Annotated in this window: 52 protein-coding genes (2 of these 52 only partly in view); 13 read left to right on the top strand and 39 right to left on the bottom strand. The window is 40.4% G+C overall.

What is annotated here, in order from left to right:
* The 7 genes from uvrB to J1G40_RS06935 form a co-directional block, all read right to left on the bottom strand.
* A protein-coding gene (gene uvrB, locus J1G40_RS06965; protein WP_265241886.1) for an excinuclease ABC subunit UvrB crosses the window boundary here: on the bottom strand, positions 1 to 181 show its start. 1,808 nt of this gene lie to the left of the window's left edge; 181 of the gene's 1,989 nt are visible here — the first part of the coding sequence; its start codon is at positions 179 to 181; the stop codon falls past the left edge of the window.
* Positions 182 to 241: 60 nt separating this feature from the next.
* A complete protein-coding gene (locus J1G40_RS06960) occupies positions 242 to 1,702 on the bottom strand; it encodes a T9SS type B sorting domain-containing protein (protein ID WP_265241885.1) in 1,461 nt (486 codons plus the stop codon).
* Positions 1,703 to 1,743: 41 nt separating this feature from the next.
* Positions 1,744 to 3,195: a T9SS type B sorting domain-containing protein gene (locus J1G40_RS06955; RefSeq protein WP_265241884.1), complete on the bottom strand. Its 1,452-nt coding sequence runs from the start codon at positions 3,193 to 3,195 to the stop codon at positions 1,744 to 1,746.
* Positions 3,195 to 4,931, bottom strand: a complete 1,737-nt coding sequence (locus J1G40_RS06950) for a T9SS type B sorting domain-containing protein (RefSeq protein ID WP_265241883.1) — start codon at positions 4,929 to 4,931, stop codon at positions 3,195 to 3,197. Before J1G40_RS06950 ends, J1G40_RS06955 begins: the two co-directional genes overlap by 1 nt.
* A gap of 33 nt (positions 4,932 to 4,964) precedes the next feature.
* Positions 4,965 to 7,670, bottom strand: coding sequence for a T9SS type B sorting domain-containing protein (locus J1G40_RS06945; RefSeq protein WP_265241882.1), 2,706 nt, complete (start codon positions 7,668 to 7,670; stop codon positions 4,965 to 4,967).
* A gap of 236 nt (positions 7,671 to 7,906) precedes the next feature.
* Positions 7,907 to 8,740 carry an ABC transporter permease gene (locus J1G40_RS06940; RefSeq protein ID WP_265241881.1) on the bottom strand — a complete coding sequence of 278 codons (834 nt, stop codon included), beginning with the start codon at positions 8,738 to 8,740 and terminating at the stop codon, positions 7,907 to 7,909.
* 21 nt (positions 8,741 to 8,761) lie between these two features.
* Positions 8,762 to 9,679 (bottom strand): ABC transporter ATP-binding protein, encoded by a 918-nt coding sequence (locus J1G40_RS06935; protein ID WP_265241880.1) that lies wholly within the window; start codon positions 9,677 to 9,679, stop codon positions 8,762 to 8,764.
* Positions 9,680 to 9,765: 86 nt separating this feature from the next.
* Here J1G40_RS06935 and J1G40_RS06930 point away from each other — a divergent pair, with 86 nt between their 5' ends.
* Positions 9,766 to 10,851 carry a hypothetical protein gene (locus tag J1G40_RS06930; protein ID WP_265241879.1) on the top strand — a complete coding sequence of 362 codons (1,086 nt, stop codon included), beginning with the start codon at positions 9,766 to 9,768 and terminating at the stop codon, positions 10,849 to 10,851.
* A 74-nt stretch (positions 10,852 to 10,925) separates the two neighbouring features.
* Here J1G40_RS06930 and J1G40_RS06925 read toward each other — a convergent pair whose 3' ends face one another.
* From J1G40_RS06925 to J1G40_RS06885, 8 genes are all read right to left on the bottom strand, one after another.
* Complete coding sequence (locus J1G40_RS06925; protein WP_265241878.1) at positions 10,926 to 11,984, bottom strand: nucleoid-associated protein; 1,059 nt, start codon at positions 11,982 to 11,984, stop codon at positions 10,926 to 10,928.
* 74 nt (positions 11,985 to 12,058) lie between these two features.
* A complete protein-coding gene (locus tag J1G40_RS06920) occupies positions 12,059 to 12,553 on the bottom strand; it encodes a plasmid pRiA4b ORF-3 family protein (protein WP_265241877.1) in 495 nt (164 codons plus the stop codon).
* A gap of 28 nt (positions 12,554 to 12,581) precedes the next feature.
* Complete coding sequence (locus J1G40_RS06915) at positions 12,582 to 13,616, bottom strand: COX15/CtaA family protein (RefSeq protein ID WP_265241876.1); 1,035 nt, start codon at positions 13,614 to 13,616, stop codon at positions 12,582 to 12,584.
* Positions 13,617 to 13,679: 63 nt separating this feature from the next.
* Positions 13,680 to 15,104 (bottom strand): CCA tRNA nucleotidyltransferase, encoded by a 1,425-nt coding sequence (locus tag J1G40_RS06910; RefSeq protein ID WP_265241875.1) that lies wholly within the window; start codon positions 15,102 to 15,104, stop codon positions 13,680 to 13,682.
* Positions 15,105 to 15,156: 52 nt separating this feature from the next.
* Entirely contained in the window at positions 15,157 to 15,717 is a 561-nt protein-coding gene (locus J1G40_RS06905) for an L-threonylcarbamoyladenylate synthase (RefSeq protein ID WP_265241966.1), read from the bottom strand.
* 156 nt (positions 15,718 to 15,873) lie between these two features.
* Entirely contained in the window at positions 15,874 to 16,677 is an 804-nt protein-coding gene (locus J1G40_RS06900; protein ID WP_265241874.1) for a glycosyltransferase family 2 protein, read from the bottom strand.
* Between the two features lie 196 nt (positions 16,678 to 16,873).
* Entirely contained in the window at positions 16,874 to 18,715 is a 1,842-nt protein-coding gene (locus J1G40_RS18315) for a CDP-glycerol glycerophosphotransferase family protein (protein WP_321160194.1), read from the bottom strand.
* Positions 18,712 to 19,398, bottom strand: a complete 687-nt coding sequence (locus J1G40_RS06885) for a phosphocholine cytidylyltransferase family protein (protein WP_265241873.1) — start codon at positions 19,396 to 19,398, stop codon at positions 18,712 to 18,714. The genes J1G40_RS18315 and J1G40_RS06885 overlap by 4 nt, the downstream gene beginning before the upstream one ends.
* Positions 19,399 to 19,570: 172 nt before the next feature.
* On the opposite strand from J1G40_RS06885, the gene J1G40_RS06880 reads away from it, so the two are divergent.
* Positions 19,571 to 20,230, top strand: coding sequence for an adenylyltransferase/cytidyltransferase family protein (locus tag J1G40_RS06880; protein ID WP_265241872.1), 660 nt, complete (start codon positions 19,571 to 19,573; stop codon positions 20,228 to 20,230).
* A 7-nt stretch (positions 20,231 to 20,237) separates the two neighbouring features.
* Here the strand turns inward: J1G40_RS06880 and J1G40_RS06875 are convergent, their stop codons facing one another.
* Together J1G40_RS06875 and J1G40_RS06870 are read right to left on the bottom strand one after the other, a co-directional pair.
* Positions 20,238 to 20,822 carry a LicD family protein gene (locus J1G40_RS06875; RefSeq protein ID WP_265241871.1) on the bottom strand — a complete coding sequence of 195 codons (585 nt, stop codon included), beginning with the start codon at positions 20,820 to 20,822 and terminating at the stop codon, positions 20,238 to 20,240.
* Between the two features lie 11 nt (positions 20,823 to 20,833).
* Positions 20,834 to 21,649: a 2,3,4,5-tetrahydropyridine-2,6-dicarboxylate N-succinyltransferase gene (locus J1G40_RS06870; RefSeq protein WP_265241870.1), complete on the bottom strand. Its 816-nt coding sequence runs from the start codon at positions 21,647 to 21,649 to the stop codon at positions 20,834 to 20,836.
* A 102-nt stretch (positions 21,650 to 21,751) separates the two neighbouring features.
* Here J1G40_RS06870 and ruvX point away from each other — a divergent pair, with 102 nt between their 5' ends.
* The 4 genes from ruvX (at position 21,752) to J1G40_RS06850 (ending at position 26,796) form a co-directional block, all read left to right on the top strand.
* On the top strand, positions 21,752 to 22,165 hold the full coding sequence (ruvX, locus tag J1G40_RS06865; protein WP_265241869.1) for a Holliday junction resolvase RuvX: 414 nt from the start codon (positions 21,752 to 21,754) through the stop codon (positions 22,163 to 22,165).
* Position 22,166: 1 nt separating this feature from the next.
* Positions 22,167 to 22,757: a peptide deformylase gene (def, locus tag J1G40_RS06860; protein WP_265241868.1), complete on the top strand. Its 591-nt coding sequence runs from the start codon at positions 22,167 to 22,169 to the stop codon at positions 22,755 to 22,757.
* Positions 22,758 to 22,839: 82 nt separating this feature from the next.
* Entirely contained in the window at positions 22,840 to 23,265 is a 426-nt protein-coding gene (locus J1G40_RS06855) for a DUF5606 domain-containing protein (protein WP_265241867.1), read from the top strand.
* 123 nt (positions 23,266 to 23,388) lie between these two features.
* Positions 23,389 to 26,796, top strand: a complete 3,408-nt coding sequence (locus J1G40_RS06850; RefSeq protein WP_265241866.1) for an amidohydrolase family protein — start codon at positions 23,389 to 23,391, stop codon at positions 26,794 to 26,796.
* A gap of 134 nt (positions 26,797 to 26,930) precedes the next feature.
* Here the strand turns inward: J1G40_RS06850 and J1G40_RS06845 are convergent, their stop codons facing one another.
* From J1G40_RS06845 to J1G40_RS06820, 6 genes are all read right to left on the bottom strand, one after another.
* Entirely contained in the window at positions 26,931 to 28,562 is a 1,632-nt protein-coding gene (locus J1G40_RS06845) for a beta-N-acetylhexosaminidase (RefSeq protein ID WP_265241865.1), read from the bottom strand.
* Positions 28,563 to 28,586: 24 nt separating this feature from the next.
* Complete coding sequence (locus tag J1G40_RS06840; RefSeq protein ID WP_265241864.1) at positions 28,587 to 29,231, bottom strand: GDSL-type esterase/lipase family protein; 645 nt, start codon at positions 29,229 to 29,231, stop codon at positions 28,587 to 28,589.
* Positions 29,232 to 29,313: 82 nt separating this feature from the next.
* Positions 29,314 to 30,201 (bottom strand): alpha/beta hydrolase, encoded by an 888-nt coding sequence (locus tag J1G40_RS06835; protein WP_265241863.1) that lies wholly within the window; start codon positions 30,199 to 30,201, stop codon positions 29,314 to 29,316.
* Between the two features lie 16 nt (positions 30,202 to 30,217).
* Entirely contained in the window at positions 30,218 to 30,823 is a 606-nt protein-coding gene (locus tag J1G40_RS06830; protein ID WP_265241862.1) for a carboxymuconolactone decarboxylase family protein, read from the bottom strand.
* Positions 30,824 to 30,840: 17 nt separating this feature from the next.
* Complete coding sequence (locus tag J1G40_RS06825) at positions 30,841 to 32,079, bottom strand: serine hydrolase domain-containing protein (RefSeq protein WP_265241861.1); 1,239 nt, start codon at positions 32,077 to 32,079, stop codon at positions 30,841 to 30,843.
* Positions 32,080 to 32,106: 27 nt separating this feature from the next.
* The gene (locus tag J1G40_RS06820) at positions 32,107 to 32,844 is read right to left on the bottom strand and encodes a phytanoyl-CoA dioxygenase family protein (protein WP_265241860.1); all 738 of its coding nucleotides are present in this window, start codon (positions 32,842 to 32,844) and stop codon (positions 32,107 to 32,109) included.
* A 158-nt stretch (positions 32,845 to 33,002) separates the two neighbouring features.
* Here J1G40_RS06820 and J1G40_RS06815 point away from each other — a divergent pair, with 158 nt between their 5' ends.
* Positions 33,003 to 35,183, top strand: a complete 2,181-nt coding sequence (locus J1G40_RS06815) for a carbohydrate binding family 9 domain-containing protein (protein WP_265241859.1) — start codon at positions 33,003 to 33,005, stop codon at positions 35,181 to 35,183.
* A 9-nt stretch (positions 35,184 to 35,192) separates the two neighbouring features.
* Here the strand turns inward: J1G40_RS06815 and J1G40_RS06810 are convergent, their stop codons facing one another.
* On the bottom strand, positions 35,193 to 35,957 hold the full coding sequence (locus J1G40_RS06810; RefSeq protein WP_265241858.1) for an SOS response-associated peptidase: 765 nt from the start codon (positions 35,955 to 35,957) through the stop codon (positions 35,193 to 35,195).
* A gap of 52 nt (positions 35,958 to 36,009) precedes the next feature.
* Complete coding sequence (locus J1G40_RS06805) at positions 36,010 to 37,215, bottom strand: redoxin domain-containing protein (protein WP_265241857.1); 1,206 nt, start codon at positions 37,213 to 37,215, stop codon at positions 36,010 to 36,012.
* An 89-nt stretch (positions 37,216 to 37,304) separates the two neighbouring features.
* Between J1G40_RS06805 and J1G40_RS06800 the strand changes: the two genes are divergently transcribed.
* Entirely contained in the window at positions 37,305 to 37,889 is a 585-nt protein-coding gene (locus J1G40_RS06800) for a DUF1080 domain-containing protein (RefSeq protein ID WP_265241856.1), read from the top strand.
* Here J1G40_RS06800 and J1G40_RS06795 read toward each other — a convergent pair.
* The 9 genes from J1G40_RS06795 to J1G40_RS06755 form a co-directional block, all read right to left on the bottom strand.
* Positions 37,886 to 40,060 (bottom strand): xanthine dehydrogenase family protein molybdopterin-binding subunit, encoded by a 2,175-nt coding sequence (locus J1G40_RS06795; protein ID WP_265241855.1) that lies wholly within the window; start codon positions 40,058 to 40,060, stop codon positions 37,886 to 37,888. The two genes, J1G40_RS06800 and J1G40_RS06795, sit on opposite strands and share 4 nt — an antisense overlap.
* Positions 40,061 to 40,113: 53 nt before the next feature.
* The gene (locus tag J1G40_RS06790) at positions 40,114 to 40,596 is read right to left on the bottom strand and encodes a (2Fe-2S)-binding protein (RefSeq protein ID WP_265241854.1); all 483 of its coding nucleotides are present in this window, start codon (positions 40,594 to 40,596) and stop codon (positions 40,114 to 40,116) included.
* A gap of 64 nt (positions 40,597 to 40,660) precedes the next feature.
* A complete protein-coding gene (locus J1G40_RS06785; RefSeq protein WP_265241853.1) occupies positions 40,661 to 41,572 on the bottom strand; it encodes an SMP-30/gluconolactonase/LRE family protein in 912 nt (303 codons plus the stop codon).
* Positions 41,573 to 41,645: 73 nt separating this feature from the next.
* The gene (locus J1G40_RS06780; RefSeq protein WP_265241852.1) at positions 41,646 to 43,295 is read right to left on the bottom strand and encodes an N-acyl-D-amino-acid deacylase family protein; all 1,650 of its coding nucleotides are present in this window, start codon (positions 43,293 to 43,295) and stop codon (positions 41,646 to 41,648) included.
* A 20-nt stretch (positions 43,296 to 43,315) separates the two neighbouring features.
* Positions 43,316 to 44,674, bottom strand: a complete 1,359-nt coding sequence (locus tag J1G40_RS06775) for an Nramp family divalent metal transporter (protein WP_265241851.1) — start codon at positions 44,672 to 44,674, stop codon at positions 43,316 to 43,318.
* Positions 44,675 to 44,684: 10 nt separating this feature from the next.
* Entirely contained in the window at positions 44,685 to 45,521 is an 837-nt protein-coding gene (locus J1G40_RS06770) for a sugar phosphate isomerase/epimerase family protein (protein WP_265241850.1), read from the bottom strand.
* A gap of 20 nt (positions 45,522 to 45,541) precedes the next feature.
* Positions 45,542 to 46,513, bottom strand: a complete 972-nt coding sequence (locus J1G40_RS06765) for an aldo/keto reductase (protein WP_265241849.1) — start codon at positions 46,511 to 46,513, stop codon at positions 45,542 to 45,544.
* A 9-nt stretch (positions 46,514 to 46,522) separates the two neighbouring features.
* Positions 46,523 to 47,542, bottom strand: coding sequence for a DUF3500 domain-containing protein (locus J1G40_RS06760; protein ID WP_265241848.1), 1,020 nt, complete (start codon positions 47,540 to 47,542; stop codon positions 46,523 to 46,525).
* On the bottom strand, positions 47,532 to 48,482 hold the full coding sequence (locus J1G40_RS06755; RefSeq protein ID WP_265241847.1) for a transporter: 951 nt from the start codon (positions 48,480 to 48,482) through the stop codon (positions 47,532 to 47,534). Before J1G40_RS06755 ends, J1G40_RS06760 begins: the two co-directional genes overlap by 11 nt.
* Positions 48,483 to 48,587: 105 nt before the next feature.
* Between J1G40_RS06755 and mazG the strand changes: the two genes are divergently transcribed.
* From mazG to J1G40_RS06730, 5 genes are all read left to right on the top strand, one after another.
* Positions 48,588 to 49,361, top strand: a complete 774-nt coding sequence (gene mazG / locus J1G40_RS06750; RefSeq protein ID WP_265241846.1) for a nucleoside triphosphate pyrophosphohydrolase — start codon at positions 48,588 to 48,590, stop codon at positions 49,359 to 49,361.
* A gap of 100 nt (positions 49,362 to 49,461) precedes the next feature.
* Positions 49,462 to 50,829, top strand: a complete 1,368-nt coding sequence (locus tag J1G40_RS06745; protein WP_265241845.1) for an MATE family efflux transporter — start codon at positions 49,462 to 49,464, stop codon at positions 50,827 to 50,829.
* A 13-nt stretch (positions 50,830 to 50,842) separates the two neighbouring features.
* On the top strand, positions 50,843 to 51,070 hold the full coding sequence (locus tag J1G40_RS06740; RefSeq protein WP_265241844.1) for a hypothetical protein: 228 nt from the start codon (positions 50,843 to 50,845) through the stop codon (positions 51,068 to 51,070).
* A 1-nt stretch (position 51,071) separates the two neighbouring features.
* Complete coding sequence (locus J1G40_RS06735) at positions 51,072 to 51,641, top strand: phosphatase PAP2 family protein (protein ID WP_265241843.1); 570 nt, start codon at positions 51,072 to 51,074, stop codon at positions 51,639 to 51,641.
* Entirely contained in the window at positions 51,638 to 53,296 is a 1,659-nt protein-coding gene (locus J1G40_RS06730; protein WP_265241842.1) for an ArnT family glycosyltransferase, read from the top strand. The genes J1G40_RS06735 and J1G40_RS06730 overlap by 4 nt, the downstream gene beginning before the upstream one ends.
* Here the strand turns inward: J1G40_RS06730 and J1G40_RS06725 are convergent.
* From J1G40_RS06725 to J1G40_RS06705, 5 genes are all read right to left on the bottom strand, one after another.
* A complete protein-coding gene (locus J1G40_RS06725; protein ID WP_265241841.1) occupies positions 53,290 to 54,165 on the bottom strand; it encodes a lysylphosphatidylglycerol synthase transmembrane domain-containing protein in 876 nt (291 codons plus the stop codon). The genes J1G40_RS06730 and J1G40_RS06725 overlap by 7 nt on opposite strands.
* Positions 54,149 to 55,108, bottom strand: a complete 960-nt coding sequence (locus tag J1G40_RS06720) for a glycosyltransferase family 2 protein (RefSeq protein ID WP_265241840.1) — start codon at positions 55,106 to 55,108, stop codon at positions 54,149 to 54,151. Before J1G40_RS06720 ends, J1G40_RS06725 begins: the two co-directional genes overlap by 17 nt.
* 81 nt (positions 55,109 to 55,189) lie before the next feature.
* Positions 55,190 to 56,221: a methylmalonyl Co-A mutase-associated GTPase MeaB gene (gene meaB, locus J1G40_RS06715; protein WP_265241839.1), complete on the bottom strand. Its 1,032-nt coding sequence runs from the start codon at positions 56,219 to 56,221 to the stop codon at positions 55,190 to 55,192.
* A 2-nt stretch (positions 56,222 to 56,223) separates the two neighbouring features.
* Positions 56,224 to 56,784, bottom strand: coding sequence for a DUF2911 domain-containing protein (locus J1G40_RS06710; protein ID WP_265241838.1), 561 nt, complete (start codon positions 56,782 to 56,784; stop codon positions 56,224 to 56,226).
* A 24-nt stretch (positions 56,785 to 56,808) separates the two neighbouring features.
* Positions 56,809 to 57,671, bottom strand: partial view of an aldose epimerase family protein gene (locus J1G40_RS06705; protein WP_265241837.1) — the 3' portion only. The gene runs 46 nt beyond the window's last position; only the last 863 of its 909 coding nucleotides appear in the window; the start codon falls outside the window, past its right edge; its stop codon occupies positions 56,809 to 56,811.

Below are 57,671 nucleotides of genomic sequence, written 5' to 3'. Positions count from 1 at the left end.
ATACCAGTGTGGGTCGCTGTACTTCTTCAATCACATTTGCTACTGTAAATGTTTTCCCCGAACCTGTTACACCTAAAAGGGTCTGATACCTTTCATTAGACTCTATTCCTTCTGTTAATTGCTGTATGGCCTGCGGCTGATCGCCTGTGGGTTTAAAATCCGAAACAACTTTAAATTTCATTTTTTAAAAATACAAAAGGCAGATGGTTTCAGGCAAAAGATTAACTGCTAATATTTGCACTTAACGTTTTAATGCAAAATGGCCATTAATCTCCGGGCCGTTGGTTACAAATGCTTTGAACCAATAATCTGAAGAGGGTAAAGCAGTGCCTTTATACCTGCCATCCCAACCCGGATCATCTGGTCGGAATTGGGCAAGAAGGCTGCCGTATCGGTCAAAAATTAAGATAGATGCAAGTCGTATCTGAAAATTTTCTTCAGGGGGGATAAATTGCCAGTAATCATTTATACCATCGCCATTTGGCGTAAAGAACCTTGGGAAATCATCTGTTGTCAGGTCCCTGTCAACGGCCCGTTTAGTAGTACCGCAGCCATTTTTATCACGTACATAGGCAGTATGGAGCCCGGATGGTACATTCAGGAAAACCGGACTTTGCTGATAAGGGCCGTCGGCGTTATCTAGTGCGTATTCATAATCTCCCATCCCACTGGCATTAATGGTAATTTCCTTTCCGCCTGATGTATCTACAATATCAATAGTATTTATTGTAGCTATTTCCGATACCACTACTTCAAATAACTTAGAGTTGGCACATTCTATCCTTATACCAGAGACAACAATAGAGTTATATAGTTCATAGCGATACCTCCCGGGTTCGGTCAGGGGAAGTTCACGCTGCTCTGAAAGCAAGGTTTCCGGACTACCCAAATTGGTTTTGTACCATCTGAAACCTTCGGCGGTATCCTGGCTCGAGATAACAAATGGCAGTTCATCACTACAGATGCCAACGATATCCGGGAATTCAATATCGGGCCTGAGTGAGATTAATTCCCCGCTAACTTCATCAATGAAGGGTTCGCAATAATCCATGGCCGGACCAGTAAAAAAACTTTCTTCCACGCATCCCGCACTTATACCATTTTCATTATAGGGGGTAATTTGAACATAAATTTCCGCAAATTGAGGCAGGTCCGCATCCGGTTCATAAAGCAACACATTGCCTACATCCAGATTGTTAAGAATATCAGTGCCTCCGGGGGTGGTGCCTATAGAAATATTGTACCCCGTTGCAGATGGGGCATAAGCCCAACTTAAGTCGGTTACAATAGTTACATTGGAAGCGTTATTATCCGGACCGGTTAATAACGTGCATGGAGGCGGTACGATAACGTCTTCGGTGTTAAATACGATACCGGTACAAACAATGGGCGGCCCATCAAAAGGAATTAAACTGAGGCTAACAAAGATCTGAGTATCATCTGGCAATCCCAGCGGGGCGGTATAAAAATTGTTCTGTCCGGTAGGATGGCTATTCAGGATGTCTGTTCCTCCCACTGAGGTTCCCAGGGAGATGACATAACCATTTATACCATTCACAGCTGGCCAGCTAATGGTAGCGTCAATAGGAATGTCTATTGCCCCATCTAACGGAAAATCTATAACGGGACAAGTCTGACTTATAGACAACTGTCCGCTCATTATAAAGAGCAATATAATAAATGGTCTTGCTTTTATCCGCATTTTGCTTGCTGTTCAGTGTACAGATCTGCCTCCATCCAAAACTATCTTTTCAATAAAAAATAACCACGAACGATATTCTGATAATTATCTTCAGCCTTAAACCAATAGACCGCAGAAGGCAGGGGTCTTCCGTTAAAACTGCCGTCCCATCCATTGGAAGAACGCGTTATTTGTGTCAGCAATACTCCGTACCTGTCAAATACCTGGAGGTATTCTAACTGTTTTACTCTTCCTTCCTTTGACGGCCGTATCTGCCAAAAGTCATTAATTCCATCACCATTTGGCGTAAAAAACTTTGGAAAATCGCTCTGACTCAACTCTGCTTCCACCAATCCCCTGCTTACCCCGCATCCGTTCTTATCTCTGACAAATACATCATGGGCACCAGACGAGACCTGAGTAAATACATTACCATCCTGATAGGGACCATCAATATCATCCAGAGCAAATTCATAATCTCCAATTCCTTCTGCAAGAACTTCAACCTGTAGTCCGTCTGCATTTCTAAGGACATTGATCTCTCTTATCTGCGGGACATCAGAAAAAACCACGGAGAAATCAACCACGCTAGTGCATTCTATGCTATTACCAAGTTCTTCTATAATGTTATAGGCTTCGTATCTATAGCTACCAAGAGAAGATATGGATACGGTCCTGTTTGTTGATAACAGGGTTTCGGACCCATCCTCATTGACACTGAACCAGCGAAATCCGTGGGCCTGATCATTACTTTCTACTGTTGCGGGAATATTATTTTGGCAAAGTCCTACCACATTAGGAAAATCTACTACAGGGCGCAAATTGATAGACTGACCGCTTACAGGATCAATGAATGGCCCGCAATTAAAAACAGCAGCGCCTGTATTAAAACTTTCTTCAGTGCATCCTGCCGCATCCCCATTTTCATTATAGGGCTGTATCCTCACGTATATAGTTTCGTCCTGTGGCAGGTTCTCAGAAAGATTATGACTTAAGGTATTACCCACATCCAAATCGTCAATAATATCCGATGCCCCAGCGGAGCTGCCCACAGTTAATCTATAACCAGTGGCCTTAGAAGCGTAATTCCAGACAATTTCTGTTGTTACCCGAACCCCTGATTCCCCATTAAGAGGGAGGCTTAAGTTGGTACATAAAGGAGGGGTAGTTACGTCCTCTGTGGTAAAAGATTCTATAGCGCAAATTTTAAGAGGCTGATCTGCAATAAACAGCTCTATCCGTACGTAGATCAGTGTATTTTCGGGCAACCCAAGTTCAGGCGTATATGAATTAATTAGCCCTGCAGATCTTCTGGACAGGATGTCACCTCCACCTGGTGTTGTGCCTAGTGAAATCAGGTATCCAACAATTCCGTCCACAGCCGGCCAGGTTATGGTAGCATCTACCGGGATGCCTACAGAACCATTAGCGGGATATGAAAGTTTAGGACATGACTGAGCACTCACCCAAAGAGGCAATAGAAAAACGGCGATATAAATGAATTTCCTTAGCATTAGCGTTTTAGTGCAAAATGACCTCTAATCTCGTTATTCAAATTATCTCTTGCACTGTACCAATAATCTGAAGAGGGCAGCGGTTGCCCGTTAAAATTGCCATCCCATCCTAATGAAATTGGATCAAGTTGCACAAGAAGATTTCCAAACCTGTCAAAAATATGTATGACACTCACTGTATTGCCGCCGGCTAATGGCGGTGGAATAAACTGCCAATAATCATTGATTCCGTCCCCATTAGGGGTGAAAAACTTTGGAAATCCTTCTACAGTGATATCCTGTTCAATTTGTTGCTGAACTATGCCACAGCCATTTTTGTCCCTGACATAAACAGTATGGGATCCCGGTGTAATATTTGTAAAAACCCTGCTATCCTGGTACGGACCGTTGGTGTCATCCAGGGCATATTCATAATCTCCTATTCCACTTGCCAGAACTTCTACCCTGAGGCCGGTTGCTCCTTCAGTTATATTAATGTCAGTTATAGTTGCCACTTCTGAGGAAAGCACCTCAAATATTTTGGAAGTTGGGCATTCAATGGTGCCCCCCGTTTGAGCAACGGTATTATAGGCTTCATATCTGTATTCACCTGTCTCCATAATTGTTACATCGGCGGTGTCTGAAATTAATGTTTCATTGCCAAATTGATCTATTTTGAACCATCTGAAGCCGTCAGCAGTATCTGATGCTGAAGTAGTAAAAGGGGCTGAATTTTCACAAAAGGAAATAGTATCAGGAAAATTAATTTCAGGGTTCAATGTTGTTATTTCACCGGTAACTACGTCCAGATACGGACCACATCCCAGTAAAGTAGAGAACGATTCCTGTGCGCAACCGATAGCATCACCTGCATCATTAAATGGGATTATGGTGATAAAAAACGTTCTGTTGGGTTCAAAGTCTATGACCAGAGTAGAATTAGTTGGAAAAATACCGTTATCAACTACCTCAGCAGTAAAGGGAGTGTTACCTATAGTTACTCTATAGCCAGTTGCTCCTACAACAGGGGTCCATTCCAGGATGGGGGTCAGAGAAACATTTACTTCGCCATTGGCAGGTGAGACCATGGTAGCACAACTCGGAAGTGTTGCGACCACTCCAGTTGTAAAACTTTCCTCAGAGCAGGGCATTGCAGAACCATTTTCGTTATAGGGAACTACTCTTACAAAAATGGGAGTACTGGGGGGGAATTCTACCGGGGGGTTGTAAAACAAGGTATTGCCAAGATCCTGGTCGTTCAGTAGGTCTACCCCACCTGGTGTTGTCCCTATGGATAAACGGTAGCCGGTAGCTGTTGGAGCATAGTTCCACGCAATATTTGTTCCTGTATTGACATTGGTACCTCCATCAATCGGATTTCTAAGGACAGAGCATGAAGGAGCTGTAGTGACATCAACAGTTCTGAAAGATTCACTGGCGCAGGTTATATTGGGTTGATTAAAAAAGAATAATGTGATGGTAACAAAGATTTCTGTATTCTCCGGTAATCCCAGGGGAGGGATATAATTGTTGGCCCTTCCCAGTGATCGTTGATCAATAATATCAGTACCTCCCGGGGTAGTCCCGATAGAAATAATATAACCGGGGACACTTGGATCTGCCTCAGTCCATGATATGGTAGTATCAACCGGAACATCTACTGCTCCATTTACAGGGCTGGTAAGAACAGGGCAGTCTTGCCCAGCAGCCATCAAGGCCTGGAGTACGCAAACAAAAAAGAGTACCTTTTTTGGCATATTTCCAATATTTCCTTTTTCAATTAAGCAGGACTACCTTTTCAATGCAAAATGCCCTTTAAATTGCCGACCGTCCTTAAGGTTTATTTTGAACCAATAATCTGAGGCCGGTAGCATTTGCGCATTGGCATCCCCATTCCATCCCTGATCTTTGGGATTTATCTGAGTAACAAATGTGCCATATCTGTCATAGATAGAAATATAGGCATCGGTTGCCAATAAATTTTCTACCCCATCCAGTTGCCAAAAATCATTTACACCATCCCCGTTAGGTGTAAAGAATTTAGGATATCCCATTACTGCAATTTCCCTTTCACTGATACCACAACCATTATCATCTTTGACATAAATTGTCCAGGATCCAGGAGCTACGTCATCAAACAAATTGTTTTGTTGATATGTTATGCCATCAAGTGAATAAGAATAGGAACCCTCACCGCTTACTACTACCTGAACCGTATTTCTATTAGAAAAGTCTTTAATCTGAACCTCTTGAAAAACAGCCATATTAGATGGGAGAACGCTAAAAGCAACGCTATTATCGCATGCGTATTTTTTATCACCTATATAATAGTTATAGCGGGTCTCTAGTATATAATTCCCGACGGAGGAAATTAAGGTGCTCTGGCCCCCTGCAATAACATTTTCAGCTGAACCATCAACCTTTATCCACCGATAACTATCAAATCCTACAGGACCTTCAATGGCCAGCCCCGGACTATCTGTACACAACAAGTAAGATGCCTGCATCTCGGTAAAAGGGGTAGGGTTTACCACTAAACTTATTTCCTCCACTCCCAGGCATTGATTATCGCTGGCCAACCTGGCGAACAATGTTGTTGACTCCGAGTTTATTGAGCCGGTTAACAAGTTCTGCTCTAAAGACATATCGGTTAAAGAAGCATAAAAATCCACTTCTATATCTCCATAGGATTCGGCAATATCATCCAGATTAAATGTACTTCTAAGTACAGCATCTTCCGGTATCTCATCACAACTATAAACAGGGCCTAAGGCACTACTTACAATATCTACCGGGCTAACTTCGAGCTGAATCTCACCCTCATTGGTACACCCTAAACTATTAATGGCTTTGTAATAAATGGTTTGATTAAAAGGTTGGGTATTCTCAAATTGGTCTGTTCCTGTAATTGGTTGGTCAATAATTCTGTCGGCAATTGAATTATAGAATGTAAACTGCAGGTCGGGATCCTCATTTAACAACTCCAGATTAATTCGGGTAATACCATCCGTAGTATCAATAGCATCAATATCGCATTGTGCCAGATTCACAATGGCATCGGGTACTGGTAATACCCTGATTTGTGATTCTCCGATAATGGGACATTTAGCCGGATCATCAAAGGTAATCTCAAGTCTGTACCGTCCTGAATCACCTTCATTGGAAACAGGGATGTCATAAATATTATCCCCGGCAACATTTAATGGAAGGCCGTCTTTTTCCCAGGTATAAGTGGCATCCGGAAAGGCTTCTACTTCTAAAGTAAAAGGATCTCCCACACATAAATTGAGTGTACTGATCCCTGCTCCGTTTTCATCCGTAACCAGAGCCGTATTCCCAAAGAAAGATTGAATAAAAGGAGGAAGACCCTGGGTGGCCTTTTTTCCTTCTAAAAATACAGCGTTGTGCTTGTAGTCGGCCGCATCACCTACTTCATTAGGGTTATTGATAACACCCAAATAAGAAGTGCCCTCATTATAATTCTTTGCAATGGTCCTGTATATTTTACCATTTGAAGCTTGTTGCAATGCCCCCCTGAAGATAGGCCTGTTATCTAAGACCACCATCGAAGCATCAATATCACTTGCAGACAAATCATACTGCAGTAAGGAAGATGAATGCCCTCCGGTTCCCAGTAAATTATTGGAGGTATGCACATATAGAAATCTGCTATTTGGCGAAAATTCAACGCCATACGGATTAGTGTTTTCGTCTGTTATAACTATCTCTTGCTGATTGGTAACACGTCCGTTACTGTCATCAAAATCATAGATATACAGCCCATCCGTTACATTTGCGCTGACCAGTTTTTTACCATCGGAAGAGAGCTTCAAATATCCTCTCGGATCGGCTACTCTCAGGTCTGGTAATGTAGATTTTACCGCATTGTTTACAACTCCTGCCGGATTTACTTCAAAAGCATGATAGGTGGTTAGGATGCCATCATTACCATTGGCAGAAGCCAGGGTAATTATCCAAATAGATTGGTCAAAACACTCCTTGACTACAGCGGTTATTTTTTCTGAACAATTAGGTAGAAGGTTTATATTCTTTTCTGTAATTGCACCAAGGCCTTTGTTCAGGGAAATATCAACAACCGAATAGTTGAGGCCGTAATCAGGATCGGCTTCAAAAGTCTTGGTATCTACGGTAAAAATATAGAAGATTAAAGGGTCCTCTGGTTTTGGAACTATAAGGGCAGATTGGGTACTGGAAGGATCACCATACAGCCCTTCGCCATTCTCCATAATCTCATGGTTGCTGTTGTAAACTGTGAGTCCGTCTGTATAGAATAATAGATTTCCAAAAGTATCTGAAATTGTGGCACAACCCTCAAAAGTACTGAGTTTACCTTTTTTTAATGGGGCTACGGTACCGTTATTATTAAAACGGACACCAGCACCATTCCCAAAATACCAGTTGGATGTTTCGCCCTGGCCAAATAATAAGACAGGACAAAGGATACCAAAGAATAAAGCTGAGGCAATCTTTTTCATAGTGTTCCTTCAAACATCACAATATACTACAAATCTGGCTTTATGCATAAAGCCGCCGATAAATAGACCAAAATGAAGGAAGAAAGTCGCAATGGGAACTACCGAAGTCCCTTTCTTTACTGATTATACCATCTAATTGTTAAAATTCTCAACTAGCTAAAGCAGGGGGATGTTAAGGATAGAAAAAGGGCCCAAAAAACAATAAAAATGTGGTTTTAGAAGACCGGTATTCCCTATTACAGATCGCGCTTTTTCAACAAGGCATAGGAAGAATATATAAAAATAGCTGTCCAGGCCAGGACTATTAAAATTTCATACCAGTGTACAGCATAGTCGAATGAGAATTCTTCACCAATCTGATTGGCCACAGATTTAACGGCATTAAGCCTGCTAAAAGGTTCTTCTATCAATCTGGCCGTTGCTTCTAAGGGAAATGCTCCTTTGATCATTTTGGCAGTATCCCAGCTGACAAACTTCCACCCTAAAAGGCCAAAAATCAGTTGTTCCACAATTGCCCAAAGTATAAGAAACCCAAGCGCAAAGGCCGAACGTTTAACAAAAATTCCCAGGAACAGGCAAAAAGAGAAAAACCCAACCAGTTTCAGGAAAAAGGCAAGCAGATACTCCAGATCTGAAAAGATGATGGAAGCCTCGTTAAAATCGGAATATATAAGGCCCAGAATCATCGAAACACCAAACACAAAGACCGTGGAGATAAGAGCAAATGAAATTACCGTCAGGAATTTTGAAAGTATGAATTCTTTCTTGGACAATCCGTCTATCAGGTTTTGTTTTATTGTTTTGTTGCTGTATTCATTGGCCATCATAGAGACAATGACTATGGCAAGAAAAAGTTTGAAAATTGCAGTGACATAGGTATTAAAATGCCAGATATATGGAAAATTGAATATTCCCTGCTCGGCCAAATGAAACTGAATCGGACCAATATCAAACTTTATGGCGGCAACCAGGGCAATGGAGGTAAGGAGCACAAAATAGGAAATGATAAGGATCTTACTGGCCCTGTTGTTCCATAATTTAATAAATTCTATCTCGAGTAATCTTTTCATCGGTGTTTGTTTTGGCTAATTTTAGCTTGTGGCGGCAGTTGTGTTTGAGTTTTCAGTAAGTGTCAGGAATTGCTCTTCAAGACTTTCTTTACGTTTAACCAGATGAGAAAGCACAATACCAGAAGCAAAAAGTTGTTTGTTAAGTTCAATGGCATTCATTTCGCGCTCAAGAAAGGCTGTAATAAGGCCATTTTCCTGTTTTACTTCGCCAAAACTATCGTTCTGTTCTAAAAATTTAAGGAGTTGTTCACTGGAATCGGTCCTTAATTCAAAGAAGCCATGACTGGCTAACATCCCGTCTACACGGCCAGAATACAATTTCTCTCCTTTTCTAAGGATAACCACATGGCTGCACACTTTTTCTACTTCGTCCAATAAATGTGATGCAAGCAATATTGTTGTACCCTGAGCAGCAATTTTTTTGATAATCTGTCGTATCTGATGTATGCCCTGGGGGTCTAATCCGTTAGTGGGTTCATCAAGAATCAGAATTTCAGGATCATTAAGAAGGGCCGATGCAATGGCCAGCCTTTGCTTCATACCCAGAGAATAAGTGCGGAATTTACTGTCTTTACGTTCCAGCAAGCCTACCAATTCTAACTTCTGTTCTATTTTATCTTGCCCTACTTCTTTGATCTTGGAGACCAGTTTTAAATTCTGGAGAGCAGTCATATAGGGATAGAAATTAGGACGTTCTATTATGGCCCCCACCTTTTTCAGTGCATCGTGTGTTGAGGTATTTCCATCGAACCAGGAGAATCCTCCGGATGTAGCATTCACTACATTCAGGACAATACCAAGGGTGGTCGACTTACCGCTACCATTAGGGCCCAGTATACCATAGACATTTCCTTTTTCTATAGAAAAGGAAAGATCTTTTACTGCGGTAAGGTATCCGAATTTCTTTGTTAAGTTATTAACGGTTAGAATCGTTTCCAATATGGTGGTTGTTTTTGTGTTCTTTATATTAACTTGACGACAAAAGCGTTATTTTGTTACAAGATGTGCTAAAATAAGATTATCCTATGACTGACGAACGTCTAATGTGGAAGAAAAAACCGGCCTATCCCGTTAGTACAAAACTGGATGCCTATCTGGAGGAGTATAATCGAAAAATAGAGATTCCTATTTTCTATGATGACTTACTCAGGTTTGCTGGTTCGGTTGTGGTATATGACGCTGAAGGGGAGGATACCCTCTGGGTAAGAGTGTATTATTCTGACTCGGAAAGAAAAGAAATAGACCTGAGTTTAAAGCAGGTGTATTCTATATTACATTCTGATGGTAGTGATCGTATTTTCCAATATTTAAATATAGATGCGGTAGATTACTGCACTTTTGGGAACTCCAAACCCTTTAGAATTAAAGTGCGGAATATCCTGAATGATAATTTTACTTATTTCTATGTAAAAAAAACTGATGCTTCCAGAATTTATGGTCTGGAACTAGAACATATGTTATCTCCTTACAACCTCAACTTTCTGGTGTATAAAGACACGCTGATTGAGGAACATATAGCAGGGATACCTGGAGATGTATTTATTAAAGATATGTTGCCAAACTGTTCTGAATCAGAAAAATCTCAGCTTGCCAAAGAGTTCGTTAAATTTAATGAACGCTGTATGATTCGACTTTTGGGAGATATGCGCTCCTATAATTACGTTATTGTACCGGTACACGATTTTGATCATGTGGTCTATAGAATAAGGGCAATAGATTTTGATCAGCAGTGTTTTGAAGGGAAACTAAAGGTGTACCGTCCACAGTTCTTCAAAGAAAACTATATAATGGTAGAATTGGTCAGAGGTAAACTACAGCATAAATCGGTAGACCAGTATAAAATTGAAGAACGTTCTATAGTTGCAAAGAGAATCATTAGCTCGGGAAACCGAATCAACAGACTGGTGAATATCTGTAAATCTGATGATATTTCACTGGATGACAATATTGCCTTACTGGGCAACCAGATCTATGATCTTACCCTCGATGTAAATTTTAGGAAGTGTAAGACTATGGGGCAAATACTGGAACTTGCGTTAGACTTTGTCAAGCGAAATTATCAGGATGTCAGTATGAAGCAGATCATTGAAAAAAAGATCAACATCCCATGATCAATCAACATTGAACAATTTGCAATTATCAATTAAGGGTTATGAGGTGGAGGTATTTTAACAATGCCAATTAATTAGCTTTTACGCTCTTTATTAAAGTATACCAGATAATAGTACATCTGCCGCTCCTCGTCCCATCCTTTTTCCACAAACTTTTCTGCAGATTCGGGATTTATGAAGTCGAGCTTAATCTGGACATTCGTATCCAGCTCTATAACATTCTTAATTTTTTTTCTGGTATCAGAGACTGCCTTATTCGCGATTTCAAAATTTGAAACATCCTCAATACTGTATTTTGGGCCTTTCTCTACTTTATAATGTTTAAATTCCGGGATCAGCTCCGGATTTTCCATCACTTCATTTAGAAAGTTAGATTCCTCAAAGGCATCGTTTTTCGCGAAATGATTCACTGCCCTGTTCATAAACAATACTTCCTGCTGCTTGTCTTCTGCCGGCAATACCACGTCTTTTGCAAAATTCTGGCAAAACTTCAGGTAATTTTTGGTGTAAAAATTATCATCAGTTAAAGGGACTACGTCCAGGAATTGCTCTAGCCAGTATTTGGCATCGTACCTGTTATTGTCTATTGAAAGCACTTTAAAGCCTTCCTCCTTATTTGTATTAAAAATAAGGCAACCTTTGTCGAGCTTATTGATATTTACCCCCTGTAGGATATCTATATTCAGATTCTTACCTTCTTCTTTAAATTGAAGGAAGTCTTGTTTTAACTCGCTTTTGAATATACCAATGGCATCTGTTTTAACATTGTCAAGGACCACATCTGTTAAATAAGTTACATATACTTCACCGCTTTTGATATGAGGGTGTGAAGACTGTTCATAAAGGTGTCTGGCAAGTTTTTTAGAATTCAGATGACAGGATCCCGGCTGGGCAAAGATCTCGCATACGGCTTTATAGACTTCGTTAAATTCTACATCTACCTCATGGGTAAGTCTGTAATAGTTCTCTTCCTTTTCCCTAAATGGTTTAAAGAAATATTCTTTTAACAGTCCGGAAATTTCGTCATCTAGAGCATATGTTGTCTCAGACAGAAAAATCTGTTCTCCTTTATTTTTGTTGCCAACACGATGAAGGGAAACACTTTCGATTTGGGTAGGGTAGAGGTTAATCATGTATTAATTAATAATTGATAGTTTAAAATTGCTTTTATAAGCATATTACCTGGTTAATTTCGGTTTACTTTCGGTTAGTTCCAGTTTTCATCAAAATCCATATCGTCATAATTTTCGAGGGTATCATCAAAATCAAATGACGGATCCGATTCAAATTTCCTTTCAGGAGGAGTATCCGGTAGCTCTCCAAAGCTAAACAACACATTGGGATACACCCGGCCATCTTCCTTTTCAACTATATCGGCCAATTCAACAAAGAAGGTCCACATGTTGAGGAAATCATACACATAGATTAGTTTTGGAGTTTGGGTCGTAAGAATTTCTTCAACAGAGGTTTCATGCATTAATCGTACATCGGAACCCTTCTCGCTCATATCAAAAAGCGCAATTTCTTCATCCTGATTCCATCTTTCATCACAGGTGTAGAAAGAAGCCATCTCATTGCCCAAAAATCCGAACGACTGGGTTAAGACATTGTGAAAATCTTCCAGGGTACTCTTGCCCTCTATTTCTACATCCCTAAATATATCTTCCTCAGTATCCAGGATTATCCTGATTTTGTAGATCATTTTCTTTAATTTTCAGGTGACGGCAAAGTTACGAAGATTTATGGCTTTTTTTGGCTTTTAGTGCTTCCAATACCATATAGAATTGCAGCCCGAAAAGCAAGGAAGCCAATACCAGGTGCAGGGCTTGTGTACCAAAGGGGAAGTCGAGATAGTTCATAGTCATTCCGGTGATGACTTCTAGTAGTAAGAGTAGCAGTACCCAGTTGATCTTGGCAAATCCCAGATTTAGTTTAAAGATTCTATAGGCCAGAAACAAATTGATCATTACAACCAAAATAGAGAATGATCTGTGAATATAGAATTGTAGTTTTGGGGTCTGCAGCCATAAATGCCTGGCTTGTTCCCCAACAAGATCTATTTGCTCATCAATAAATTGCCTTACCTCAGTACCAAGAACAATTTGTAAAAGGCCAACTGCCAACACTATGATAAATAATTGAAAGGTCTTTTTATCGTGTTTAAATTCTTTAGAAACGGATTTCGTCCCATGTATCAGGTACAAGATCATCCCAACAATCACAAGGGCCATTACCATGTGTATAGTAATTTTTGCCGGTTCCAGAACAGAGTATACCACGGTTGCCCCGAGCCAGGCCTGGAATCCCATTGCCAATACAACAGCCCAGGAAAGCAGGGTAATACTTTTGTTGTCTTTCCAATATCCTATCGAAAAAATTGCCATGATTAGAGTGGCTAATCCTGCCAGGGCGCCTAAAAGACGATTTATAAATTCGGTCCAGGTATGAGCCGCATTGAAGACGGCATAATTATGTTTGGTATATGGAGACCAATTTTCACTATTATATTTGTCTCCGCTGGTGAAGTCCTCCTTTGCCACTCGCAGAGTTTCGTCCAGAATTATTACCTGCCCCTGCTTATAGCTGGCCTGTGATTTCCATTTTAGTTCCGCTTCCTCAGTAGGGGGGATGTAATATCCAAAACATTTGGGCCAATCCGGACAACCCATTCCACTTCCTGTCATCCTGACCACAGCCCCTGCAATGATTACAAGGTATACAAGGACAAGTGATAATTTGGCAATTTTCAGGTAATGTTTCCTCATTAATTGCGAGTTGATCAGGCAAAATTACGAATCCTGGAACGACTTAATAACGATTTAAATGGTTTATTTTGGAAGCAGACCACTCTCCTTTGCCTTTTTGAGCATATACTTTTTTGCAGCCTCGTATTCATTGGGTATTTCTCCTTCCAGGATAGCCTCTTTAATAGCTTCTTTGATTATTCCTATTTCCCTGGAAGGTTTCAGGTTAAATGTGGCCATAATTTCTTCTCCTGAGATAGGCGGTTGGAAATTACGGATATGATCCCTTTCCTCTACCTCTATAATTTTCTGTCTTACCAGTTTAAAGTTGTTCTTATACTTTCTTTGTTTCCTGGGGTTTTTAGTTGTGATATCGGCTTCACATAAGGTCATAAGATCGTCTACATGATCCCCTGCATCAAAAACAAGACGGCGAACTGCCGAATCTGTGGCATAATCTTCAGAAAGAACAATAGGCCTGGAACTCATCAACACCATTTTTTGAACGAATTTCATCTTGTCGTTTAACGGCATTTTTAATCTCTTAAAAATGGTGTAAACCATTTTAGCCCCAACAAATTCATGGGCATGAAATGTCCAACCAAGTTTCTTGTCGAAACGCTTGGTAGGAGCTTTACCTATATCATGCAAAAGGGCGGCCCATCGCAACCATAGATTATCTGTAGTTTTAGCAATATTGTCAACAACTTCCAAAGTGTGCCAGAAGTTATCTTTATGCTTTTGCCCTTCAACCTCCTCAATACCCTGCAGTGCAACAAGTTCTGGCAGTATATAGGACAATAATTGGGTTTTATGGAGCAGTGCCAAACCTTTTGAAGGTTTTTTCGCTGCCATAATTTTATGTAATTCGTCTACAATACGTTCTCTGGATACAATTTTAATACGCTTTTTATGCGAAGTAATGGCCTTTAGAGATTCAGGATGAATCGTGAAATCTAACTGAGCGGCGAATCTAATGGCACGCATCATTCTCAAGGGATCATCAGAATATGTAATTCCCGGAGCCAATGGGGTCCTTATCAATTGGTTTTCCAGATCTTCAAGGCCATTAAAAGGATCTATCAGCGTCCCGTAGTCCTTCTTATTTAATGAAATAGCCAATGCATTTATAGTGAAATCTCGCCTGTTCTGATCTTCCTGCAGGGTACCATTTTCTACTACGGGTTTTCTGCTATCCCGGTAGTAGCTTTCTTTACGGGCTCCAACAAATTCTATTTCAAGTTCTTTCAACTTTATCATGGCGGTTCCAAAGTTCTTAAATACGGCCACCTCTGGTTTTCCCGGTAATTTTGAAGCAACTTTTTTAGCCAGTTCAATGCCACTGCCGATGGCCACAATATCAATGTCTTTTGGAGTGCCTCTTTTTAAAAGATAGTCGCGCACAAAGCCTCCTATTACATAACAATCTACAGCAAGTGCTGCTGCCGAGTCTGCTATAAGCTCAAAGACAGGGTTTGATAGTGCGGCTATGTGCTTTTGAGATGTCATGATAGTGCTGTAGTACTTTTAGGATGTTGGCCTCTAAAACCTGTTCTTGAGATTATTTTCGGATAACTTTTATAACTCCATCATTACCTAATTTAATAATGGTCGAGGCGCTTTTCTTTTCTTTATCGTGATCCAAATTTACTACATAGTCAACTCCTTTTAAAATATCATCTGTTATTTCCTTAAATGTGGAGGGTGTTGCTTGCCCGGCAATATTCGCGGAGGTAGAAACCAGGGGTTTTTTAAACGCTTTAATCAGGTATTGGCAAAATTTATCTGAAGCTACTCTTATGGCCAGAGAATTATCCTCAGCAATAAGATTTTTGGCAATACCTTTAGGGGCATCATAAATTATTGTGGTGGGCCGGGTAGAAAGATCTATTATATCATAGGCCAAGTCAGGGACCTGTTCTACATGTTGTTCCAGCATATAATCATCTGAAACCAGGCAGATCAGAGCTTTTTCAGAGGCTCTTTTCTTTAATGCATAGACTTTTTCGATAGCAACAGCATTGGTAGCATCACAACCAATTCCCCAAACTGTATCTGTAGGGTACAGTATTATTCCACCCTGTTCCAGTACCGCTAAGGTTTTTTTAATTTCTTCCTGCATGCCCATGTGCTATGAAAGTTATATTGATTTTACAGCATTACATAATGGCTGAAGACATAAGAGATCGTAGCGACCGCATAGCCAGCACTTGCAAAATTAAGATATTCCAGTCTTAACTTAAATAAAAGAGGATTTTATAAATAAGGGAGATGCTCCTTATTTGGTGTATGAAGTTATTAGATATGGAGCCAGCTTTTGTCTTTTCTCCAATCGTCTTAACTCCTTAAATCTTTCAATTTCGCCTAAAGCTCCCAAGTAGCAGATAATTACACCCTTTTTACCGTCTAAAACTCCCAACCTGAATAGGTAATTAAAGAGAAATTTCCATGAAGGTTTAATTATAAGATGTAGATAGGTGAATCTTTTTTCTTTATTGAAGGCTTCTTTGGCTTTTAGTCTGCCATATTGAAGCATCTTATTTTTGTAGTTGTTGTAATTTTTGTAACAATAGTGTACCAAGGTCTCTTTTAATATTCCAGACCTGCCATTCACATGAAGTGTTTCATGAACAATTCTGTCTTTAGAGAAAGCGACTTTATCTTTCCTAAATAAACGATAATTCTTATCGGTTTGCCATCCACTGAAGTACAAACGCTGTTTTTGAAACATGAATTTTCGGTAAAACCAGAATGCCGCGTAGTCTCTATCTGTTTTGACTGTGGCTATAATTTCATTCTGTAATTTCTTTGGTACCACCTCATCGGCATCGAGGAACAGGATCCAATTATTGGTGGCCTTTTCCAAGGCAAACGACTTCTGAGTTGTAAAATCCTTAAACGGGTTTTGAATTACCTTAACCTTGGGATGGTTTAATAAATATTCATAAGTGCCATCCGTGCTATACGAGTCTACAACGATAATTTCGTCGGCAAAGGAAACAGATTCCAGGCAACGTTCTATATACCCAATTTCATTGTAGGTTATAATTAAGGCGGAGATTTTTCTATTAATTTCTCTCATTTGGGGTAATGGATTATATAAATGATAACAAAGAAAATAGAGAAATAGTATACAAAGAGTGAAAATTCCTACAAAAAATACATCACAAATAGCTGAAGTTGATCAGCGTACCGTTTATCGATACGGCCCTATTTATTGTCCTTTCCGGTAGATCGGTATCGTCCTATCAAGCCGTATTTTTGGAGAAGCCTGGTTTTCAACTATTAACGGAAGGCATGGAATTTGCTTTTCGGAGTCGTTTTATTTCCTTGTAACGAGAATACACCCCTAAAGCATTAAGATAAGATATGATTAATCCTTTTTTACCGTCCAGAAATCCCAGTCTGAAGAAGAAGTGGTTAACAAATTTGTACAACGGCCTAAATATAAAGTGGTAGATGTTTGGGGTATAATTTTTTTTGATTTCTTCCTGGGCCTTCATTTGACCGTATTTAATCATTTTTCCCTTGTAGTCCTCATAATCTTTATAGGAATAATGTATCAGTTTGTGTTTTAATGTATCAGATTCACCTTGCAGCACCAGAGTTTCATGAACAATTCTGTCTTTAGCAAAGTGCACTTTACTTTTTCTAAACAACCGGTAATTTTTATCACTCTGCCACCCACTAAAGCGAAGTTTACTATTTCTAAACATAAAGGTTCTGTAGAAATAATATGCAACAGCCTTTTTTGAATCTGAATTTACGGTCATTAGGATCTCATTTTTTAAAGGATCGGTCAGGCGCTCATCGGCATCCAGAAAAAGTATCCAATCATTGGTGGCTTGCTCCATGGCAAAGGACTTTTGATCTGTGTAGTTTACAAAGGTCCGGGTTATAAGTTTTACATGCGGATATTCCCTTATTTTTTCTAATGTGCCATCGGTACTAAAAGAATCAACAATGATAATCTCATCAGCAAAACTCACGTTTTCCAACACTTTTTCTATATGCAGTATCTCGTTAAATATAATCAGCACTGCAGAGATCTTAGCTCTTTTTTCACCTTTAAATATATCTTTTACAGGTCTGCCAAAGAGATAGTGAATTTTCATTTTACGGGCCAGCGAAAGTTTCCGGAATTCAGGTACACCTTCCTTGGAGATGTACTCTTTTACTGTTGCTACCATTCTACTCGCAGATTTACCATCATTATACGGATGGAAGTTTTCTACGACAAATGACCTTTGAGCAGCGTAAGGATCATTAATGAGATTGTCCTTTACTTTTTGGGCTAATCCGCTATATTGCTTGCTGTCGTCCCAGTATATTTTTTTAGCAATATTTCTAAAAGAAATTACCGGTTTGTCTAATAACATGAATTCATAAATAACAGAGGAAGTGTCGCTGATAAGAATATCTGCTTGCAATAAGAATTTAACGATATTCTTATCTTCCTTAAAAATGATTCCCGGAACTTCTTTAGCCAGGGTTTTATAGGCATTAATCCATTTGGAATCCATCAGGTCATGGAATTTGATAAAAACCAAATACCCGGTATTTATTGCCAATTCTTTTATTTCTTCCACTAAGTACGGGGCGGAAGTAAGGCTTGGAGAAAAAGTAGGTGCATAAAGGACAATGGTAGCTGTATTATATTGCTCTAGAAGGGCCTTTTTTTCTATTGCAGATTGATCGGCAAGCGCATGATATACATCTAATTTTGGCCAACCGGTTTCTATTACCTCAAAATTCTGATGTTTTTGCTTTAACGCTTTAAATTTATTGGTAAAGTAAGGGCCTTGGGTTAGGTAAAGGTCAAAATAATGCCGTATTCTGAAATGACCGCGCTTCTCACCGGCTAATCCATGAAATATTTGCACTTTAAGACCTCGCAAATAATTTGGAACCTCATTTCCCGGCACAAAAATGACATCGCTCTTAAACAATTGAATGTCTAAAATACTAGAGCTATAATCTTCATTTTTAAACGGGAAATTGGTTATTAGTTTTTTAGAAATATACCAAAGAAACGTATAGTTCTTTTGCCGCAGTTCATCTCGTATTGGGGCAAGAATTCCAAATGCATAGGCATTTTGACAGAACAGTACTACCCTCATTTTTGGAATAAATTATTGGCATCATCGAGATCTTCTTTAAAATCGACTTCTAAACAATCATACTCAGAAATATCTACCGCACTCAATTGGAGACCATCTTTTTCAACAGCCAGCTCCAGCCCACGTTCAAAATAGTCGTCATTATTGCATTCTTCCAAACGTTTTATAAAGCTACCAATGTCATTGGCGGCTATAAAGTTAATTCCAACCGCTTCGCCCAGACCATTTTTAACCGCTTTAGAAAGCTGCTCGACATACCCATTATTTAAAGTATATTTTACTTCTTCTTCGGCAACTTTGCTGGTATTAACTGCAACAAAGGACTTTTGTGCATTGATATAAGGGTTTAGAATAGACAGTAGTCTTTCATCAAAAACAACATCTCCGTTAAGCCATAGAACTGATTTATCCCGATTTTTTTTGAGGGCCTGCAACAAGCTTTTTGAAGTATTAGTTCTATCAAAAAAAGGATTATAGATGTAGGTAAGCTCCGGAAAACGTTCCATGATAAGATCTTTCTTAAAACCAACAACTACGTATATATCATCCAAATTATAATACTTGGTCAGATGTTCCACCTGCATTTTCATAATGCTCTTGCCGTTGGCCAAGGGGGTAAGGGGTTTGGGAAACGGATTGCCCAAGCGGGATCCTATTCCGGCAGCCAGAATAACAATTTTCATATGTTGGTTTTATGGATTGCACTAATATTACCAGGTATTTTTAAAGTAAATAACCGCAAGAATATCACTGCAATTTGGGGTCAAAGTTAATTTTAATTTGCTAACTAATGAAATTGCTCTTTAATATTGAAACTGCTAATCCCCCGACATTTGCTCTCTAATCAGTAATAGAATGCGCTTTTTTGTACCTTTGCGGATTGTATTTAAAGATGTCTCTATGGCCGACAACAATATATTAAGTCTACTAAAACCCTTTGGTAATTGGAAATTTCGGAAGATTGATGAATTCCATTTTGAAGGGCATGCCATAGGTGGGGATTATCATACTGATATACCTGAGATCCTGAAGGTACTTCTGGAAGCATATCCAAAAGGAAGTATTGCATTTAAGATTTTCGATGATGCCCACTTAAGCATTCGTGCCAGGGCCACTAAGGCAAAAAAATACGACAGAATGTATACTTCAGGATGTTTTGATGTATTTCATTATGGTCATCTAAACATTTTAAAAAAGAGTAAAGAATTGTGCGATTATCTGATCGTAGGTGTATCTACAGATGAGCTAATTGAAAAAGAAAAAGGCCTAAGACCTGTTATTCCGTTCGAGGAACGAATGAGGGTACTTCAGGCAATTAAATATGTAGATGAAGTAATTCCGCAAGAAGACAAAAACAAGCAGAACATTGTTGATACTTATCAAATAGATGCTATTTCCGTCGGCGACGATTGGCGTGGGCGATACCCTGAGGTGAGCTGTGCCATGGAATATTTCCCATATACAGCTAGTGTGAGCAGTACAATTCTCAAAAAATCTCTTAAACTAATTAAGTAGAGGCTCCTTAATTAAGGGCCTGATCATCCCTGGAAGTGTCCCAATCTTTTTTAGGTGTTTCCCAATTGCCATAACGATAACTGAGGTACTCATCTGTTAGCTGGGGAATTGAATATTGATCTTCTTTAAATGAGATTTTCTTAAAGGTTTTATAGAATTTTTCGGGAACGGATTTTGTCTTATTATCTATTTCCCAAAACGCAAGACCACTGTGAGCATATTTAACAAATATGTCTAAACATACTTTTCCTTTTATCAATCCAAAAAACGATTTGTTTCGGATCTTAATCATTCGGATAGCACCCTTTTTAAAATATTCAGAACTTTCCTGGAATTTCCTTATGCGAATTCTATACCCTGCATTTTTTAATGAAGCCAATAACAGGTCTAATTTATCTGATTGATCTTCCATTATTGAAATATCAACGTCGTTATCCCAGGGCAAAAGTCGGCCTTCACGTCTAATACCCAGTAGGGTTCCTCCTTCTAACCAATAAGAAATATTACTTTTATCAAATAGGGAAGAAATATTCTTCAGAAGCAATTCTGCCTCAGCCAGGTTCTTTCCTTCAAGTGTAATATCGTACGCCATCAGATTACTTTCTAAACCGCCACATCATATTCCCTTAGGGCGTCATTTAAAGAGGTCTTTTTATTGGTACTCTCTTTTCTTGTTCCTATTATCAATGCACAAGGCACCTGATAGTCTCCTGCAGGGAATTTTTTGGTATAACTTCCCGGAATGACAACCGATCTTGCCGGCACCCATCCTTTATATTCAACAGCTTCATCAGCTGTTACATCTATTATTTTGGTTGAAGCCGTAAGTACTACGTTTGCACCTAGAACTGCTTCCTTCTCTACCCGAACCCCCTCGACGACAATACATCGACTACCAACAAAGGCGTTGTCCTCAATAATTACCGGTGCTGCTTGCAAGGGTTCTAATACTCCTCCAATGCCTACCCCTCCGCTGAGATGCACATTTTTACCAATCTGAGCACAACTACCAACTGTTGCCCAGGTATCTACCATTGTGCCTTCATCCACATAAGCCCCAATATTTACATAACTGGGCATTAAAATGGTTCCTGGGGAAATATAGGCTCCATGACGTGCAACTGCATGAGGTACTACTCTTATGCCTTTTTCTGCATACCCCTTTTTTAATGGAATTTTATCGTGATATTCAAAAATGCCCACCTCAAAAGTTTGCATTTTCTGGATCGGAAAGTAGAGTACTACGGCTTTTTTTACCCATTCGTTGATTTGCCAGCCATCTGGTCCTGGTTCCGCACATCTTAAACTACCCTGATCTATAAGATCTATTACACTTCTTATGGCATTTTGGGTGTTTTCATCTTTTAGCATTTCTCTGTTATCCCAGGCGTATTCTACTATTTCACGTATTTTTTCCATCTGTGAATTCTAATTTTTTGCGAAGATACACCCAAAGCTGTAATAAAGCTTCTAATTTTTAGAGCTATAACAAAATATGGGCTATTTTTGCAAAAAATTAGTTTGGGAAGGATAGTTGCCATAGATTATGGAAGAGTTAGAACGGGTATAGCTGTAACAGATGAGATGCAATTAATTGCATCTGGATTAACAACCGTTGCTACAGCTGATTTAATCTCTTTTTTAAAGCAATATGTCCGGGAAGAAAAGGTGGTGAAATGGGTGGTTGGAGCACCGAAGCAGATGGATAATACGCCTTCTGAATCAGAATCACTGATTGAAGGGTTTATTAAAAAACTAAAATCTTCTTTTCCGGATATAGACCTGGAACGGGAAGATGAACGCTTTACCTCGAAAATGGCAGTACAGAGTATGGTTGCCGGGGGACTTTCAAAAAAGCAACGAAGAAATAAAGCCCTGATCGATGAAATAAGCGCCACACTAATCCTTCAATCCTATTTAAACAGAAGTAATTAAAATGATTTTACCAATATTAGCATATGGAGATCCTGTTCTAAGGAAAAAGGCATCGGAAATCCAGAAAGATTATCCAAATTTGAAAGAATTGGTGGCAAATATGTTTGAAACCATGTATAAGGCCAGTGGTGTTGGTTTGGCGGCTCCTCAAGTTGGTGTACCCATACGATTATTCGTAATAGATGCAACGCCTTTTGCAGATGATGAAGAGCTATCACCCGAGGAACAGAAAGTGTTGGAAGGGTTTAAAAAGGTATTTATAAATGCTAAAATGGAAGATGAAAGTGGCAAAAGTTGGCTATTTAATGAAGGCTGTTTAAGTATACCAGATATCCGTGAAGATGTAAGCAGAAAGGATACTATAAAAATTACTTATCTCGACGAAAATTTTAAGTCCCAAACAGAGCAGTATGACGGTCTTTTAGCCAGGGTAATTCAACACGAATACGACCATCTGGAAGGGATATTATTTACAGATAAGCTTTCATCGTTAAAGAAACGCCTATTAAAAGGGAAACTTTCAAATATTTCGAAAGGAAAAATCAATGTGGATTACAGGATGCGTTTCCCGGACATGAAAAAAGCAAGGTAGCTCAGAGGATAGCGGTAGATGTATTAAAAAGATGATCATCCGACATTACATAGTTAATTTCAATTAAATTTTAGAATATTAGATGGGTTTAGATAAAATATTGTCTATTGGCGGGAGGCCAGGACTTTTTAAATTATTGACACAGACCAGAACAGGTTTTGTAGCTGAATCTCTTTTAGATAAAAGGAGAGTCTCTGTTGGGATGTCTAGTAATGTGAGTGTACTATCGGAAATAGCGATCTATACCTTAGATGAAGAACTTCCGTTGAGGGAAGTTTTTCAAAAAATTCAGACCAAAGAGAAGGGAGGCAGAACTGCCATAGGACACAAGGAGGACAAACTCAAACTAGAGGAATATTTCTTTGAGATTCTTCCTAATTATGACGAAGATCGCGTATATCCCAGCGATATTAAAAAAGTAATTCAATGGTACAATATTCTGAACGACCATGGTATTACCAATTTTACAGAAGATGCTACGGATAATGAAGACTCCGAAGAGGAGTAATATTGCTTAGCATTTCCGCCTATTTCTGATGTCTGGCATTTCCCTAAATGCCGGACTTTTTTTTGATTGCTTCACAATTTTATTGGTTATATTTAGCGACTTTAATTTTAATTGAAATATCCAATGAATAGATTTTATCGAACCATTTTTTTTGCAATTGGCTTCCTGTTTATCTCCTTTGTTTATGGACAGGATACCACCAAGGAAATAGACAGTACTAAAAAGGCAACCAAGGAACTTCCATTAGAACCAGAGCGGACAATTTCTTTTTCCACCACCAAGGGCACGTGGATATCTTTAGATGTAAGTCCGGACGGCCAGCAAATTGTTTTTGATTTAATGGGTGATATTTATTCTATCCCAATAAACGGTGGCAAGGCAACTCAAATTACCAGTGGTTTGGCGTATGATGTACATCCGCGCTACAGTCCGGATGGAAAATCGATTGTTTTCATCTCCGATAAAAGTGGTTCAGACAATATCTGGACGCTGGATTTAGCCTCTAAGGAGGATAAACAAATTACAAAAGATAAAAAGCACAATTTCTTTTCTGCTGAATGGACTACCGACGGGGAGTATATCGTGGGTTGTAAAGGTAGGCGAAATATTAAAATGCACATCTATCACAAAGATGGGGGTGCCGGTAGTCAGCTTTTCTCCGAACCTAAAAATGTCAAGGCTATAGACCCTGCATTTGGATCGGATGGTAAACTCCTGTACTTCTCCAGAAGAACCAATGCATGGAATTATAATGCTCAATTGCCACAATACCAAATCGGCACCTATGATATGGAAGATAGTGATATGGCAGTTATCACTTCCAGATATGGCTCCGCATTTACCCCCACATTGTCTTCTGATGGGCTTTGGATGGTTTATGGCACGCGTTTCGAAGAAGAGACCGGATTGGTGCTTCGCAATCTTAAAACCGGAAAAGAAAAATGGCTGGCATATCCGGTGCAGCGCGATGAGCAGGAATCTATTGCACCCTTGGGGGTATTACCCGCAATGTCTTTTACACCAGACAATAAGAATTTAATCGCTTCATATGGGGGCAAGATGTATAGCATATCAATAGCAGATAATACTGCCACTGAAATACCATTCGAGGTTGATGTAACGCTGGAAATGGGTCCCAGACTCAAATTTGAGTATCCAATAGAAGATACTGAAGAAGCCCTGGTAACCCAGATTAGAGATGCTAAACCCTCACCTGACGGTTCTCAACTTGCATTTACCGCTTTAAACCGCCTGTATATTATGGATTTACCCAATGGCACTCCAAGGCGATTAACAACTAACGACTTTACAGAAGCCCAACCTGCATGGTCGCCTGACGGGAAATTCCTTGTGTATACCAGCTGGAAGAACGGAGGGGGTCATTTGTATAAAATCAATACAGAAGGGCGCCCGAGAGCAGTGCAATTAACCAGGGAAGTCGGGATTTACACAAATCCGGAGTGGTCTTATAAAAGCAATAGAATAGCGTTCCACAGAGGCACTGCACAAGTCTATGAAAATTCTATCGGGCCCCGGGCCGGTAGAGGACAGGAAGACCTGGTCTGGATTGCCACTGAAGGGGGTAAAATTAATTATATAGACAAAACAAAAGGCAGGCAGTTTCCGCATTTTACCAAAGTAGATGACAGGATCTATCTCAGTAATGGACAAAAAGGGCTGGTATCTATCCGATGGGATGGCACAGATGAGAAAGTTCATTTAAAATTAAAGGGAATCGAAACTTATGGTTCTCAGGATATTTTTGGCGAAGATCATTTTGATAGCAGTAAAAACACGTATTTACCAGCGGCCGATAGTGGTCAGGAACCCAATGATAAATCTTCCAGACCTTCCGAAATACGCATTTCCCCTGACGGTAAAACGGCTTTAGCACAAATTAATAACGATATGTTTACGGTGGTTATTCCCAGATATGGTAAGACCCCGACAATATCTGTTGCAAAGCCAGACAATGCTTCATTTCCGGCCATGAAGCTCACTGTAATGGGCGGAGAATTCCCGGCATGGTCTTCAGACAGCAAAAAGGTGCACTGGTCTTTAGGTGCTAGCCATTTCCGTTATGACCTACAGGCAGGAAAGCAATTTAAAGATAGTTTGGCCGAGGCTAAGAAAAAAGAAAAAGAACTCAAGGAAACTGAAGTTAAAAAAGACAGTACTAAAACCGAGGACAAGAAAGACGAGGATAAAAAGGATCCTAAATTTGAAGCTGAAGAGTTTAAGATTAAAGTGGCCTATAAAAGAGATATTCCAAAAGGGACACTATTGTTAAAGGGAGGACGCATCATTAGTATGAAAGGAGATGAGGTTATCGAAAATGGAGATATCCTTGTTGAGAACAATAGGATTAAGGCTGTGGGTCCGAGTGGTAGTTTATCTGTACCGGAGGGTACAACCACACTTGATATGTCTGGTAAAACGCTTACCCCCGGGTTTATTGATACCCATGCCCATATGTGGCCCAGTTGGGGAGTTCATAAAAACCAGGTTTGGATGTATTCTGCAAATCTGGCTTATGGAGTTACCACTACAAGAGACCCGCAAACAGCCACAACAGATGTCCTTACCTATTCCGATATGGTCCAGGCAGGAATATTGCATGGCCCTAGGGTGTACAGTACCGGTCCTGGGGTAGGATTCTGGAGATATAAAATAGAAAGTCTGGATCATGCAAAAGAAGTTTTAAAACAATACAGTGAGTATTACAATACCAAGAGCATTAAAATGTACTTGGTTGGGAATCGTCAGCAAAGACAATGGATTATAATGGCGGCAAAAGAATTAAAGCTAATGCCAACCACCGAAGGCGGTCTGGATTTTAAATTGAATATGACCCAACTTCTTGATGGTTATCCCGGACATGAGCACTCTCTGCCAATATATCCTATTTATGAAGATGTGGTAAAGTCTATAGCAGATTCCAAAATGGCGGTAACCCCAACCTTATTGGTGTCGTACGGAGGGCCATGGGCCGAAAACTATTACTATGCCAGAGAGGATGTTTGGGGAGATAAGAAGATCCAATATTTTACACCTTATCAGGAGCTAGCTCAAAAATCGCGCAGAAGGCCGGGTTGGTTTATGGACGAAGAGCATGTTTTTAAAAAACATGCGGAGTTTATGAAAGATTTGGTAGCTGCCGATGGTATTGCCGGGGTAGGGAGCCATGGACAACTGCAGGGACTAGGATACCATTGGGAACTCTGGTCTGTAGCAAGTGCTGATATGGACAACCATGATGCCCTGAAGGTGGCCACTATTCATGGAGCTACAGCATTGGGCCTTGAAGGAGATTTGGGGACTCTGGAAGCAGGTAAGCTTGCGGACATAGTAATTCTTGATAAAAATCCTCTGGATAATCTGAGAAACACCAATACACTAACCCACGTTATAAAGAATGGGCGGGTGTATAAGGCAGATACCTTAGATGAGGTATGGCCAAAGGAGCAAAAAGCTGAACCCTTTAATTGGCAGACCAAAAAGCCTGAAGGAGTTCCTGGAATTAGGAAGTAAACATTAAAATAAGAAGCAGAACAAAAAATAGGGCCAGCTATCAGCTGGCCCTATTTTTTATGGTAAATCTATTAAACCCCTTAATCTACTATGTAATTCACCATTTATTCCAGTAGAAAATGTAGTTTGGGAGTTTAGTCTTTGGAGATCTCCTTATAGCTATATTTACTTTCTTTCCAATCTATTTTAGGGGAGGCGTAATACTTAACGTCCATTCTATCCAGGAAAGGTGCCTGGTTGGCAAGGCGTACTTTAAAATTGTCCCAATTTCTATTTTCTTCTGTGCTCCAACTCAGTTCGGAATATCCAATCATCCTCGGAAATGCCAGGTACTCCAGTTCATCTATATTGCTAATAGTCTCCGACCATAAGGGGGCTTCAACTCCAAGAATACTTTCTTGGGGAACTCCTTTGGCGAAACTCTCGGGCGTCCAGATATATGCCGTATCCACAGGGATATAGGCGGCCCAATGCAGCCCGAATTTAGAGAGCGTATCGTACTCCATATCCAAATAGGCCTTTGTAGCCGGTGAAAGAATTACCTTCATACCCTTTTCCACAGCTTTATTAGCATTCTCTTCGCTATTCCAGAAATGCACCACAGAAGAGCCATCAAGATTAGCCTGCGCCACTTCGTCCCAACCTATCATTCGTTTGCCATATTTTTGAACAATCTTTTCAACTTTTTGCACAAAATAGATGTAGTCGTTTTTCTTGGTGACATGGCTCTCATCACCTCCAATATGAAAATATGGACCAGGGGTAATTTCGGAGATTTCTCTTACTACGTCATCAATAAATGCATACACCGTATCTTTTCTGGTATCAAAAGTGCTGAAACCTACATGTGTGCCCTCATACAATTCCGGGGTTTTGCCGTTGCCATTTAAAATTGGGTAAGACACGGAGGCCGCGTTGGTATGCCCAGGCATGTCTACCTCCGGGATGATGGTCATATAATGCTTTGCGGCATAGGCCACAATATCTTTATAATCTTCCTGGGTGTAAAAACCACCGGATTCACCACCTACTTCAGTGCTCCCTCCAATTTCTGTTAATTTAGGCCACGATTTAATTTCAATACGCCATCCCTGATCGTCGGTAAGATGAAGGTGAAGGACATTAATCTTATAGTAAGCCAGAAGGTCTATGTATTTCTTAACATCCTCTACGCTAAAGAAATGCCTTGCAACATCTAACATGGACGCTCTGTATTCAAAATTGGGATTATCAGAAATTTTCCCTGTTGGGATAGGCCAGATAGGTTGTTCCGCAAGCGTATCATTACTTACTTCAGGAATGATCTGCCTTAAAGTCTGAATGCCGCGGAAGGCGCCTTCTGAAGATCTGGCGTTGAGTATTATAGAATCTTTGGTAATATACAATTGATATCCCTCGGAACCAGCTACCTCTGTACTATCTGTTTTATTAATATATATTACCCGGTCTACGGTACCAGCGTCACTTTGGTTTACAGGCAAATTAAGGCCCGTCTTCCCCTGAATTTTGTCCGAGAGAAATTCCGCTACTTCATTAAATCCTGATTCGCTTTGCGATGTGTAGATAGCGGTGAACTGATCCAATCCAAATGCGGAATTAGTCGGAATGATCTTTGTAGGTTTTGGGATCATATTTTCCATAGCCAGATCCGTGGCCGGAAAATTAATTACCTGCTTCTTTTCGCCCGTACAGGAACTGATAGTTAATACCATTGCAAAAAGAATAATCCAGGCCCCTTGCTTGTTGATTAAAAAATGATTCTTCATTGTTTAGATTTGAAATTATACCTATTAATTCATGTATTGTTTTATTACCGAGTACCACAACTCATATCCCTTCTGGTTCATGTGCAGTCCGTCTTCTACAAATATGTCTTCACGAACTTTTCTACCGCTCAGCATTATGTCCCATATGTTGGCATATTCAAGGGAGCTATCGTGTTTTGCCAGCCGTTTAAATTTCCGATTTAACTTTCTGTATTTTCGTCTCAGATGCCAGCGTGCCATGCTGGGCTTTGCCGAGATGAGTATTATTTTGGCGTCTGAATACTGCGCTCTAATTTTATCGATGATCTCCTGCATTACAAGCTGTATCTGGCGTGGTCTTTTTTTAAATGAAATATCATTGTCTCCTTCATAGATAAATACCCTGTCTGGTTCAAATTGCAATACTAACTCGTCTATATAGGCAAGTAGGTCTGACGCCTGGGATCCTCCGAAACCAGTATTTACAATCTGGTGATCAAGGAAAACATCCTGAAGATTGTTCCAGACACGAATACTGGAACTTCCTGTAAAAACTACAGTTTCCTGAGAACTGTCCCCAATGCTTTTGTATTTATTTTGGATTTGTGCGACTTCCTCTTTAAATCTAAGTGGGTCTTGCGCATTAGAAGTAAAGGCAATAAATAAGATAAATAGTGTAATCCGTTTCAAATCAAAAAAAATTAAAGCCGAAGATACACGGATTGCCCGAACCGATCAAATTATTTTCAACGGATAACAATATCAAAGGTCCTTATAAGCCTCCTTCAGGGATGACAATGCCTTCGGCTAGAGCCCATTCATGAAAGCGTGCAATCCAATGGTCTGAAGGTAAGCCCTGCTTCTTCATCCCATATCCATGACCTCCTTTAGCGTACATGTGTAAACCTGTAGACTTACCTGCTTTTAACCAGCTGGAATATAAATTAACACTATGGGCAGCGAGTCCCAGAGGGTCATCAGAAGAACAAATTGCAAGCATAGGTGGCGCGTCTTCAGGTACCTGATAAGGACCTAGAACAGTCATCCAGGGATATACGGGAACTATAAAATCTGGCCTGTTTTCTTTTGTGTAATTAAAAGCTACCCCCATGGTTACTGCTCCCCCAGCAGAAAAGCCCATAAAACCAATTTTATCGGGTGCAATACCAAACTGGTCCGCATTAGCACGCACATATGCAATAGATGCGAGCCCGTCCGATATAGACAATGGTAGTACCGGGGCAACTTTCATTTCAATGCCCTGTGGGTTGTTAGTTCCCAATTCCGAAATTTCTTTTACACCATCTTCCCCGGTTGGGACTAATCTGTATTTAAGCACAAAAGCGGTAATTCCTTTCTCATTAAGCCATTTGGCAACATCTGTCCCTTCACTTTTTATACTAAGTGCAAAAAGCCCTCCTCCTGGAGCCACTATTACGGAGGTCCCATTGGCTTTGTTGTTTGCTGGCTTAAATACCTGGATTGTAGGGATAGATACATTGGTAACGACCTCATTCTGCCATATTTGTGAATAATACTCTTTTTCCCCACCTTCCCAGCTGACATCTTCGTCTTCTTCAAAAGGTAAATTGATAACCTGCTGAGAGAAACCCTGTAATGCAAATCCCAGTAATAATAATGTAGTTAATAATGATTTCATTTTATTCCAATCTAAATTAATGATGATTCCAATTCCGCGGATCTTCGCCGTCTTTTGGTGATAGCCCTAAAATATCACCTTTTACCGAAACCCCCAAACCCAGGACAGTGCGGTTTACATAATTAAAATAGCTGCTGACCTGATTAATTTCCAGTATTTGGCCTTCTGTGAATCCGGCATTTTTGAGTTCTATTATATTTTCTTCCAATACATTTACCGTATTTATGGTAAGATCTTTAGCATAGATTAATCCGCTTAAATATTTTTTATTAAAGAAAGAGGATAAGTTCTCATTTTTAATTGCACTGATTATCGCGTTGTATTTCTCAGCATCGTTCAAGAGCCTTCTCAGGCCTTCGGAATGATGCAATACACAATATTCACATGCATTAAGCAGACTTACATAAATACCTATTGCTTCCAGATACCACTTGGGCAATGTGTTATTGCTATTATGCAAAACACTTTTGTATAGCGTCATATGGCCAATTAGGGTATGTGGTCTTAAACTATGAATGCTCAGTACATTATCAACAGTTTTATCCGGCCCTGCCACACGGTCATAAATACGCTTTAAATTTTTGTCGGCTTTGGTATATGAAATGGTTTTAATCCAGGCCATGCTATTTCTATTTTAGCCTAGTCTGTTATCGTTTGATAGATGTACTGTCTCATTTTATTACTATAGTAGTTGCTATAGGGTTGAAGCTGGGTCATAAGAATGGCAATCAGTTCTTCTTCCGGATCAATAAAGAAGTAGGTACAATAAGCGCCACCCCAGTAATATTGTCCAACCGAACCGGTAGACTTACTTGCCGCAAGGTCAGTGGTTACTCCAAACCCAAGCCCGAATCCCTGGCCGGGCGCCTGATACAATCCACCTACATGATTTTGGGTCATTAGTTCTACTGTCTTTGTGCTCAGCAATTGTTGCCCGTTGGCACTGCCATTATTAAGTAACATTTGGCAAAATTTCATATAGTCCGAAGCTGTGGAAAAAAGTCCATGTGTACCTCCGAACACCGTTATCCCATCTTTGGGAAGCTGTTGCTCCGAATTTACTAATGCTCCTTCTTCATTAATATTGTGCACAGGTACCCATCTATCCTGATTAGATTTGTCAATATTGTAACCTGTATCATTCATCCCCAGGGGATCAAAAATTCTTTTTTGTAAAAATTCTGCGGTGCTCATACCAGAAAAATGTTCTATCAGTAAAGACAACACATCTGGCGAAGCACTGTAATACCATTGTTCTCCGGGATGCCCAATAAGAGGTAAACTTACCAGGGTGTTTACTCTACTTTCTATATTTTCCTGAGGTTCAAAATACAGGGCCTGAGCAGTTTCACTATCTAGCTTTGTACCGCCAAGGCCATGAGAAAATCCGGCGGTATGCGTAAGCACCTGGTGAATTGTGACTTCCTTGTTGGCCGGTTCTGTAGCCCCGTCTTTGCCCTCATTTACATCCTTGGCCACTTTTAAATCTTTAAATTGAGGCAGATATTTGGAAACCGGATCGGTCAAAAAGAAATGCCCTTCTTCATAGAGCATCATAAAAGCTACCGTAACAATGGGCTTTGTCATAGACATGATATGAAAGATATTATCTTGCCCCATAGGATTTTTATCATCCAGGCTAGAGTAGCCATAGCTGGCTTCATGAACAATTTCTCCTTTCCTGAAAACCAGGGATACCGCTCCGGGGATGCGTCTCTCATCGATTTCCGACTTCAGGAAATTTTCATACCGCTCTAGCCGGTCCTCCGAAATTCCGGCATTAGACGCCTCCAGAGTTGCAGCCATTTGTGACTGCAATAAAGAAAGAGATAAAATAAAAGTAAGGCTTAATAGCAGGGTAATCTTGTTTAGCTTCATATTAGTTCAAATTTTATATTGAGTAAGTTATTTTATATTAATTTTTCGCTCTCCCGTATGGTCTACTCCTTGTAATCGTTCAAGCGCAATCATTTCACCAGGCCTGAAGTTAGTGATAAGTGCTTTACGATGTTGTGAGGTGGTATTCCCCCGACTATAATGTAAAGTGCCTCCCTGATGCAAAACACAGGAACCCGGTTCCAGTTCAATGCATACAGCATTTGCTTCACTGCCTTCGCACTTTAGTGCTCCTTTGTTCCCCGTTTGTGTATGAGTCAATAAAGGTTGCAGATGAGATTTAGGCACATACCACATACAGCCATTCTCTTTAAAAGCCCTGTCTATAGCCACCCAACAACTAACTGCTCTTTTGTCCGGGAGTTCTATCCAATAGGCCGCATCCTGATGCCATGGGGTAATAGTATTGGTATGGGGAGCTTTGTTGATCAACATGTCAAAATCTAAGTCCATATCCTCCCCAAGGAGCCCTTTTGCTATACTCAGTGTTTTTTGATGCAACGGTTTTTCCAGGAGTTCCGGAAATACTTTACTCGGAACCATGATTTGGGTAATTTTCTCTGAATTTGGGTCTGCAGATCCTGAGAGATCAGACCTGTATTTAGAGGCATTAATACTATTGTTCAGAAATCCTTCGTAGACCTCATTGTAATAGTTAACCTCCTCTTGGCTTAGGAGATGATTTATAACCAAATATCCCTCTTCTTTAAAAAAGGATTTCTGGGCCGTACTGAGTTCAAATGACATACGATTATCCTTGAATGTTCCAATTTAGAGATTTTGCAATAGCATTCCTAAAACTAGAGAAAAACTTTAAGTGAAATAGTCCAAAAATTCAAAGAAAAGGGTACATTTAAACAGCAAATCACCAACTGCCCTTCATGTTATTCCGTAAATGCTTTTTTTTGTCTTTGTACAGTTTGGCAATTGTCAGTGCTCTTAGTGCCCAGGACAATACAACCACTACCAATACAAGACCTACTGCCGAAGCAGTAGCTATAACCACAGGCCCAACAATTGACGGAGAGGTTATTAATGACGGAATCTGGCAAGACATAGTGCCCTTTGGCGACCTGACACAGACCCAACCCAATTATGGCCTGGCGGCAACAGAAAAGACAGAAATAAGAATTGCTTATACATCGGATACGTTCTATGTTTCAGTAGTTTGTTATGATGCCGAACCTCAGAATCTGGTGGTTTCGGATGCCCTTAGAGATGCCAATCTTGATAATACGGATGCCTTTATTTTTATTTTGGACACCTATAAGGACGGACAAAACGGTTTTATTTTTGGCACCAATTCTCTGGGTGTGGAATACGATGCACAGGTAGACAATGAAGGCCAGGGTAATTTTAATGTGAACAGGCAACAAGGCGGTACCATCGGAGGCTTTAACCTTAACTGGGATGCCAGTTGGGAGGTGCAGACCCAGGTGGCTGATTTTGGCTGGAGTGCTGAGTTTGCCATACCACTTAGAACGATCAGGTTTCAATCCGGGAAAGACTGGGGAATAAATTTCAGAAGGAACATTAGAAAAAGCAATGAGATTGTATATTGGGCGGCGATGCCCATTGGTTTTAACCTAAACAGACTTTCACTGGCAGGAACACTTACAGGTTTAAAGCTTCGAAGCCCTGGAAACCTTAAAATTATTCCGTATGCCTTAGGTAGGCTCGATACAGATCAGACCCTGGCCGACCCCACAACAGAATTTACGGCCGATGTGGGTGGCGATATCAAATACAGTATCACCCCGAGCTTAACCCTTGATCTTACTTATAATACCGATTTTGCTCAGGTTGAAGTGGATGATCAACAAGTGAACCTGGACAGGTTTAACCTCTTCTTTCCAGAGAAGAGACCTTTCTTTTTGGAGAATGCCGGACTTTTTTCTGTCGGTAGTCCGGGTGAGGTAGATCTGTTTTTTAGCAGACGGATAGGTATTGGAGATTCGGGTAATGTGGTTCCAATTATTGGGGGAGCAAGGCTCTCGGGGAAGCTTAACCGAACCAATGTCGGACTATTGAGCATGTTTACAGATGATGTTCAGGAAGCGGGAATTGAAAAAAACAACTTTACTGTAGCCAGGGTAAATCATGAATTTAAAGGGCGTACAGCACTTGGAGCTGTTCTTGTGAGCAGAACCGGTTTGCAAAGCGATGATGACTACAACAGAACCTACGCCATTGATGGAAAGTTAGGATTGGGAAGAAAGGCAAGAATGTCTGGTTTCTACGCCCGTACAAACGATCCTAATGATACCATTAACGCACATGCCTTTAAATTTCAAACAGATTATGTTTGGAACAATTGGGAAATGCGCGCTGGTTATACCGAGGTAGGACAGGGTTTTAATCCGGAGGTAGGCTTCTTATTCCGTTCTGCATTCAGAAAACCTGAAGGATTGATACTTTATCATTATCGGCCAAAAAATGAGAACTCCAAGATCCTGGAACTCAGACCGCACGTCTCTTATAGGGGATTCTGGAATTTTGACGGATTTAATGAAACCAGTTTTCTGCATATAGATAATCATTGGGAGTTTAAAAGTGGCCTTGAAATACACACGGGGATGAATGTCACTACCGAAGGGGTATTGGATGCCTTTGAAATATCTGATGGGGTAGTGGTGCAGCCTGGCACCTATGATCATACGGAAGGACAGCTCATCTTTTTCACCAACCAGAGTAACCCCATATCCATAAATATTCGTTCGGTAGCAGGTGGCTCTTTTGGAGGGAAACGGTATTTAAATAGCGGTACTTTAAGACTAAGGTCAGGAGACAAATTCAATGCGGCTTTTACATATCAATACAACAAATTTGATCTTCCAGGGGGCGATTTTACCGCAAATATTTTTGGCAGTAAGTTGTCTTATTCTTTTACTCCCCAGATGTACCTGCAGGGGCTGATTCAAAATAACACCGTAGACAAACTATGGGCCGTGAATCTACGTTTTGGCTGGCTTCAAAGAGCCAATACCGGATTGTTTATTGTCTATAATCACAATCTTCAGGATGGTGATCCGCTTAATAACAGCTTTATTATTAAATATTCAAGAATGTTCGATTTGGTGAAATAAGCAGCTCGCTTATTCTACCAATTCCGGGTAGTCTACTTTTTCACTGATTTGGGCAACATTGCCCATATAGTCCTTTCCTCTGAGCCTATGAACCGTGTGGGCCTCCAACTCCTCCTCAGGAAACGAATGAATCAATTCCCGGATTAGTTGAATATCCAATTCTTCCTCAATATCCATTAACCATTTATCAGCAAGGTCTTCCGGTAAAATTAAGGGCATTCTTGGACCCTTAAGTTTCGGATTATTATGAATTTTTGCCAAAAGAGGATTGCCCTCAGTTGTTACTATGGAGAAAGTAGTCCATAGTTCTCCCGTTGCTCTATCCACCCATTCGCTCCAAAGACCCGCCAGGATCATGGGCATAGCATCTTTTTGATGGATATAATAAGGATAGGTTTTTCCTTTATAATGATGATGTTCGTAAAAACCATCTACGTAAATAAGACAACGATTGCCTCTGGCCGATTGACGAAACGCCGGTTTTTCGAAAATTGTTTCTCCTCTTGCATTGAGGGTGTTGTTCCAGAATTTCTTCAGTTGCACACTGTCTTTTACCCAATGAGGTACAAGTCCCCACTGCGCTACGATGGGAATTTTGGGAGATGCGTCTGTATAGATCAATAGTTTGGGATGACTAAAGCCCGAGGCATGAAAAATAGGCAAGTCTGTCAAAGGAACCAGCTTTTTTTCTATTTCCTGAATGGCATTTAAATCACCATCTCTTCTAGCTCTTTTTAATTGGGCTTCCAGGCTGGCTTTGATATCGTAGCACATATGTAATTATTAGAATTCAAACACTTAGGAGCACTAAATCTTATTGATCTGTTTAATACACCCTACCAATCATTTTATGATCTACAATGGTTCTCTTCAGTTCCTGAAAGTCTGCCTCGCCCTGGTGTCTCCAAACTACATTTCCTCCTGGTTCTATTAATACGGTATATGGTAAAGCACCATTCCATTCTGGATCAACCGCTTCAATGAGCTCGTATTTATCTTTGGTAGTTGCGATATAATTGGGAACTGCAGATTGGGACTTTTTGAGGAATTTTAGGGCATCCTCCTTTTTGGATAGGTTATCGGCGGAGAGCGAGACAAATTCAAAATCCCTTGCTCCAAACATTCGCTGTACCACAATAAAATCTGGATATTCTAATCTGCAGGGACCACACCAGGTAGCCCATATGTTTAATAATCTTAGCTTGTCCGAATCGTTTTTAAGAAGTCCTTTAATCTCCTCAATATTCATTTCTGTTAGTTCCACTTCCTTTTCTGCCCACTGCTTGTCTACCCTGCCGCGCATTTTTGTTTTCCATCCCCATTTGGTAGAACACCCAAAAGTTTTGGTAACAGGATGGTCTATTGGATTCCCGGCGAGTATCTGTGTTATGGCATTTCGCAGATCTTCACCATTGGCTGTACCCGGTTTCTCCGAACCGTCTATTCTTCCTACATATTCTAAAGTTCTGGCCTTGTTAAAAACAAATACATGAGGTGTGGCTACTGGGCCATATGCCAGAGTTACTTCCTGGGTGTCCCCATCGTAGAGATATGGGAAGTTGAAATCTTGTTCTTTTGCCCTGATTAGCATATCTTCATAAGTGTCTCCTAAGTCAGAATAGCCCAGTTCCTCATAAAGTAAGCCTAAGGGGCTATTGGGGGAGATAGCAATAAGCTGTACATTTTGGTTGGCGAAATCTGCAGTGATTTTCTTTATTCTTTCCTCATAGGCCTGGGCTGTTGGGCAGTGGTTACAGGTAAAAACAATAACTAAAACCTCTGCAGATGCATAATCGGAAAGGCTGTGATATTTTCCATCTACTCCAGGTAGCTTAAAATTAGGTGCCGAAGCACCGATTTCTAATGTTTTGATTTCTTGTTCAGGAACCTCCTGAGGGTTTGATGTAAAATTAAATTCGGAAGACACTGTTAGCGTCTCCTCACCTTTGACAGGGCTTGATTTTTTATCAGATTTACATTGAATACAAATGCTGCCAACAAGGCATAACAAAACAATATTTCTTATCATCATTAAGAATTAGGTGGACCTCTAATATAATTCAATATTATGAGAAATTAAATCTTCATTTTTCATATATTCAATTACTTAAATATTGATAAATGAGATACCAGAACCTTCTTGCCATTTTTATTATCGCCTTATTAATTAACTCTTGCGGACAAAAGAATTCTTCAACTCTGCTTTTATTCGAAAAGCAAGGCAAGGATTGGTATGAAGGAGGTGAAGCCCAATGGAGTTTTAATGATGGGGTTTTGGTAGGTACCGCTTCAAGTAACTCTGGTTTTGTTATTACAGAAAAGAGTTATAAGGATTTTGAGCTGACGTTGGAGTTTCAACCGGATAGCACAATTAATTCCGGAATATTTGTGCGTTGTAATGTAAAGGAATTATCTAATATAGATTGTTATGAAATGAATATCTGGGATTTACACCCGGATCAAAAGTGGAGAACCGGATCTGTTGTAAGCAGGGAGGTTCCGAAAGCATATGTAGAAACTTTGGATAAATGGAACACCTATAAAATACGGTGTAAAGGCAGTCGTATCCAGACATGGGTCAACGACCAACTTACCGTTGATATTGACAATAAAGACCTGGTTGAAGGATATATAGCGCTACAGGCCGCGGAAACGGGTACTGTAAAATTCAGAAATATACAGCTGCAAATGCTAAACGAAAATTAGCTATTCAAAGCCTCCAGTACGCGTTCCTGAGTAAAGGGCAGGTGCCTCAGGGTTTTGCCGGTAAGAGCAAGAAAGGCATTGGCTATTGCCCCTGCCACCATTGGGGTAGCCGTTTCACCAACTCCTTCCGGGGTTTCGGTGGACTTTAACAGGGCCACTTCAATACTTTCAGGACTGTCGTTCATACGAAGTAACTTATAGTCATTAAAATTAGATTGTTGAATTTTACCGTCCATTATTGAGATCTTTTCCTGCAGCGAACTACTTATTCCCATAATAACTCCCCCTTCCATTTGAGCCTTTACATTGTCTGGTTGCACAATTACTCCGGCATTAAGCGCAATCCAGAATCTATGCACGTTTATTTTTCCCGTTGTGGCATCAACTGAAATTTCGCATACTCCGGTCCCAAATGAACCGTGTTCTGCAAATGCCATACCCTTTGCCCTGCCTGCAATAGGAGGGTCTTCCCAGCCCGAAATTTCCACTACTTTCTCTAAGGTTGCCAGTGCTTTCGGGGAGTTTTTCATTAATTTTCTTCTCAGTGCTACCGGATCTAGTTTTTGACTTTTGGCTATATCATCGAGCATACATTCTATGGCAAATTTATTAGGCGCGTGACCTACTGAACGCCAATGCTTTAAACGGATCCCATGTGATGCTTTACGCCATTCGGCAAATTGGTTGGGTATGTCATAATAGTCATTTCTTACCCCACCAGCTACCAGATGCCCGCCATCACCAACAACACAATGTGAAAAACCGGTAATTTCACCATTTTTATCTGTAGCTACTTGTAAGCGTTGAAGAGACATCGGCCTGTAGGCGCCATAAGTGAGATCATCTTCTCTTGTCCATATTAATTTTACTGGTTGAGGTGCCATTTCTTTTGCCAGATAAGCGCACTCCTCTACAAAATCGTTCATACTTCTGCGCCCAAAGCCACCGCCCAAATACTGTAAGTGGACAGTAACATTCTCGGGCGGAATGCCCAGAATATCAGGGACTCCCAATTTAGTGTCGGGACCTTGCTGACTTCCTACCCAAACCTCAGCACTATTTTTATCTTCCGCAACTTTTATTACCGCATTCAAGGGTTCCATTTGGGCATGGTATACATAGTCATTTTTGTAATCTGCCTCATAAATTCTGGCCGCAGAACCTAAAGCTTTTTTAATATTACCTTTCTCAACAATCGCTTTTTCTGTATTACCCCCGGCAGCTATTTTCTCATACTCAGTAAAAACTTCATCAGAATTAAATCCACTTGCCTGGGCATCACTCCACTCGATCTTCAACATTTTTTTTAGCTGTAAAGCCTTTTCCAGGGAATTGGCGATGATGCCAATAGCATATTCAAATGGTACTATTTTAACAATCCCATCCTGTTCCAATATTTCTTTTTCATTGATGAGGGTAGGTTTGGCGCCGTGTAAATTTCCCCTTTCCAATACACCATAAACCATACCTGGCAATTGCAGATCAATCGCAAATTGTGCAGTACCATCTACCTTGGACGGAATTTCTGTTCTTGGAATTTCTTTGCCAATTAGTTTGAACTCTGCAGGGTCCTTTAAATTTACCTCACTCAAATCTGAAGGGTTCGCCGGCATTTCCAAAAATGGAATAAGGTCTGCGTAACTTATCGACTTATTCGTTTTATTGTGTGTCACAAGACTTTCGGCAGTGCTCAGTTCAGATATATTTACCCCCCAGTGCTTTGCGGCACTATACACTAAAATATATCGCGCTTGTGCGCCTGCCTTCCGCATTAGTTGATAATAACTGTTGGTTGTCCTGCTCCCTACTGTAAACATGAGTTTGCTCCCAGGGGACCAGCCCGGGGATCCGTACACATCCGAGTTCTGAGGCGAAAACTCTACATTTACCTTAGACCAGTCTGCATCCATTTCCTCTGCAAACAAAACTGGCAAAGCAGTCATTGATCCCTGACCCATTTCCGCTGCCGGATTGTAGATAATAATTTGTCCATCTTTCGTGAGTTGTACCCAGGCAGTAAGTTTATGCTTTTCTATTTGCTTCGCTAATACTTTTGTATCACTGCAAGACATCAGTTGAGGTAAGATACCCGATATGCCTATGAAAAAAGCAACTCCTCCGGAGGATTTCAGGAAATGCCTTCTGTTTATTGTTTTAGAAGTTTGCGTCATTTTCGTGCCTTTGAAATTTGTTTGATGACCCGTATGCCGGCAAGGGGATTCATCTAACTTCTTTTTACATTGGTTAATTTGCTTTCCGCTGCCATTTTCACTGCCTTAATAACACGTAGATAAGTTCCGCATCGGCATAAAATTCCATTCATTTCAGATTTAATTTCTTCTGTGCTCGGACTGGGATTTTTTTCGAGCAGGGCCGCAGCCTGCATAATCTGCCCGGACTGACAATATCCACATTGTGGAGCCTGGGCGGCTATCCACGCTTTTTGCAGCGGGTGAGTACCATCTTCCGATAAGCCCTCTATAGTTACTATTTTTTGGCCCTGGCTAAAATTATCCACAGCTAAGACGCAGGCTCTCATAGGATTACCATCAATATGTATGGTACATACCCCGCATTGTGCAATGCCACATCCATATTTTGTTCCCATTAGTCCAAGGTGTTCCCTTATAACCCAAAGCAGTGCAGTACCTTCTGGCACATCAACTTTGTGGTCACTATTGTTGACATTCAATGTAAAAGAGGCCATAGTAATAATGATATGAGCTATTAAGTTACCCCATTACTGCGTTAATACCAAAAAGAGGAACAAATTATCGAATACCTTTCACATTCATTTGCAGTGTGTAAACAGCATTCATTGCGGTAATAAAAAGGATATTTTGATTTTTTCCACCAAAGGTCACATTTGCCGTCCAGGGCTGTGGAACCGGGATATGCAGAATCTTTACTCCCTGAGTATTGAAGACGGTCACTCCCTTGCCGGTAAGATACACATTACCCTGGTCGTCTAATGTCATCCCATCGGATCCCAATTCGCAAAATAACTTTTTGTTGCTAAGACTGTGATCCTCATTGATGGTATAGACGTAGGTTTTTTTATCCCCTATATCGGCAATGTAAAGTGTTTTTCCATCGGCTGAGCCAACTATTCCGTTAGGTTGTACAAAGCCACTCGCAGCAACAGAGACTTCTCCCATATCCGGGCTGACATAATACACCTGCTGCTGGTCCATTTCTTTTTCCTGCCGTTCCCAATACGGTCTTTGATAATAAGGATCAGTAAAGTAAATTCCCCCGTCAGGAGCCACCCATATGTCATTCGGGCCATTGAATTTTTTACCTTGAAATTCATCCAGAAGAACGGTAACATTTTTTTCTTTATCAATTCGCCACAACTCAAATTTTTCATCTGCCGCAGCAAGCAGATTTCCGTCATGATCAAAAAATAGTCCGTTCGCCCTGCCCGCTGGTTCCATAAAAGTGCTGATAGCACCATCAATTGCAGACCATTTTAGAATACGGTTATTGGGTTGGTCAGTAAAAAATACGTTTCCTTCGCTATCTACTGCCGGCCCCTCTGTAAATTTATAATCTGTACCAGCCACCTCAAGTTCCGCCCCTTGGTAAATAAGTTTTTCACCTGCCTTCTGACAAGACAGGGTTATTGGAAATAGAACAATAAAAATTGTGTTTATAAGTAACTTTTTAGCTTCAATTATCATAATTCCCGATTATTTTAGTATTGCCCGGATCTTCCTGAGCTGTGGTTTTTGGCACCTTGATATGGCCTGATCATTAATTCTTTTTATAACCCGGACCTTTAACGAATCTCCCGGGCAGGGCACCTGTATGATCTCCTTCTTTTATTACTTGTGTGCCGTTTACGAATACATGCCTCATGCCTGTGGCGTACTGATGAGGTTCGTCAAAGGTGGCATTGTCTGTAATCTTGTCGGCATCAAATAATACCACATCGGCAAAATATCCAGTTTGTAAGGAGCCGCGCTTGTCTAATCTCAGGTTGGTTGCCGGTAGGCGGGTTAGCTTATAGATGGCTTCTTCTAATGAAATTACTTGCTCTTCTCTTACAAAATGACCCAGCAATCTGGCAAAGGAACCATAAGCACGTGGATGGGTACTTTGTTCTAAAAATACGCCTTCATTGGTATACGAGCCAGCATCTGAACAAATGGCCATATAAGGAAGGGCAAGCTTCTTTTTTATGTTTTCTTCAGACATGGAAAAGTAGACTACCTGAATTCTACTATCATCCTCATAAATAAGATCTACCACGGTCTTATCTGCGGGTTGGTTTCTTTCCCCGGCAACTTCAGCCAGTGTTTTTCCGATATATTTCCTCATATCTTTATTCTTAAAACCAACGAGCAGAATTTTTTCGGGTGGAACATGAAACTTTATTTCTTCTATCATTTGCTTTCGTTTCACCGGTTGCTCCATGAAATCTATTGTTTTACTATGCCCCCCTGCTTTGGCCCATTCCGGAAGTAGTACGTTTAGTCCGGTAGAACTTGCATTATACATATACATATCAGTAGTAATGTCTAACCCGTATTCCCTTGCATTTTCTACCAATTTAATGGCCTGATCTAGTAAATGCCAATTGGCTGTACCCGAAGCCTTAAAATGGTATATCTCGGACCTGATATCTGCTTCTTCAGCAATTTCTATCAATTCCTGCACGGCTTCCAGTAGCTTTTCTTCTTCATCTCTTATATGAGATACATACATGCCACCGTTTTCCGAGGCAACTTTTGCAAGTTCAATTATTTCATCTGTCCTGGCATGGCCACTGGGTACGTAGATCAATGATGTTGATAAGCCTACAGCCCCTTCTTCCATCGCCTCTTGGGTAAGTGCCTTCATTTTGTCTAATTCTTCTTCTGTAGGCTCACGGGTGTCATAGCCCATCACGTATTCCCTTAAGGTGCCATTACCTACAAAGGAGGTGATATTTGTAGATACCCCTTTGTCTTCAAGGAATTGTAAATATTCTCCCAGAGTAGACCAGCTAACATCATATTTTATGTTTTGTTGCCCTTTTGTCATACCCTGTTTCATCGACTCATTAAGCGGTCCCATAGACCGGCCTTCGCCCATTACCTCAAGGGTAACCCCCTGCCTTATATCCCCCTGTGATCTTCCATCTTCTATCAGAGAGACATTGGCCCAACTCAACATATTAATAAACCCGGGTGCAACTGTAAGTCCGGCTGCATCTATTTCCAATTTCCCTTTTGCATTTTGTAAGTCACCTACTGCAGCAATGGTATCAGCATTAATCCCAACAGACCCTATGTAGGACGGATTTCCAGAACCATCAACTATGTTTCCATTTTTAATAAGGAGATCATAGTTCTGAGATTCGGAACAGCCCGAAAGGACTGCGATTAACAATAGCGTACTTAGAAACGATTTTGTTTTCATAATGAAGTTTTGGTATTTCTTTAGCCAAGTAGTTTTAAAATTCCCAATGCACCTACGGCAATAATGCTTATAATGCTTATCCACAAGATAATATCATAAAAAATCCCGGGTTTGAAAAGTGGATGCAATCTTTTGTATCTAAAATGTAAAACCGCATAGACCACCAGAAACAGGAGGAACGATCCTACGATGCCTCCGGTAATTACCATAAGCACCGGCAGTTTAACATATATAAAAAGTGATGCCCATAACAATGGAACTGCCCAGGCAAGAATGGCTACGGTTCTTTTGCGTACTGCAAAGTCGTTAAAATTTATCCAGCCTACTTGCCCGAAAATATCAGAAAGTTGTCTGGTCCATGCGGCCAGGGCAGCAAACAAGGTTGAAAATAATGTGATAAAGGCTCCAATTAAAAATGCTGTCTTGGCATGCGGGCCTAGCGATGCCGTGTACATTGCTGATAAAGTCTCAACCATATCGTAGCCCTCGGGAACATCTCCCTGTGCATGCAGAATTGCAGCCCCAAGCAGATAAAAGGCGGCGGTAACCGTGGTATAAACCAGCATGGCAATAATAGCATCGAGTTTCATCACTTTTAACCATCCATTTGCCCTGTTCTGCCAGGCCTTTGATCCATCATTTTTTCCTGAATAAGCTGCATACCCTTTTTCAAGGCACCAGTAATTATAATGGATAATTTCATCTCCTCCTACACCGGTAATCCCAAAGGCTCCAAAGGCCACAGCTACTGCTTCCTTGGGGAGACTAAATTGTAAGCCGCTCCAGATATCGTCCCAGCTGATTTGATAGGGGGTATAGGCCAGGAAGTAAAGTGAAGCAAAGGTGAACAGGGTAAACAGCCCAATCATACCTAGTGAGACTTTCTCTATAAATTGATAGTAACCCCTGAAAATCATTAGCGCTACGACAATTGCTATCAAAAAAGCATAAAAGGGGATGCTAATTCCCGGTGCCAGTATATTAAGTATAATTGCTACACCACCAACAATACCGCCAACTTGCAAGAGTTTAATAATCATTACCAACAGTACCATCCAGACAGACCATTTGGCTTTACCAAATTTTGGCCCCGGTAATTTGTTAAAAGCCTGCATAGCTGTTTCCCCGGTAAGAATAGTATGCTTGCCAAATTCTAGCTGAACAGCTACCTTAACAATGCAGCTGACAATTATTACCCAAAAGGTTATAAAACCGGCTTTTGCCCCCAGGGTAGTGGTTGCGATTAATTCTCCTGAACCTACAATAGAAGCCGATAAAATAAAACTGGGCCCAAGAAATTTAAGTCGGCCCCTGAAGCTCTCAGGAGGGTTTTTGGTTTTTTCCGGATGAAGGGAATAAGGATCTTTTGCAGAAGACATTCAGTATCTTTTATTGAAACTTTTTCATGAATTCCATGTTGTGCTTCATGCTTTCTAAAGGCCCGCTGGCATATTCTTCCTGCTCAATAAAAATATGTTGAACCCCCGAGACCTTCATATTGCCCATCATTGTGGTTATATCAAGTCCTCCTTTGCCAAACTCAGTACTTTGTTTTTCATGCATATCCATATCTTTTAAATGCCAAAGTGGAAAACGGCCAGGGTACTTATTAAAATAATCCAGTGGGTCTTTTCTACCCACTATAACCCAACCAAGGTCCAATTCCATATGCACCAGATCTTCCTGTGTATTATTCATCAGGACATCAAATAATACCTTGCCATTCTCGGATTCAAATTCGTATTCGTGATTGTGGTACCCAAATTTCAGACCAACCTTTTTGCATTCTTCCCCAGCCTTGTTAAAGGCATCAGCTACCTTTTTGTAGTTATCCACGGTTTGCCCCCTGGATGGCATTGAAGAGCATATCAGGTATTCCTGCCCCGAGCTAACAGCCTGCTCCATGGTGTTTTCCCAATTTTCATCGAGTCTAACATGACCGCTGAGTAATTGCATTCCTAAATCATTGCAGATATTTTGCATTTCTTTAGGTTGAAGACCGTAGTAATACCCTTTTTTACTTCCTGCGGTTTCAATTTTTTTAATTCCTATTGATGCGATTTGTTTTAAGGTGCCAACGGCATCTTTTAGCATTTCATTTCTAAAAGTATACAACTGTACCCCAAGCGCTATCTTCTTTGAAGAATTAAAGGTATAGGAAGGCAGTAGGGTAGTGCCTAATGCAATTGCGGCGGTTTGAGTTAAAAAGTCTCTTCGTGTTCTCATTTGTTTAATTTGATACCGGGTTATTGTGACCATGAAGTTGGTACTCTGTCCCAACGGTGATTTTTTAATTCGCGATACAGTTCTGCCGGTAATCCTTTACCGTCACTGGTTGCGGTATTGGCCAGAACGTTTCGTTGTTTCCTCATCCCGGGAATGATAGTACTTACAGTTTTGTTCATAGTAATAAAACGCAATGCCATTTCGGCCATACTTAATCCTTCAGGGATCAGTGGCCTCAACCGATCTGCTCTTTCAACGCTAGGGATAAGGTTCTCCGGAACAAAATAGGTATTGCGCCAATCCCCTTCCGGAAAAGTAGTGGTCTTTGTAATGTTCCCAGTTAATGTTCCCTCATCAAAAGGGACCCTGGCAATTACCGCAATATTCAGTTCCTCACAGAGCGGAAAGAGTTTATCTTCGGGGGCCTGATCAAAAATATTGTAAATGACTTGCACGGCATCCAGGCATCCTGTTTTAAGGGCCTCCATACCGTTCTCTGGTTCCCATCTATTAACACTTATACCCATAGATGCTATTTTACCTGAAGTTTTCAGATCTTCCACTGCCCTTTGCCATTCTTCCTGGTGCACCCAGCCATCATCCCAGGTATGAAATTGCATCAGGTCTATTTGTTCCAGACCTAAATTTTTAAGTGTTTTCTCTGTATAGGCCATAACATGCTCATACGGATAGGACACCTCCAGGCCATATTCTGGTTTTGCGGGCCATTTAAAATTCTTAGGAGGAATTTTACTGGCAGTATATAATTTAGTGCCAGGATGCCTTTTTACCAAAAGTCCCAGTAATTTTTCGCTATGACCTTCCCCGTAACCCCAGGCAGTATCAAAAAAAGTCACTCCCTGTTCAACAGCCAGGTCAAGAGAATCAGAGGATTGCACATCGTCCGATGCTTTCCATCCGGCCATTCCCCACATACCATAGCCTATTTCGCTTACACTCCATCCGGTGCTTCCAAACTTTCTGTATTTCATATTTGCAACTTAGTGTTTTTGATTGTAATGCTGGCGCAAGAGATCTTCTGCAAAATCATTATTCAGGTCTCTTACGACGGTATGCACATGATTGGCGTTATTTTGGATATTGTCATATTCGATCAGTAACATAGGTCCGTGTATCCTGTAATAATGGGGCCGTCCTTTTACGGTATCGCCAGCCCAGGCGAAGTACAGATTATCATGGCCGGCATTGGCAATTTTAGCCCTGAAAGTTTCGGAAAACTCAAAAACATAGTTGCCGATGTAAACTTCTAATAATTGTAAGAACATCTCTTTTTGCTTTTCGTTAAGTTCCGTAAAAGGAATGCCTTTGCGTTCTATGGCTTTTACTTTTCTCTGGTTCCCGGTAATAATTTCCCGGGGGGCTGTATTTGAAAAAATTGCTTTTTCGGACTGCGACTCACTTAAAGCATTGATTAACTCTAGCCCCAATTGGGTCTCTGATCGCAGCACCTCTTTTCCCTTATGCTCCCCTTCCATGACAACCCCGGGATTTGAACCCATAAAACTAGGGGTAGCAGATATGATTTTACCTTCGGCAGAAGTAAAGTTTAGAGAGAGGTGATGTCCTTCAAATCGCCATCCCCAAAATTGGTCAGGAGCGGGCTTTCCAAAAATACTGAAATGATAATTTAATGGGTCGCGCATTGGAGATCCATCGGGCATGCGAAATTTATTCTTCTCAATTTGAATTAGAATATTCTCCAGGGCCATTATTTCCTTCGATTTATTAAACCCGTTCTCACTAAGAGAGGCTTTCAGAAGTTCCAGGGCCGCTGCCTTCTGTGGTTTCGTGAAATCGTGAAAAGTCGGTCCCTTTCTAACAATGGGCACATAATTAAAATTATACCGCTCCTCTTCGTCTATTTCAAAAACCGCCTTAGATTTTAGGTCGTCCTGGAGGGAATTCAGGAATGTATTTGCTTTTAAGGATAAATCCTGACCGTATAGGCAACCTATAAACAGGAGGTAAGACGCAATGAGTAACTTCTTTTTAATTTTCATTTCTACTTGTTTTTATAGTGTAACTAACAAATGCCACGTATTTACTATCCGGGGACCAGGAAGGGACATTAATAGTACCTTGTCCTCCGAATAATTTTGCCATTACCCTGACTTCTTTGGTTTTCAGGTCCATCATCCTAAGCATCACTTCTTTATTTGCTGGGTGCTTATTAGCGGGCACTTCCGGGTAAAAGCTAACATAAACGATCCATTTCCCATCGGGAGATGGATGTGCAAACCAATCGTGATATTTATCTGTGGTGAGCTGTACTTGCTGGCTCCCATCTGTTTTCATTCGCCATATTTGCATGGTCCCTGATCTTTCAGAATTGAAATAGATATATTTCCCGTCGGGGGAGTAGTCAGGGCCATCATCGAGTCCTGCGGCTGTTGTCAATCTGGTTTCATCGCCTCCTGCGTATGGAATGGTATAAATATCATAGTTCCCATTGCGTTCGGCGCAATAAGCCAATGTTTCGCCATCGGGTGACCAACCGTGCCAATAGGAAGGTCCTAATGGCGTTATTCTCCTGGGCTCTCCACCTTCAATGGGTAGTCCGTAAATCAGAGATTTGCCGTTTTCTGTCTGATCGCTTATTACCATTTGGGTACCGTCCGGTGAGATACCATGATCATTGTTGATTCTTTTGGCGAAAGCAGTGTTTATTAGAGAAGGGCTTCCTCCTTCTGCGGAAATGCGGTATAAGAGTCCGTCACTATTATATACCAGGGTTTTACCATCCGGGGTCCAGTTAGGGGCCTCTATATGCGCTTCTGTCTTATATAGCACTTCGCGTTCTAACGATACTATATTGATCCTTTCCAGGCTACTGGAAACCATGTCTTTTGTAATTTCCTGAGATCTAATCACTTGTGAAAAACAACAACAAATTAGGAATAAAAGTATACCCCCCGGGCCATATGGCATCTTTACATTCATGGATAAATAATTCTTTTATTATATGATAGGACATCCCCTAAAAATACTAAAATTTACAACAGCATCTCTCTGGGTAGATTTGTACATTTGACAAAACTGTTTTTTATGAATTCCAGGCAGGAACAATTAACCGCATTAGACAGATTACTAACTATAATGGATGAGCTTAGGGACCAATGTCCTTGGGACAAAAAACAGACCATGCAAAGTCTTAGGCATCTTACCATTGAGGAAACCTATGAACTTGGTGATGCCATATTAGACAATAACCTGGATGAAGTAAAAAAGGAATTGGGAGATTTGCTCTTGCATATTATTTTCTATGCGAAAATAGCTTCAGAGACCAGGGAATTCGATATTGCAGATGTGGCCAGGGAAATCAGTGAAAAACTAATCAACAGGCATCCGCATATTTATGGGGATATTAAAGTGGACAGTGAAGAAGAAGTAAAGCAAAACTGGGAGAATATTAAACTGAAGGAGGGAAAGAAAAGTGTGTTAGAAGGGGTCCCAATTAGCCTGCCATCACTAGTTAAGGCAAATAGGATTCAGGATAAGGTTGCCGGGGTGGGTTTTGATTGGGAACAGCCAGAACAGGTTTGGGAAAAGGTGCAGGAAGAATTGCAGGAACTACAGACCGAAGTTAATGATGGCAACGAGGATAAAATTGAAGCTGAATTTGGAGATGTACTTTTTTCCATGGTGAATTACGCCAGATTTCTAAACATTAATCCGGAGAATGCCCTGGAAAGAACCAATAAAAAATTCATTCAACGGTTTAAGTATCTCGAATCGAGGGCGAAATCTGCAGGGAAACAGCTTAAAGAAATGACACTAGAGGAAATGGACGTGTATTGGGAGGAAGCTAAATTTCAGTAAATAGTAAAAAGGGTGCATATGATATACAATTTAATATGCATAAAGTATCATCAGCAAAATGAAGCCCTTATCTTTGCCACTTTAAAAAAACGAATCAAACTTGTTCCAGAAATACACAAAAGAGTTTAGGTATAACATCGCCCTGGCTGTTCCTGTTATAACGGGAATGCTGGGTCATTCTTTTGTGCAGTTTGCGGATAATATCATGGTGGGGCAGCTGGGTACTGCCGAACTTGCTGCTGTATCTTTAGGGAACAGTTTTGTCTTTATTGCCATGTCTCTCGGGATAGGATTCTCTACAGCCATAACCCCGTTGGTAGCCGAAGCAGACGGAGCCGGTAATAGCGCTAATGCCAAGAGTGCGCTGAAGCATGGTCTGGTGCTTTGTACTTTTCTGGGGATATCACTTTTTGGACTGGTTCTCCTATCTAAACCTTTAATGTACCTCATGGATCAACCACCGGAGGTGGTTACACTGGCAATACCTTATTTGGATATTGTAGCCTTTTCATTAATACCTCTTATAATCTTTCAGGCATTTAAGCAGTTTTCTGAGGGACTTTCGCAAACCAAATACCCTATGTATGCTACGGTTCTGGCTAATGTGGTAAATATTGTGCTAAATTACTTGTTGATCTTTGGTACGTTCGGATTTCCGAAATTGGGAATTATAGGGGCAGCAATAGGCACCCTGGCCTCCCGGATAATTATGCTTGTTTTCTTATGGGTCCTACTTAGGAATAAGGAAAAATTCAGAGCTTTTGTGAGCGGTTTCAATTTTAAGAAGATAGAGAAGAGAGTGATGAAGAAAATAATTGATCTGGGTTTCCCTTCTGCTTTACAAATGTTTTTTGAAGTGGCAATTTTTACAGCAGCTATTTGGCTCAGTGGTGTTTTGGGGAAGAATCCTCAGGCGGCCAACCAAATTGCATTGAATCTTAGTAGTATGACATTTATGTTTGGGATGGGGCTGGGAGTTGCCGCGATGATACGCGTGGGAAATCAGAAGGGCCTGCAGAATTTTAAGGAGTTAAGAAGAATTGCCCAATCTATTTTTTTTCTCACTTTGTTGTTCGAAGTAGTTTTTGCGATTTTGTTTTTAATTTGCAGACATTGGTTTCCAACCTTGTACCTAGATGTTGGAGACCTTACCAACCAGGCAGATAACCTGGAAGTAATTTCGATGGCAGCACAATTGTTATTGGTGGCTGCGTTCTTCCAGATATCGGATGGTTTGCAAGTAGTAATTTTAGGAGCTCTAAGAGGATTACAAGATGTGAAGATCCCTACGTTCATCACTTTTATAGCCTATTGGCTCATAGGTTTTCCCATAAGTTTTTATTTGGGCCTGCACACTGAACTAAAAAGCACCGGAATTTGGATAGGCCTTCTTTCTGGTTTAACGGCATCTGGTATTATGTTGTATATTCGATTTAACTATCTGACCAAGAAATTGATCTTAAATTAATTTAAAGTAAAATATGGACCTCCCTAAGTTTTTGCTTGCAGACAATACGGATCACCCATCATCTATCTTCATTGTGCATACAGAGTACCCTAGGTTTATTATCAATTTAGAAAATGATGAGGTAGAATGGCTGGAAGATTTTACCAAAGAGGACGAAAAAGAATTATCCCAGGAAGCAGAAAGGCTAATATTGGAAGCCAGTAATTTCTACGACAGGGAAGTGGGCCGATACGAGGATTAATATGGTTGAAGATCTGATACATCTGGATAAGGAGCTCTTTCTGTTTCTCAATAACCTTGGAAATACAAGTTGGGATGGGTTCTGGATGTTAATTACCAGTCAGACCAGCGGTTATCCTATCTACCTGGTATTACTTTTTTTTTCATATAGAAGTTATGGCCTCAGAAAGACTATGCTTTTGCTGGTCTTTGTTGCCTTATTGATTACCTGCACAGATCAGCTTTCAAACTTTTTTAAATATGGGGTAAAGCGACTCAGACCATGTTATGATCAGGACCTGGAAGGGCTTATGCGATTAGTAAAAAATTCCTGTGGTGGAAAATACAGTTACTTTTCAGCCCATGCCGCTAATTCTTTTGCAGTAGCATTTTTCTTCACCTATTTACTTGGAGCCAGGTATAGGATCCTTGGAGCCTTTTTAATGATATGGGCTGTATTTGTTGCATATAGCAGAATATATATCGGGGTGCACTTTCCACTGGATGTGCTTACCGGCGCAGCGGTGGGCATTTTATTTAGTTGGTTATTTGCTAAGTTGTACCTGTTTTCAATTCACAAATATTACCTATGATTTCTAATACCAGATATTGGATTTTATTGCTCCTCATTACCCTGGTATACGCGGCAGGAATGTTTGTTACCCTTTTTGAAAATGATTCGGCCCAATTTGCGGTAATGGCTATGAGAATGGTCCAGGAAAATGATTTTTTCAGCCTTTTTAAGGGTCCGGAAGCCTATCTGGACAAACCCCATATGCATTACTGGCTGGCGGCCATTTCTTTTAAAATTTTTGGATTATATGACTGGGCCTATCGCATACCGGGAATTCTCGCAACATTTGTCGGAGCTTACAGTTGCTTTGGCCTAGGAAAGCTTTTGTACAATACGCAGGTGGGGAAACTCTCCGCGCTGATTTTTATGACGGCCCAGACCATAGTGCTTTCTGTTATTGATGTAAGAACCGATGCTGTGCTGACCGGTTTTTCTGTTTTTGCCATCTGGCAATTGGCCAGCTATATTGAAAATGGGAGGCTAAAAAATATCGTACTGGGTGCATTTGGAGCCGGGATTGCATTTTCTACCAAAGGCCAGATTGCCCTCCTGGTCATAGGATTACCCTTGCTTTGCCATCTCGCCTATACACGGAAATGGAAAGTGTTAATTAGTTGGAAGGTATTTGTAGCGCTTTTGACTTTTACGGTTACCATAGCGCCGATGTTGTATGCCTATTACCTTCAGTTCGACATGCATCCGGAGTTAGTTGTTCGTGGTAAAGGAAACAGAAGTGGTTTTCGTTTTATTTTTTGGGAACAAAGTTTTGAACGTTTAAGTGGCGAAGGAATAGGAAAGAATAGCAGTGATTATTTTTTCTTTTTTCACACATTTTTGTGGGTTTTTCTTCCCTGGACAGTTATTGCAATTTTGGGCTACTGGAGTGGCATAAGGACTTTGTTTAAGCAGCGATTTATTCTTAACCCCAAATATGATTTCCTGACTCTGGGAGGAATAGGGTTCATCTTCCTGATAATTAGTTTTGCCCAATTTAAATTACCGCATTATCTCAATATTGTTATACCCTTATTTGCCCTGTTAACATCATCTTATTTAGTGCGAATAAATCAATCCAATAAATTAAAAACCCTTAAAATCTTATTGGGGATACAGTATTTTATTTTGAGTCTGGTATTTATCGCTTCCGTTTTTATCTGCTTTTATGTTTTTAAGGAGGCTAAGCCCATTAGTTATATCTGGATAGTCATATTATTGCTTTTAATTGTTTATTACTGCTTTAAAAAGGAAGATTACGTATTGCGTATAATCACCGTAACGGTATTCAGTTCGGTTTTACTTAACGCAGTACTTAATTCTCATTTTTATCCATCTTTGCTGGAATACCAGGGAGGATCGGCCATGTCTAAAGTAGTATCTAAGGAGGGTATAGCAATAAATAATATCTATAAAATAAATTCAAGGCACAGTTGGGCTTTGGATTTTTACAATCGCAGACCGGTGGCAATTAGGTCGCTAGATGAGCTAAAGCAACTAAAGGATATCTGGATTTATGCTACGGATAAAGACCTGAATGCATTAAAAACTTCTGGTATCGATTGGGATAAGCAACATACTGTTGATCAGTTTCGGATTACCAGATTACAGGGTAGATTCATAAATCCGAAGTCGAGAAATAAGGTGCTCAATAAAATGCATCTGGTGCATATTTATTGACCACCTGGTGATGTAAGTGCAGGCTTTTTAAAATGATAAACTATTCCGAAGAGCGAAACCATCGCAGTAATTAAAAAGAAAACCATGCTTATACTTACCGAAGTATTCTGGTCTAATCCGAGCCATAACGCTCCATAAAAGAATACCACTTCCCTGCTTCCAATACCACCAATTGTTAATGGCAGTACTGCTACTATAGAAGAAATCAGGAAGATGAACATATAAGAAATTAAGTGAATTTCGATCTGTAACGCTTTAAGGATAAATATCAGACAAAGCAATTGTGCTGCCTGTACAATTGCGGAGTACCCCAGCGATCTCCAGAAAACAGGCAAAACATAATTAAAAAGTTTGGTGTTTAGTACCCGGAAAGCAAGGATGCTGATAAATACAAGGATAATTATCAGATAGGTATAGGATGTCAGGGCAACTAAATTCATCGACAGTAGTAGCAAGCAACTATAAATAAAAAGTAATAGCAGACCACTAAGACGGTCTAAAACCAATACAGCGACTACCCTTTTAGTTTTGACCTCAAATTTTTGCTTAATAACATACCCCTTATAGGCATCTCCTCCAATCCCACCAGGCAAGAACAGGTTGTAGAACATTCCCAACAAGTACAGTTTTAAATTGCTCAAATGAGTTAGAAAAACATGCAGTTGATAGAAATAGAGATTTAGCCGAAAAGCTGCCATAATCTTGGAAACCACAAAGAACAAGACGGCGAGTAACAAATAAAAGGGGTCAGTCTGTCTAAGGATTTCGAGTACCTGCTGTAATTGTATCTTGGTAAAAATAAAATAGATTAAAACTGCGCTAATCACAATTTTAAGTACGGTTATACCTTTTTTACGCAGTTCTGCCACCTATGGAAATGTTTTTTATGCGATAGGGTCTTTTCTTCTGAGATTCGTAGTAGGTTCTGATTAAGAGCTCCATGACAATACCTATGGTAAATAATTGTATCCCGGCCAGAATAAACATCATGCCAAACATCAGAAGTGGCCTGGTACCAATGTCTTCACCCATTCCTACTTTTATAATAAGAAGATAGATATTTATCAGTATCCCTAGAATAATAAGCAGAACCCCAAGTATTCCAAAGAGATGTATAGGTCGTTGAAAGTATTTGCGAATAAATAGTAGTAACATCATATCTGCAACTACTTTAAAAACGCGTTCCAGCCCGTATTTAGAAACACCTGCATGCCGGGCGTGGTGATTTACTGGGACCTGTTTTATTTGTGCCCCTTCCAAATGGGCCAATAAGGTAATAAATCGGTGCATTTCCCCATATAGGTTGAGTTCCTTAGCGATATCTTTGGTGAATACCTTTAAGGCACAACCGTTGTCTTTAATATCGAGTTTGGTTACCCTTCGAACTAAAAAATTAGCAATTTTTGATGGGATTTTCTTTATTAAAGAATCCTTGCGTTTTTGTCGTATTCCGGTAACCACATCATATTCTCCGCTAACTGCGTATTCCAGCATTTTGGGAATGTCTGACGGATCATTTTGCAGATCCCCATCCATGGTAATGATATATTCTCCTTCAGCATAATCTATCCCTGCGGCCAAGGCCAGACTTTGCCCGTAATTTTTTTTAAGTGCAATGAGATGAACATGCTCGTCATTTAAGCCGGATACTTTGTGTCTGGTGCCATCTTTAGAAAAATCATCTACATAAATGATCTGATAATTATAGCCTGATAAACTTTCATGAATTTTTTGTGTAAGCAGGGTTACATTCTCCTCCTCATTATATAGTGGAACTACAATAGATAAAAGAGCATTGGTAATGGCAGCCATTCAAGTGGATTTATTGCGACAAATTTAGGGTTTTCAATTTAAAATGATCCAGAAGCGGAACCAGAGATGGTTATATAACATTTAATAAGTCTTGAGTAGTTCTTCTGCAGCTCTAAAGGGTGATATTTCAGAGCTTTCCACTTTTTTTAGGAGCACTTCCAGTTTTTCTTTTGTTTCTGGCTGCCGATAAAATTCTATTTTCAGCAAACTATCCACCGTTTGAAGAAACCAATATTTATTCTGTTCCCTCCTGTGGCTTTCCAGATATCCATCGGTTCTGGCCTTGTCTATAAAATCTGTGATCATTTGTAACACCTCAATTATCCCTTCGTTGTTAATGGCAGAGCAGCTTAAGGCCTTTGGAATCCAGCCACTGCTTTTAGGCGGGTATAAATGAAGTGCACGCTGAAATTCGGCCTTTGCCAGCGAAGCCTGCTTTTTATTGGCCCCATCTGCTTTATTAATCACAATTGCATCCGCCATCTCTACAATGCCTCTTTTTATACCCTGCAGTTCATCTCCCGCACCTGCCAGTTTCAGGAGGAGGAAAAAATCAACCATACTATGAACAACTGTTTCGCTCTGACCCACGCCAACAGTTTCGATCAGAATAACATCATAACCCGCCGCCTCACACAAGAGGATGCTTTCGCGGGTTTTTCGTGCTACCCCTCCCAAGGATGCACCGGAGGCAGATGGTCTGATAAATGCATTGGGATCGCGAACTAAATTTTCCATTCTTGTTTTGTCTCCCAGTATACTCCCTTTACTAACTGTGCTGGTCGGATCTACAGTTAAAACAGCAACCTTTTTCCCCTGGGCGGTGATTGCAGATCCAAATGCTTCAATAAAGGTACTTTTGCCTACCCCTGGAACACCGGTTATACCTATTCGGATACTATTGGGATTTATCCCGAGGCAATGTTCTACAATTTGCATAGCATCTGCCCGATCTTCATTTTTATTGCTTTCTATCAATGTCAAAGCCCTGGCTAGTAACATCTTGTCACCGGACAAGACCCCATCAATAAGAGTGGAAACAGCAGGAACCTTCTTCCGGTGGGTTTTTATCTTGGAAGCACTACCGGGGTCTATATTTTTGGATGTACTCAAATTTAGTTGCTAATTGGTATCATTACCTTAGTGGTGTCCCAAAAGAGTGTCAAATACGTCTTATCAGTAGTTTCAAAATCAATTGTAAAATTCTCGGCCGGAGCAGATAAGTTAGTGACCGGGACAGCTACTTCAAGCACATCCTTGGATGGATCTCTGGTGGTATCTCTTCCTCCACTACTAATGGTAACTCCCCAGTCTGGAACCTCCTCATTAAACATTACGGTCCATGAATCTTTGCCGGGCTTGGTCCATATTGAATAAGTTCCGGGAGACAGATCCTTGTCGATGATTTTTATGGGGGTAGCGGTAGTAAAGGTAGTGGGTTCATTGGCTCCTGTTCGCCAGACCACATCATAAGGGACCAGTTCTCCGAAAATAACTCGCCCTTTCTTAAACGGACTACTATAGGAAACAGCCAGGTCCATACCCATTTCTTTAAAAGTTGCGGTTTTCTGGGGGCTGTGTTTTTTGGTTTGTTCGCGCATATACGGCATTCCGACAAATACCAATAACAATATTAAAACGGCAACAATAGATATTACCCATTTCCATTTCTTCATTTTACAAAGGTTTTTTAAGTTACTCTAAATTACTAAATCAAATTCAAAGATAGAGGTGTTGATATAGGTTTCTCCACTTCGAAGTAAAGCGGAAGGGAAGTGTTTGTGATTGGGAGCATCTGGAAAATTTTGTGTTTCCAAACACAGGGCGGCAAATCCAGGGGGTCTGTAAACAACTACAGATGGCTGATTGGTGCGTAATTTCATCAATATCCCGGATACCGGGGAATATACGCTTGCTGCTACATCCTGGTTGTTGTCAAGAATGAAAGTAGTATCTAATGCCTGGGAGTCAATTGCCTTTTCTTTTCGGAAATCGAATTGTGAATCTTTAGTTGCGATGATATTCCCGGTGGGTAGCTGATTATTTAATGTTTCGAGGGTCTTCTGGCTATTTAGTTGTAGTCTGTAGTGATTGATGTTTTTTAAATCGTCTAAATGAAAATAGGAGTGGTTGGTTAGGTTAATGATGGTGGTTTCATCGGTGACGGCCTGATGGGTTATATGCAGGGAATGGCCTACTAGCTTATAGGTAACCTTAACTTTTAGTTCACCGGGGTAACCTTCTTCCATTGCCCTGCTCTTATAGCTAAGTTTAACTGAAGGTTGGGTACTATGGTCTACTGAATTGATTGTCCAATATTTTTTTCCAAAACCATTTTTACCTCCATGTAAATGAACTCCATCTTTGGAATCCAAAATATATTCCTTCCCATTTATTCTAAACCCCCCATTAGAAATTCTACCGGCATAACGGCCAACACATGCTCCTAAAAAAATACGGTCAGATAAATAGTCGTTCGGATCCTCAAATCCTGCAACTACATTGATAAGATCATTATGCTTATTTCGAAGTTCAATTTTTTGGATGATTGCACCGTAATCAA

The sequence above is a fragment of the Muriicola sp. Z0-33 genome (assembly GCF_026126425.1).
Classification (GTDB): domain Bacteria; phylum Bacteroidota; class Bacteroidia; order Flavobacteriales; family Flavobacteriaceae; genus JAFMPW01.
The sequence above is the reverse complement of the archived record's forward strand: the minus strand, read 5'-3'. Positions and strand labels throughout refer to the sequence as shown.

Bases quoted from the DNA above. Each gene is read 5' to 3' on its own strand.
- J1G40_RS06960 (WP_265241885.1), bottom strand. From the start codon at position 1,702: ATGCGGATAAAAGCAAGACCATTTATTATATTGCTCTTTATAATGAGC.
- J1G40_RS06955 (WP_265241884.1), bottom strand. From the start codon at position 3,195: ATGCTAAGGAAATTCATTTATATCGCCGTTTTTCTATTGCCTCTTTGG.
- J1G40_RS06950 (WP_265241883.1), bottom strand. From the start codon at position 4,931: ATGCCAAAAAAGGTACTCTTTTTTGTTTGCGTACTCCAGGCCTTGATG.
- J1G40_RS06945 (WP_265241882.1), bottom strand. From the start codon at position 7,670: ATGAAAAAGATTGCCTCAGCTTTATTCTTTGGTATCCTTTGTCCTGTC.
- J1G40_RS06940 (WP_265241881.1), bottom strand. From the start codon at position 8,740: ATGAAAAGATTACTCGAGATAGAATTTATTAAATTATGGAACAACAGG.
- J1G40_RS06930 (WP_265241879.1), top strand. From the start codon at position 9,766: ATGACTGACGAACGTCTAATGTGGAAGAAAAAACCGGCCTATCCCGTT.
- J1G40_RS06925 (WP_265241878.1), bottom strand. From the start codon at position 11,984: ATGATTAACCTCTACCCTACCCAAATCGAAAGTGTTTCCCTTCATCGT.
- J1G40_RS06920 (WP_265241877.1), bottom strand. From the start codon at position 12,553: ATGATCTACAAAATCAGGATAATCCTGGATACTGAGGAAGATATATTT.
- J1G40_RS06915 (WP_265241876.1), bottom strand. From the start codon at position 13,616: ATGAGGAAACATTACCTGAAAATTGCCAAATTATCACTTGTCCTTGTA.
- J1G40_RS06910 (WP_265241875.1), bottom strand. From the start codon at position 15,104: ATGACATCTCAAAAGCACATAGCCGCACTATCAAACCCTGTCTTTGAG.
- J1G40_RS06905 (WP_265241966.1), bottom strand. From the start codon at position 15,717: ATGCAGGAAGAAATTAAAAAAACCTTAGCGGTACTGGAACAGGGTGGA.
- J1G40_RS06900 (WP_265241874.1), bottom strand. From the start codon at position 16,677: ATGAGAGAAATTAATAGAAAAATCTCCGCCTTAATTATAACCTACAAT.
- J1G40_RS18315 (WP_321160194.1), bottom strand. From the start codon at position 18,715: ATGAGGGTAGTACTGTTCTGTCAAAATGCCTATGCATTTGGAATTCTT.
- J1G40_RS06885 (WP_265241873.1), bottom strand. From the start codon at position 19,398: ATGAAAATTGTTATTCTGGCTGCCGGAATAGGATCCCGCTTGGGCAAT.
- J1G40_RS06880 (WP_265241872.1), top strand. From the start codon at position 19,571: ATGCGCTTTTTTGTACCTTTGCGGATTGTATTTAAAGATGTCTCTATG.
- J1G40_RS06875 (WP_265241871.1), bottom strand. From the start codon at position 20,822: ATGGCGTACGATATTACACTTGAAGGAAAGAACCTGGCTGAGGCAGAA.
- J1G40_RS06870 (WP_265241870.1), bottom strand. From the start codon at position 21,649: ATGGAAAAAATACGTGAAATAGTAGAATACGCCTGGGATAACAGAGAA.
- def (WP_265241868.1), top strand. From the start codon at position 22,167: ATGATTTTACCAATATTAGCATATGGAGATCCTGTTCTAAGGAAAAAG.
- J1G40_RS06855 (WP_265241867.1), top strand. From the start codon at position 22,840: ATGGGTTTAGATAAAATATTGTCTATTGGCGGGAGGCCAGGACTTTTT.
- J1G40_RS06850 (WP_265241866.1), top strand. From the start codon at position 23,389: ATGAATAGATTTTATCGAACCATTTTTTTTGCAATTGGCTTCCTGTTT.
- J1G40_RS06845 (WP_265241865.1), bottom strand. From the start codon at position 28,562: ATGAAGAATCATTTTTTAATCAACAAGCAAGGGGCCTGGATTATTCTT.
- J1G40_RS06835 (WP_265241863.1), bottom strand. From the start codon at position 30,201: ATGAAATCATTATTAACTACATTATTATTACTGGGATTTGCATTACAG.
- J1G40_RS06830 (WP_265241862.1), bottom strand. From the start codon at position 30,823: ATGGCCTGGATTAAAACCATTTCATATACCAAAGCCGACAAAAATTTA.
- J1G40_RS06825 (WP_265241861.1), bottom strand. From the start codon at position 32,079: ATGAAGCTAAACAAGATTACCCTGCTATTAAGCCTTACTTTTATTTTA.
- J1G40_RS06820 (WP_265241860.1), bottom strand. From the start codon at position 32,844: ATGTCATTTGAACTCAGTACGGCCCAGAAATCCTTTTTTAAAGAAGAG.
- J1G40_RS06810 (WP_265241858.1), bottom strand. From the start codon at position 35,957: ATGTGCTACGATATCAAAGCCAGCCTGGAAGCCCAATTAAAAAGAGCT.
- J1G40_RS06805 (WP_265241857.1), bottom strand. From the start codon at position 37,215: ATGATGATAAGAAATATTGTTTTGTTATGCCTTGTTGGCAGCATTTGT.
- J1G40_RS06800 (WP_265241856.1), top strand. From the start codon at position 37,305: ATGAGATACCAGAACCTTCTTGCCATTTTTATTATCGCCTTATTAATT.
- J1G40_RS06795 (WP_265241855.1), bottom strand. From the start codon at position 40,060: ATGACGCAAACTTCTAAAACAATAAACAGAAGGCATTTCCTGAAATCC.
- J1G40_RS06790 (WP_265241854.1), bottom strand. From the start codon at position 40,596: ATGGCCTCTTTTACATTGAATGTCAACAATAGTGACCACAAAGTTGAT.
- J1G40_RS06785 (WP_265241853.1), bottom strand. From the start codon at position 41,572: ATGATAATTGAAGCTAAAAAGTTACTTATAAACACAATTTTTATTGTT.
- J1G40_RS06780 (WP_265241852.1), bottom strand. From the start codon at position 43,295: ATGAAAACAAAATCGTTTCTAAGTACGCTATTGTTAATCGCAGTCCTT.
- J1G40_RS06775 (WP_265241851.1), bottom strand. From the start codon at position 44,674: ATGTCTTCTGCAAAAGATCCTTATTCCCTTCATCCGGAAAAAACCAAA.
- J1G40_RS06770 (WP_265241850.1), bottom strand. From the start codon at position 45,521: ATGAGAACACGAAGAGACTTTTTAACTCAAACCGCCGCAATTGCATTA.
- J1G40_RS06765 (WP_265241849.1), bottom strand. From the start codon at position 46,513: ATGAAATACAGAAAGTTTGGAAGCACCGGATGGAGTGTAAGCGAAATA.
- J1G40_RS06760 (WP_265241848.1), bottom strand. From the start codon at position 47,542: ATGAAAATTAAAAAGAAGTTACTCATTGCGTCTTACCTCCTGTTTATA.
- J1G40_RS06755 (WP_265241847.1), bottom strand. From the start codon at position 48,482: ATGAATGTAAAGATGCCATATGGCCCGGGGGGTATACTTTTATTCCTA.
- mazG (WP_265241846.1), top strand. From the start codon at position 48,588: ATGAATTCCAGGCAGGAACAATTAACCGCATTAGACAGATTACTAACT.
- J1G40_RS06740 (WP_265241844.1), top strand. From the start codon at position 50,843: ATGGACCTCCCTAAGTTTTTGCTTGCAGACAATACGGATCACCCATCA.
- J1G40_RS06735 (WP_265241843.1), top strand. From the start codon at position 51,072: ATGGTTGAAGATCTGATACATCTGGATAAGGAGCTCTTTCTGTTTCTC.
- J1G40_RS06730 (WP_265241842.1), top strand. From the start codon at position 51,638: ATGATTTCTAATACCAGATATTGGATTTTATTGCTCCTCATTACCCTG.
- J1G40_RS06720 (WP_265241840.1), bottom strand. From the start codon at position 55,108: ATGGCTGCCATTACCAATGCTCTTTTATCTATTGTAGTTCCACTATAT.
- J1G40_RS06710 (WP_265241838.1), bottom strand. From the start codon at position 56,784: ATGAAGAAATGGAAATGGGTAATATCTATTGTTGCCGTTTTAATATTG.